We start from the raw sequence: 57,671 nt of genomic DNA on the forward strand, positions 1-57,671 counted from the left end.
TGAAAAAGATCGCTCTCCACCTGGATAAACAGGTTCAATGAGGAGGGCGATCTCTTTTTTTTGAAAAATAATCCTTTAAAAAATGAGCTATCCAGCTAACACTAGGGGTTTCTCGTCAATCTGAAGACCTACCCTTGGGTAGGTCTTTTTGGCGATGCCGCGACTGTACGAAGTGACGGCAGGCACCGATTTCTTTGATCTAAGTTGAATTTATGAATCGTGCTCACGGTAGTAGACGGTCACAGTCCCCATTCTAGGTCGGAAACATGCCAATGTGCAGGTTTGTTACATAAATGGCTATCTGGAGGGGGAAAGTCTGCAACCATGCAGGAATTTCATGTGATATTTCCCTGAACAACTGATTAAGCGGGAAATAGATGCATCTTTGCGGGAATTTTGCTTGGTGGTCAACTATAAAGACAAAAGGATGTACAACCTGCAGGTTTAGACAGGACGAAGCGGAATACTAGGTCGCCTGCTGGGGCAATCCAACGGTTTTTTCTAAATGAATAACGTACTGCAGCCACAAAAACAACCAATGACTATGAGTGCAGCTAATGACAATTCCTTGTCTGGAGCCCTGTATACGGCACTGGGCAGCCGATCTGAGCAAGCAGGGACTATCGACGGCAACCGAAGCTCCGACTTATGATAGGGCTACCGTTTCACAGTCCCACACAGATATCACGGAGAAATGAAAGGAAGGAAGCAGCATGCAACCAAGTATGAAAGTGCCAGTCGCTGCGTCATCGGCTGCAAGGTCGTCGACATTGCTGGGCAGACTCGCACGGAACCGATGGCTTTATATCATGGTTCTCCCCGGTCTACTGTACTTTCTCATTTTTAAGTACTGGCCGATGTATGGAATCTTCATCGCCTTTAAAGATTATCAGCCGTTTTTAGGCTTTTGGGACAGCCCTTTTGTAGGACTGAAGCACTTCGAACGTTTATTTAGCGATTCGAACTTTCTCATGCTCTTTCGGAATACGCTGATTTTGGCTACGTACAATATCCTGTTTTTCTTTCCGCTGCCGATCGTGGTCGCGCTCATGCTCAACGAGCTGAGACAGGAGTTCATCAAGCGCACCGTTCAAACGCTGGTGTACATTCCCCACTTTATGTCCTGGGTTGTCGTCGTGGGGATTGCTTACATCTTCTTAACGACGGAGGGCGGCCTGGTGAACGAGCTGCTGGTGCGCTTCGGCGGAGAAAAGATCAATTTTCTTGTAAGTAACGAATGGTTTCGGACGGTCGTGACAGCTGAGGTCATCTGGAAAGAAACAGGCTGGGGCACGATCATATTCCTGGCGGCACTGGCCGGCGTCGATCCGCAGCTGTACGAAGCGGCGCGCATGGACGGAGCGAACCGGCTCCGCCAGCTATGGCATATTACTCTGCCGGCGATCCGCAGCACCATCGTGATCTTGCTGATCCTTCGACTGGGACATTTCCTCGATACGGGATTTGAGCAAATCTTCCTGATGCTTAACGCCATGAATCGCGAGGTCGGCGAAGTATTCGACACGTATGTGTATTCGGTCGGGATCAGCCAGGGACAATACAGCTTCAGTACCGCGGTCGGGTTGTTCAAGTCGATTATCGGTTTGATTCTTGTTGTCGTTTCCAACTATTTAGCCAAAAAATTCGGAGAAGAAGGTATCTACTAGAAAAGGAGCGCTGAACCGCTATGCCGATCAAGCCAAGCTGGGGAAGCCGAATATTCGATAGCTTGAACGTTCTGCTATTGATTGGATTCGCTTTGCTTACCGTTATCCCATTCATTTATGTCATTGCCGGCTCGTTCACCACCCAGAAGGAACTGCTGCTGCGCGGGTTTATCTTATTCCCGACCGAGTTTACTCTGGAGGCTTATAAGTATATTTTCTCTACCCAGACGCTCATCAGAAGCTTGCTGGTTACCGTATACATCACGGTCGTAGGTACGCTGATCAACATCTTCTTTACCTGTCTGATGGCGTATCCGTTAGCCCGCAAGGACATGGATTTTCGCAAGCCGATCTTGATGCTGGTCGTGTTTACGATGCTGTTCGGCGGAGGGATGATTCCAACGTTTCTGGTCGTCAAGCAGCTAGGCATGATCAATACTTACTGGTCCTTGCTGATCCCGGGCGCCATCAGCGCATTCAACCTAATCATCATGCGCAACTTTTTCCAGCAGCTGCCCGACGGCCTGGAGGAGTCCGCCAAGATCGACGGCTGCAACGACCTCGGCATTTTTTTCCGGATCGTGCTTCCGCTCTCCATGCCCGCGATTGCGACCTTCTCGTTATTTTACGCGGTAGGGCATTGGAATACGTTCTTCAACGCGGTGCTGTACATCAATGACAATACCAAATGGCCGATTCAAGTGCTGTTAAGGCAGATCGTGATCCTGGCTTCAGGCGGGATCGGGGACTCCTCCGCGATGGATGCGGATTATGTCGCTCCGCCGGAGCAATCGGTGAAAATGGCCGTAATTGTGGTATCTACTCTGCCGATCCTGCTGGTTTACCCGTTTTTGCAGAAACATTTTGCCAAAGGGGTATTGCTGGGCTCGGTTAAGGGTTGAGGATATACTAGGTTTATAGAAAAGGGAGGAACTACACAATGAACAGAAGACATTCGAGGAAACTGGTCAAAGCCGGAGCCTTGCTCACCACCATTGCACTGGCTATGACGGCCTGCGCGGGGAAGGATCAGCCCGCTCCGCAAGGCAATGGCGATGCCGGAGCCGGGGCGAATCAAGGACCGCTGCAGCTGACGATGATGCTGCCGACCTATAACCCGGAGCAAATGCCTGCGGACAGCTCGGTTCTAAAGACGCTGGAGGAGAAGACAAACACGAAGCTAACGGTGTCATGGGTGCCATCCTCGACCTACACCGATAAATTAAGCGCTACCGTGGCATCCGGCGAGCTGCCGAAGACGTTCGTTGCGCTGGAGCCGAAAGCCTCCTTCATTGTGAACGCCGCCCGTACCGGCATGTTCTGGGAGGTCGGACCGTATCTGAAAAGCTATCCGAACCTGAGCAAGATGTCGGACATCGTCCTCAAGAATGTGTCGATCGACGGCAAAGTTTACGGCGTCTACCGGGAGCGGGATCTCGCTCGCTTCGGGCTGATGATCCGTCAGGACTGGTTAACGAACCTGGGCCTGCAGGCGCCTAAGACGATAGATGAGCTTTATACGGTTCTGAAAGCCTTTGCAACGGGCGATCCGGACAAGAACGGCAAAGCGGATACGATTGGACTCGCCGTGGGGATGCAGGGGAGCAACATAGCCGGCTTTAAAGACATCCTGGTTTATATGGGGGGAGCGAATGAGTGGGAGCTGCAGGACGGCAAGCTGGTTCCCGTTCATATGACGGAAGCTTACCTGGACACGATGAAGTTCTACAAAAAATTATATGACGAAAAAATCATCAATCAGGACTTCGCGCTCGTGCAGGACGGCCGAGCCGTTATGAATAAGGCTCAAGCCGGGCTTTGGATCGATAATATGCTGGACGGCAAAAATATCGAGGACAACATCAAGAAGATCGTTCCGGACGCGAAAATTAACTTACTCAACCGCATCGCAGGTCCCAAGGGCGATAGAACCCGTGCCGGCGCAGGATATTTGGGCATGTATATGATTCCGAAAACAAGCGTGAAAACGGAAGCAGAGCTCAAGCAAATTCTTGAATATTTCGATAAAGTATCCGAGAAGGATATCCAGAATCTGATGAAATACGGGATTGAAGGCAAGCAGTACACGCTTGAGAATGGCACCTACAAGCCTAATCAGGATCCGAAAGCAAAGTCTGAAATCTTGGACGGCAACCAGTTTATGATACTGCAGAATGAGGTTGTCAACTACGGGACCGAGCTGGAGAAGCTCAGCACCAAGCTCTTCCAGGACAACGCGACGTTCGCGATCGCTAACCCGGCTGCGCCGTTCATCTCCAATACGGAGATCGAGAAGGGCAAAGAGCTTTCGAAGATTATTGCGGATGCCACAGTGAAATTCATCATGGGCTCGGTGAATGAGGCCGACTGGAAGCAGACGGTGGACAAATGGCTGCAAAGCGGCGGAAGCAAGATCATCGAGGAGTTTAATGCCGAATACGCGAAGCTGGCGAAATAATAAAGCTTGTTGACTGAGGAAAGGGCTACCCAGGCCCTTTCCTCCCTCGCGTTAGGCGGCATCGCTTAATAGGGAGTTTTCGTGTACACTAAAGTACTGTTAGGCATCAACGACTTGGAGGCATTATGAGATTCCGGTCCTCGTCTTTTTTATGGAAGCTGATGTTATATTCCATCTTGATCGGTACGATACCGGTCATTCTGCTGGGCACCTTTGCTTATTACAATTCTTCCCTGACCGTCCAGGAGAAAGTAAACGAGAGCAATAAGCAGCTCTTGCAGCAAATGCAGATGCGCGTCGAGCAGACGCTCAGGACGGTCGACAATTCGGCAACGCAGCTGCTGCAGTCACCTGTCGTTACCGGCGCTTTCGTTACCGATATCACCCAACGTGATTTCGAAATGGTGCATGAGCTGTATAAAGGGATCTCGCTGGTTCAAACCTACGAGCTTGGCATTAAGGATATTTTTCTGTACAGTCTAAGCAAGCAATGGCTGATCAACAGCCATGGGATCAATGAATACAGCATGCCGAGCTTTAAGCCGCAGCTGGAGGCCTTCTCCCGCGAAGCCGCAGGTTCTTTCTGGACAAGCGGACCGGGCGATTCGCCGAGTTCCTACCAGTCTATCTACTTTGTGAAGAAGTATCCGTTTAATGCCGTCAAGCCGACAGGGATCATCAGCATCATGCTATCGTCTGATTTGATGAAGGAGCGTGACACGTTTCAGAACGGCAAGCTCGGCAGCGCGTTTATTCTAGATCAGGACTTCCATATTCTGGATCATCACGACCGCAGTCTGCTAGGAAGCAGTATGCTGGGGCAGCCTCACCTGAAGCCTCTCCTCGAATCGGAGGAGGCCATCGGTCAATATACCGCCAAGCTGGATGGGGAGGTCGTGACCGTCACCTACCGGAAGTCTTCTTACAACGGCTGGAGCTATGTGTCCGTTGCCTCTAATCAGCAAGTGAACGAGCAGAATAAAATCATCGGGTGGATCACCCTGCTCGTCTGTATGGCCATCCTGCTGGTCACACTGGTTCTTGCCTGGTTCGGCTCGAAGAAAATGTATAGTCCGATCCAATCCATCTATACCGCTCTGACCAGCATTCCTGCGTCGGAGGAGGAGGGGAAGCCGAGCGGAGAGCTTCAGGTTATCGGAGAACGCGTCGATTATTTGATACGCAATCAATCCCTGATTATGAATGAGCTTAAGGGGCAGCAGGTACAGCTCAAGGAATTTTTCATGCAGAAATTATTCGGCGGCACTATCCAACCGGCGGATTTCGAGGAAAAATTGAGCCTGTACGGCCTGGAGCGGCCGTGGCCTTCCATGTGCGTGCTAGCCATTCAAATCGACACGCTGAAGGATACCCGCTTTGAAGAGTCCAATCGGGATTTGCTTATGTTCGCCATCAGCAATATCGTCGGCGAGCTTGTCGTGACCGAGCAAAGGCTGGTACCGATCGTCAAATCGGACTGCCAGGTGACCTTGATCGGCTCCTCGAAAGAGGGCGAGGCCTTTAAGGAGCACATGTTCAGCCTGTCCGATGAGATTCAAAAGGCCGTGTTTCAATATTTGGAGATTAAGGTGAGCATCGGGATCAGCCGTCCTTTCAGCTCGTTTGCGGAAACCCAGCAGGCGCTGCATGAAGCTATGACCTCGTTGAAGTACAGGGTGGGACTTGGGCAGGAGTCGATTTTGTTCATCGAGGACGTGCAGCCGCAGAAGAGCAATCTGTATATGTTCCCGCAAGAAGGGGAGCAGCTCTTGCTCGATGCGATCCGCGCGGGAAATCCAGAGCAGTCGAGGGTTGCCTTGATGCAGTTTATCGGAGAGTTGTTCCAGCATACGCAGCATCGGGATTATCAGCTGTCCTTGCTAAGGCTGCTGGTCGATCTTCTCAAATTCGGTCAGGAATTGTCCATCCCTCTGGACCGGATAGCGGAGGATGAAGCCTCCTTGATTCAATCCTTATTTAAGCTGAGGAATGTAAAGGAGATGGAGGACTGGTTCTGGTCCCTGTTCGTGCATCCCTACCTTCAGGAGCTCGGCAGTCGCCGGGATTATCAGTTCAAGCATATTTCAGAAGCGGTCATCGATATGATTAAAAGGGAGTTTGATTCGGAGCTTACCCTGGAGACATGTTCTTCCCGTATCAACTATCACCCCCACTACGTGAGCCGGGTTTTCCGGCAGGAGACGGGCATTAATTTCGGCGAATATTTAACGCAGTATCGGATGGATATGGCTAAGAAATGGCTGAAGGAGTCCGATATGAAGATTGTCGAAATCGCGGAGCGGCTGCAGTACAACAACTCCGCCAACTTTATTCGCTCCTTCCGCAAATCGGTAGGCATGACGCCGGGGCAGTTCCGTGATGAGGGCTAGAGCTGGGTACGGAGAACTTTGCCACGATCGCCTCTAAGCATTATACTAATAGCATCCATAGCGACGAACCTCCCCGAGCAAGGGGAGGCTTTGTCTATGTTAAGGGGTATTTTGCCGTTGGACGAAAGGGAGGAACATGTTATGAAAGCCATCTTGGTAGGACTCGGCTATGCCGGCTACAACTGGTATAAAAGGCTGAAAGCGCAAGGACTATTGGGTGCCGTCGTGGAAACCAATCTTTCCATGAAGGAGAAGATGGAAGGGGACCCGTATCCTTTCTATACCTCGCTGGAGGAGGCGCTTGAGCGGGAGAAGGCGGATTTCCTTCTCAATGTTACTTCGCCGGCGGCGCATACGGCGATCAACCTGATGGCCTTTGAGCGAAAGCTGCCGGTGCTGTGCGAGAAACCGATCTCCTTTGATTATGAAGAGGCGGTGGATGTTGTGGAGCGAGCGATGCAGGGAGGGATCCCTTTCATGATCGCCGAGAATTACCGCCGCTTTCCTTACATCCGGAGGCTGAAGCAGTTGATTGACGACGGCTCGATCGGGAGGCTGGCCTCCATCGATATCCGGTTTCATCGCTACCATCACATCCAGCGCAATTACACCGTCAGCTTGCTGGATGATATCGGCGTCCATCACTTCGATATGATCCGTTATTTGTCCGGAGCCGAAGGCGAACGGATTACGGCGAATATGTATAACCCGCTTAACGGCTGGACTGAGCCGGGAGCTGTGCTTAGCGCGGAGGCATGGATTCAGATGGAAGGCGGCATCCGCGCGACGTATTCGGGTACGATTACGTCCCGGGGCGCGTCCACGCCATGGTGCGGACAGCTACGGATCGAAGGGAGCGAGGGCGCGTTGGAGCTGGTCGATCAAGTGATCTACCTGCATCGCGAAGGTCAGACGGAGGTCTACAGCGATCATAGCAGCGTAGAAGTTACCGATGCGCTGGCGGAATTCCTTAACGCGCTCCGGGAGCGGCGGGAGCCTGAGTCCAGCGGCAGGGATTACCTGCTCACTCAGGCGCTAGTGCGCGATGCCAAGTTGTCGAGCGCGAAGGGGCAGTGGCTTGATGTGACAAGGCCCAGGGTGTCGCAGCGAGTAACGCAAACCTAGCAGGAAGAGATGAACATAGGCATCATCCCGATCGGAAGAGCTCGGACACGCCTTGCCGCTTTCGGTTAAGAAATCAGAGAATCGGGTAAAGCGATTTTTATGCAAATCCCCTATGATAAGGATGAACCAAGACATCTGGTTAATTAGAAAGGGGACAAGGCAATGAACAAAAGGCTGCTTGTAGGTTGTGCTCTTATGCTTTCGTTAAGTACCGTGCTTGGCTGTGCGAAGCAGAATGAAGGGGGTTCGTCGCCCAAGAAGGCCGGCGATGCCGCCGAGTCTGCCAACGAACTCAGCGAAAAGCTGACGATCAATTGGATGGCGCAAGCCTTTCAAGGCGGAGGCTGGCCGGATGATCACCCGATGATCCAGGAGCTCAATAAAAAGTTCAATGTCGATTTGAAAATCCAGTGGGTCCCTTCAGCCAACTATAAAGAGAAGCTGAATGTGGTTGCAGCCTCTAACGACTTTCCGGACGTCTTTTACATCACCTTTCCGGAATTCAACCGGTGGAAAAATCAAGGCTTATTCTATGATATCAAACCCGTAATATCGAATTATCCGAACCTGGCGAAAATACCGGAAGGGCCATTGAATAACCTGAACCCCAAGGGGAAGATTCTTAGCCTGCCTTATTATCTCACGGAAGCAAGGGATTCCTATGCCGTGCGCGAGGACTGGTTGAAGAAGCTGGGGCTCAGCTCGCCGAAGACGGTGGACGAGTTCTACGAAATGGCGAAGGCGTTTGCGACCAAGGATCCGGACGGCAACGGCAAGCAGGATACGATAGGGTTTTCGTTCTATATCGACTCGACTGCGAATGTGATCAGGGACATCGAGTTTATCCAGGCCGGATTCGGTCTGTGGAATCAATGGAAGGAAGTCGACGGCAAGCTGGTTTCTTATCAAACCCAGGTGGAGGAATGGAAGAACTTCCTGACCTTTATGCACAAGGCTTACAACGAGGGCGTGCTGGACAAGGATTTCGGCGTGAATAAAATCAGATCGACGATCGATAAGTTCGAGTCGAACAAGGTCGGCTTCTCTATTGTGAATCCGAATGACTATAACAATACGATCAACAACATCAGGAAGCTCGTCCCGACAGCAACGATCGCTCAAGTTGAACCCCCGAAAGGGCCGACAGGCTTGACGGCATCCCCTACCTTTGACATGCTCCACAAGCAAGTGATCAATGCTAAGATCGATGAGAAAAAGAAGCGCCGGATTTTGATGATGCTGGATTATTTCATTTCTCCGGAGGGCTCTGATTTTATTAAGCATGGCATCGAAGGAGTACACTTCAAGAAAATTTCGGATGACAAGTATGAGAAATTGGAAGCAGCGGATAAGGACCGTCAAAATTTGATCAACAACTGGATATTCCGTCCGTTCGATCCAGGCATCCAGATGTACAAATGGGAGGACCCGGCGTATCACAAGACGATGCGCGATATGTTTGATCTCAATGCCAAGTACAAATGGGTCAATCCGGCGGCGGGCTTGGAGTCCGAAACCATGAATAAAAGCGGCGCGAATCTGAACGTGAAGTTCATGGAGACGGTATCCAAAATCATTATGGGCCGAGAGCCGGTATCCGCCATTGAGAAAGCATCGGCCGACTGGCTGGCGGGCGGCGGCAATAAAATCATCGAGGAAATCAATAAGGCTTATAAGGAATAGAAGATAAACCAAGAAAAACCATTAGGAATCGTCGGATTCTTAATGGTTTTTCTTTACTTAGCGCTGTTGATCGATATCCAAGTCGATTGTGTCAGGAATCAGAGAATCGGATAACGACTTATGAAAGTGCACCCCTTATGATAAGGTGAGGACTGGCCATTACTTTCAAAGACGGAGATGAGACGAATGAGGATTTTGTTTTTGGATTTGGATTCAACGAGCCCGGATCATCTGGGATGCTACGGCTATCATCGGAACACCTCTCCAAACATCGATAGGATCGCGGCGGAAGGTGTGCGCTTCACCAACTATTACACCTCGGATGCGCCGTGCGCTCCTTCCAGAACCGCGTTAATGAGCGGTAAGTTCGGTATCATCAACGGCCTTGTAGGCCATGGCGGAACGGCTGGAGACATGAAGCTGGAAGGGAGGGAGCGCGATCTGATGGGCAAGCTGACGCGCGGTGGGGCGCTTCCGTCTTACTTGAATCTGGTGGCGGATCTGAACACCGTGCTGATCAGTCCGTTTCCCCAGAGGCATTCGACGTTTCACTTCTACGCAGGCTTCAATGAAATCATGAATACGGGGCAGTATGGCAACGAATCCGCCGAGCGGGTGACGCCGGTTGCGCTGGACTGGATCGAGCGCAATGCTTCGAAGGACAATTGGTTCCTGTATATCAACTACTGGGACCCGCACACGCCTTATAGAGCGCCTGAAGAATTCGGCAATCCCTTCGAGCATGAGCCGCTGCCGGCATGGCTGACGGAAGAGGTGCTGGAGAAGCACAAGCAGCTCGCTGGCTCCCATAGCGTGCATGAATTGAATATCGATCACAGGGGGAAGACCTATACGAACCAGACGAGTCCGGCGTTCCCGCGCTATCCGGGCGAGATTCAAAACATGGACGACATGCGTAATATGATTGACGGGTACGACTGCGGAATCCGTTATATGGACGAGCATCTCGGCCGCCTATTCGCTTCTTTGGAGGAGCAGGGCGTTATGGACGATCTGATTATAATGATCTCGGCGGATCATGGAGAGAACATGGGACAGCTTGGCATTTACGGAGAGCACGCTACTGCTGACCAGGCGACCTGCCGCATCCCTATGATTATCCGCTGGCCCGGCATGAAGCAGGGGATCGTGGATGAGGGGCTGCACTATCATCTGGACCTGCTGCCGACGCTGGCCGACATGCTGAACAGTCCGGTTATTTCTGACTGGAGCGGCACAAGCTACGCGCCTGTCCTCAGGGAGGGCGCCGACTGCGGACGCGAATATGTCGTCGTATCGCAGTGCGCGCATGTGGCCCAGCGGAGCGTCCGCTTCCGCGAGTGGATCTACATCCGTACGTATCATGACGGATTTCATTTGTTCGATAAAGAGATGCTCTTCAATCTGGCCGATGACCCTAAGGAGCAGCATAACGTGGCAGCCGAGCATAAAGAGATTTGCCGCGAAGCCGTGTATTATTTGAACGAATGGCATGAAGAGGCGATGAGGAAGAACAGCGATGCCGTCGATCCGTTATGGACGGTGATCAAAGAGGGCGGACCCTTCCATGCAAGAGGCTATCTGAAGGAATATATCTCTAGGTTGGAGGAAACGGGAAGAGATCATCTCGTACCTGAGCTGGTCCGCAGGCATCCTGGAGAGTTTCCGCAAGAGCCGAATCCTGCTCTCGGGCATATGATAGCCAAGATCGGCGCAAGGATGACGAACAAGTAAGCCGTCTGCCTGCATGAGGAACGATTCATCAAGCTGGAGGGGGAGGATGCTGCATGACAGCAAAGGCGAATAAGCCTAACATCTTATGGATCTCGCTGGAGGATACGAGTCCGAGATTCGGCTGCTACGGAGATCCGCTCGCGCGAACGCCGAATATCGATAAGCTGGCGGGGCAGGGAACGTTATACCGTCATGCGTACGCTACGGCCGGGGTGTGCTCGTCGAGCCGCTCCGCCGTGATCACGGGAATGTACCCGACGGCGATCGGGACTCATCATATGCGTACGGAGCATGTCAATCCGCATACGCCGGAATTGCCGACGCCCTATCTGGCCGTCCCGCCCGCGTATGTCAAAGCCTTCACCGAATACTTGCGGGCCGACGGATATTTTTGTACGAACAACTGGAAGACGGACTATAATTTCGGCTCTCCCTTGACGGCTTGGGATGAGAATGACAGGAACGCCCATTGGCGTCACCGGGCGCCTGATCAGCCTTTCTTCGCTGTATTTAATCATCTGCTGACGCACGAGAGCAGTATGTGGGGGGACATGTTCCGGGAGAAGCTGTATCCGGATCAAGAAACGAATAAGCCGCTGATGACGGACCCGGATCAGGTGAAGGTTCCTCCTTACTTGCCGGATACGCCGAAGTCCCATGCCTCGCTGGCGAAGTATTACGACCTTATCGAAGAAGCGGATCGGTTCGTCGGCCATCTGCTTCAGCAGCTGGTGGAGGACGGGCTGGCGGAGAATACCATCGTATTTTTGTGGAGCGATCATGGCGAGGGCTTGCCGCGTGCCAAGAGATGGCCGTACGACGCAGGGATCCGGGTGCCCCTTATTATCCGCTGTCCAGGCTTGCTGACCCCGGGCGAGGTAAGCGATCAATTGGTCAGTCTTATCGATCTGGGGCCGACGGTGTTGTCCTTGGCGGGGATAATGCCTCCGCGCCACTTGGCGGGCCAGCCTATCTTCGGCGGCGAAGCGCAGCCCAGAGACTATATCTTCGCCACCCGGGATCGGTACGACGAGTCCTATGACATGGTGCGCGCCGTGCGGGATCGCCGCTTCAAATATATCCGGAACTATCATCCGGAGAAGCCTTATCTTTCGTGGGTTCGCTTCAGTCATCAGCATCCGATGTTCCAGGAGCTGTGGAGGCTGCAGCTCGCCGGGCAGCTGGAAGGAGACAAGCAGCTGCTGATGCAGAACAAGCGCCCTCCCGAAGAGCTGTATGACTGCGAGAACGACCCTTACGAGATACGGAACTTAGCCGGCGATCCTGCCTATAAAGAAACCTTGGAGAGGCTGAGCACGGCACTGGACGGCTGGCGCGACCGATACGATGTATGGGGCGATGTACCGGAGGCGCAGATGGTTGCGCAGATGTGGCCGGGAGGAGAACAACCGCAAACGGCGGCGCCGCTGTTCATTCCCATCAACAGCACCTTACCGGGCATGATACCGTCGAGCGGTGGGGAATATCAGGAGCCGACGGCTGTTTTCCTGCATTGTGCGACCCAAGGCGCCTCCATCGCCTACACGACAGAGGAGTGCGAGGAGCCGAGGTGGCAGCTGTACACCGGTCCGATCAGGCTGAACCCGGGCACGACGCTTCTGCGCGCGAAGGCGGTCCGAATCGGATACAAGGACAGTGAGGAAGCGAGCGCGTCCTACCTCATGGAAGCCTGACTGATGAAGCGCGGCTTCATATAGAAGAGCAACCCTCGCCCGGAGGGTTGCTCCCCATAAAACAACAACCACCTGAGTGTAGATCCCTCAGGTGGTTGCGCCTATCCAGGGGCATGAGCCTGCGCTTCTTAAGGTAGCAGCGGCTGGAATTGCCCGGTGATCTCTTGGTTGCCCTTATTCGGCTCGTAGCGCTCTTCACGCTGCAGATCGAATTTGTCCATGATCGGGCTGTCGCTAACGGAGAACAGGTACGAATCCTGGTCGGCGACATGCTCATGCCAGGCCCAGTTCGGAATGACAAGGAAATCGCCCTGTGACCAATCATAACGGATGCCGTCGATGATCGTATGCCCCGAGCCCTTGAACACCTGATAAATGCTCGAGCTCGTATGACGATGAGCTTGCGAGTGGAAACCGCCGGGCAGCTTGTGCATCCATGCGGCAATATTCGCATTAGCTGTCCTGCCGTTGGACGGATTAATGAATTCTACCGCGTAGCCATCGTACGGATCCGGCTCGAACCGGCTCATGCCTTCGAGCGCCGCCAGCGTCTGCGACCACTTGTAGGAGCCGACGGGCGCAAGCTTCGGCTCGCGGTCGGAGATCGGCCGGACCATGCCGCCCTCATATCGCCCCGGGCTGAATCGATCGGGGACGGAGGCCGGCTCGAGGCGATCGGGGTGCCCCTCGAAGAAGGTGCCGCCAATCGCATAGATCGTCGGAATATCGAGGCAGTCCATCCAGATCATCGGCTTGTCGCCGAGATGGGCGTGGCCATGCCATAGACCGCCCGGCGTCGTCAGGAAGTCGCCCTCCTCCATGAAGAGGCGTTCCCCCTGCACGATGGAGTACGCGCCGTCTCCCTGCATGATAAAGCGCAGGGCGCTCTGCGTATGGCGGTGGGAGGGCGCTGTTTCGCCCGGCAGCAGCAGCTGAACGGCGGCGTAAAGGGTTTGGGTCGTAGAGCCCCAGCCCCAGGGCTGGCGGCCCTTCAGGCCGGGGTTTTGCAGGTAGATAGCCCGGCGTTCTCCGCCCCGGTCAGGAGTAAAAATGTCTTGCGCCTCCATAAGCTTGGCATACAGCGTTTCCCACTTCCAGAGATAAGGAACCGCTGAAGGCGTCGGCTGCTTGTGCATCAGCTCAGGAATCGCATTCCAGAGCGGGCCCAGGTGAAACTTGTCGATCTCCCGATTGAAGTCTTTGACCAGGTCGCTTTGAAAAAAATCGATTTTTTCTGCCATATCGCTCGCCTCCGGCTAAGTAGTTGAACGGCTTGCTTCGTAGTTCTCGATGTTTCGGCGGATTTGCTGAAGATGCGTAGCCGTATGCTCCACCAGCAGATGAACCACGATGAAGGACAGCGGCTTCGTGCCGAATCTCGGGTTCCGGCTCTCCGCCTCGATCTGCAGGTCCGCCTCGCTAACGGATGCGAGTACGTCTGCCGCTTGCTGCTTCGCTTGAGCGAGGCCCTGCAAGGCCTCCTCCAGGGAACGCTGGTGAGCCGAGGCCACGGCGGCGAGCCGTCCTTCATGCTGCAGGCCGCGGCCCCAAGGTGCCGGAGCCTTCAAGGTTTCCTGAAGCTCCTGCAGCCAGTAGGGGATGGCTTCCTCCAGATGACAGACGACTTGCTGGATGGACCATGCCTCTTCCGAAGGCTTCCACACGAGAAGCTCGGAAGGAAGCCCGGTAACGAGGTCTACGATGTCATCCAACGTTTCTTGAACGGACTTTATCGCGTTGTTGAGATTCACAAGGACTCCCCCTCGCTTACGGCTTTCACCTTGTTCTCCAGAACGCCAATCCGGTCAATCTCGATGCGAACGATATCGTCATGCTGAAGGAATACTTGCGGCTCGCGAGCGACACCCACGCCTCCCGGCGTACCGGTCAAGATCACATCGCCTGGCTCGAGCGTCATCAGATTGGACAGGAATTCGACCAGGAAGGAGACGCTGAACACCAGATTGGCTGTATTGGACCGCTGCCTTTCTTCCCCGTTGACAGTTAGGACGACCTCGAGGCCGGACGGGTCGGCAAGCTCGTCGGAGGTTACCAGCCACGGCCCCATCGGAGCGCTGCCTTCGACGGTTTTCCCCTGTAGCCACTGGATCGTTCTGCGCTGAATATCGCGGTAGGTCACGTCGTTTACGATCGTGTAGCCGGCCACATAGTCCAGCGCATCGGCTTGAGAGACGTGGCGGGCGCGCTTGCCGATTAAGAAGGCGAACTCCGCTTCGTAGTCCAGCTGCTCGGAGATCGGGAAGAACGGAATGTCATCCTGGGGTCCGATGACGGTATTGCTGAACTTCGCGAAGATGACGGGTACCGGAGGAAGCTCCCGGCCCATCTCGAGAATATGCTCCCGGTAATTGTGACCGACACAGATCATTTTACCGGGCTTCGTCACAGGGGCTTCAAGCTTCACATCGGCGACGGAGTACTTCAGCTTATACGGAAGCGTCCCCGTATGGCTCGTCGCATAGTCGACGGCGCGCTTGGCGAGCTCCATGCTTTGGGCCCCGCCCTGTAAAAATGCTGTCATCTCTGAAGGAATATAGGCCTCTGCAATCTGGGCGGCGCGGATGACGCCTTCGGACTCCAGCATAGCGCGGTAAGCGAGATGCAAATCAACGATGTGCTCCTGAACCAGGCATCCGATGCGGGTAATGCCTTCATAGCTAAAGCTGACTAGCTTCAAGATAATCGCTCCTTTATGTAAAATGGAATCGAGTCCACTTTTAGTGAACTAAATTCACTTATAGTATAATGAAAACGTATTATTAGGAAATTGTCAATAACCGAACGGCTGTTTTTTTAAAATAACGAACCCTATGCGGAGGTTGACATGTCTCTTGGCCTGTAGCTATAGTGAAGAATAATCCGTGCATCAGGCACGCACTCTTCTTCGAAAGGTTGTTCGTTATGAACGAAACGAAAGCAGGCACAACGATTCAATCCTTGCAGATCGGCTTCGATATTCTGGAGCTTGTAGCGGCCCATGACCAACCACTTAAATTTAACGAAATCCAGGAAAAGTCCCAAATCACGAAGAGCAATTTGTATAAATATTTAAATACCCTTACTCAGAGCGGGATGCTGTACAGGGATCGGGAGAACGGGCTGTACACGCTGGGCAGCAAGCTGATCGAGCTGGGGATGAAGGCTTTGAACAAGGAGGATTTGGTCGACCGGGTAACGCCTTTCCTTCAAGACATTCATCAGTCGTACAAGCAAACGGTGCTATTGACGTCCTGGTCGCCGAACGGTCCGATCGTCTACAAAATGATCAACAGTCATCAAGGGCTCAATATCGGCGCACAGATCGGCACGCAGCTGCCGCTGCTCTCTGCCGCAGGCAAAGTCTACGCGGCCTTCATGGAGCCGGCCTTGATAGGCGAATGGCTGTCCCTGCAGCTGAATGCGGCAGATGACAAGCACCAGGAGCTGGTGAAGCAGGAGATCGAATTCATCAGGCAGCATGGGATTTCGTTCGCCCGAGAACCGCTTGTCCCCAGTATCTCGGCCGTCTCGCTGCCGATCTTCAATTATGAGAAGCGGTTGCTCGGCGCGGTGGCGGTCGTAGGCTTTTCCGATCGGATGCCGAGGCAGCTGGAAGAGCCGATGAGCCAGGAGCTGCTGAGGATCGGCAAGGAGATGTCGGGCTTGTTCGGCTTTAAAGGTTGAGATTCGGGTAACGAGCGCAGGTAGCGATATGACAACATGAAGGAGGTTCAGACCGATGTACCATGTGCTGGTTGCCGAAGATGAGCATTGGATTCGCAGTGGAATCGTAGAGATGGTGGACCGGATCGGCGGAGGCTTCAAGGTGACGGGAGAGGCCGGGGACGGGGAGGAGGCCTGGAATCTGATCCAGGAGCTCTGCCCGACGGTGCTCATCACCGATATTATGATGCCGAAGGTGGACGGCCTGTCTCTGATTAAACGAATGGATGAAATCAAATTTCCGATAGTCAGCATTATTATTAGCGGCTATGATAATTTCTCCTACGCCCAGCAGGGGATTCGGTACGGCGTTTCGGAGTATCTGCTTAAGCCCGTCAGGGAGGATACGCTGAAGGAGGCTCTGGAGCGCTCCCTGCAGCGCCTGGAGCTGCTGCATCCCGCCCATGAACAACTGATGAGCATTCACGCATTCATCGAACGAATCCCGTCCATGGATGCTCAGCAGTTGATGTCTGAGCAAACTCTCCTGGTACAGGCGATTCTAAAACATAAAAGCAGCCATCCAAGCACCAGACTGGGGCTGCTTCGCATCTTGGACGGCAAGCTGAGGGACTTGCTGGAATACACCTATCCGGAATACACACGCCCCGACCCGGCCGAGGAGGGGACCGAGGAAGCGCTGAAGCGTCACATTCAGCTATTGACCGAGCAGTGGTGCCAATGGAATCAGCAGCAGCAGCATCACAAGCGATCCTTTCGTCTTGTCATGAAAAAGGCGTGCGACTACGCGGAGCAAAGCTATATGCAGGAGATTAGTCTCTCGCAGATCGCGGACTATGTGGGCCTTAGCGTGTCGCATTTCAGCGCCTTGTTCAAGCAGCATGTGGGCGACTCGTTCGTGAACCACTTGAACAAAATCCGGATCGGCAAGGCCAAGCAGCTCCTGCTGGAGCCCGACTTGAAGGTGTATCAGGTTGCCGATATGGTAGGCTTTTCCTCCATGCCGTATTTCAATCGGGTATTTAAAAATGTAACCGGTTTATCGCCCAATGAGTATCGAAAAGCGATGGGGATCTAGGCGAAAAAATCAGAGGATTGTGCAGCATTCTCTTGAATGGACCCGGAAGCTAAGGAAGAGAAGGTAGGCGCATATGAAGCAATTTTGGATTCGCTTTCGAATCAAGGAAAGCATGGTCGTTTTATTTATGGCGATCAGTCTCCTCTCGATGGTCTTAATGGGGCTTATTTCTCATATCAACTACAGCAATGCGGTAAAAAACGACTTTCATACGGTTACGGATGAAGCCACCAAGCGTCTGCACCATCACTTGGAATTTTATTTCGAGCAGCTCTCCAAGTCGACCAAAGCCTTGCTGAAGGAGGAGCTCATCCAAACCTGGTACGAGGGAAGCCAAGCCTTAACGGTCTACGAGGTCGTGGACATCGAGGCGCTGATGCGCCGTCATGTGGCCCTAAACTATAATGAAGTGGCAGGCGTCTTCCTGATGTCCATGGACAAGCGGGTGCTGTCCATGCGTACGTACCAGGCACTGGCTGCGGATTTCTCAACAGAGCCATGGTATGCCGTGCCATTCTCCGAGCAGCGCGTATTGGTGCCCACCCACACGATCACTTATCCGCAGCAAAGCGGGATGCAAGTTATCTCGATGCTGAATCCGGTGTACAGCAACTCGACGCTGGAGCAGGTGGGCTATATGGTAATGGACCTGTCGCTTAAGGAAATCGAGGCTACCCTCGAACGGTCGAGACTTGGGGCATCGGGGCAATTCATGATTCTGTCTTCCGAGGATACCGTCGTGTACCACCCGGAGAAGGAGTGGCGCGGACTGCCCGTATCCGAGACGCCGATCGGTAAGATCAGTCTGCCTGCAGATGGCGGCGTCAGCATCCAAACATCGGGACAAAGCAAGCTTCTCGTGTCGACCAGCAGCTCCAAGGTGCTGGGCTGGAGGATCGTAGCGATCGTTCCCTTCGACGAGATGGCCAGCGGCCTGTACTCCGCCCGCAATGCAACGGTGGTCGCTTTCCTGATTATCGCCGTCATGGTTGTACTGCTCGTCCCCAAGGTATCCAATCTCTTCGTGGAGCCAGTGCTTCACCTCAAGCACAACATGACTCGCGTATTCCAAGGGGATTATACGACAAGGGCGGAGTTCTACCCGGGGGAAAATGAATTCCAGAAGCTGAATCACAGCTTCAACAAGATGGTGGACCAGCTGAACGATCAAATGAATATGATCTCGGACTTGAAGGTGCGCGAGATGCATATGCAGCTGCGTCAGAAAGAAGCTTATATACAAGCGCTCCAAAATCAGATCAACCCCCATCTGCTGTATAATTCCTTGGATGTTATCAAGAGTATAGGCTATCTCAACGACGATGAGCTTGTGGTCAGCATGGCGGGCAACTTGGCCGACGTCTACCGGTATACGGCCAAGATTTCGGACAATGAGGTTACGTTAAGGGATGAAATGTCGATACTGGAGAAGTATCTGGAGATTACGCACATTCGGTTTCCCAAAAAATTTATTAGCCGCATCACCGTCCATCCGAAGTTTCATGATTGTTTATTGGTCAAGCTAACCGTCCAGCCCCTCGTCGAGAATGCGGTCAAATATGCGGTGGAGCCAAGAGGCGGCGAAGCTGCGATTCTGATCAGCGCCTATGATGATAAGGATGATCTCGTTATCGAAATTGCGGACAACGGAGACGGAATCTCCGGCGAGAAGCTGGCAGAGCTCACCGAAAGTCTCCATGGAATTTCCAGCTATGCCAACGAACAGACTTATAGACAGAGCGAATCGCTCGGTGTGGCGAATGTGCATGCGCGGTTGTTTCTCAAGTATGGGGAAGGCTACGGCTTGACGGTGAATTCATTTGCCGGCCGGGGAACCGTCGTTTCCATCCGGATTCCGCTGCGTTACAAGCATACGGTTCAGACATCAATATAACAATCAGGCTGCTCAACGGGATTACCGGAGAGCGGCCTTTTTGATATGGATAGCAAAGCCTGTCGGCAGCGTCCAAGTCCTAGTCGAGGTTTAGAAATCAGAGGATTGTGTAACGACGTCTCCGGTAGAAGCGCTTATGATAAGTGTAGCAAAGGATATGACACTACTGGAGGGAACCAATATGCAAGCAAATTCGACGGGGGAACTGGCGCACCCTGAAGCTGCGCCCAAGTCGCACAACAGCACGGCCTGGAAGGAATGGAGAAGGGGGCTTCCCCTGTATGCGATGATTTTTCCGGGCTTGTTATTTTTCTTACTTTTCCGGTACTTGCCCATGGGCGGCATTTTGATCGCCTTTCAGGATTTCAGTCCCTTTCTCGGCTTTGCCGGCAGTGAATGGGTCGGCTTTGCGCATTTTCAGCGGCTGTTCGGGGAGCCTGAGTTTTGGACCTTGCTCCGCAATACGCTCATCCTGAGTGCATTGAACCTGTTTTTATTTTTCCCGGCTCCGATCCTGATCGCGGTCGTGTTGAACGAGGTTCGGCTGAAGTGGTTCAAGAAATTTGTCCAAACGGTTGTGTACATGCCGCATTTCCTGTCGTGGGTCGTCGTCGTAGGCATTACGGTGATCCTCTTCGCTACCCAAGACGGAGCTATTAACAAAGGGCTGGCCGATGCCGGCTTGGCGCGAATCGAGCTCATGACGGATCCCGATTATTTCCGTTCGGTCTACGTGTTGCAGAGCATCTGGAAGGAAGCGGGCTGGAATGCGGTCATCTTCCTGGCTGCGCTTGCCTCGGTCGATCCTACGTTGTATGAAGCGGCGGTCGTCGACGGAGCCAACCGGTGGAAGCAACTGTGGCATATCACCCTTCCCGCTCTCCGGGCAACGATCATTATTTTGTTTATTCTTCGCTTAGGGCATGTCATGGACATCGGCTTCGAGCATATTTACTTGATGCAAAATTCACTGAATCTATCGGTTTCGGATGTGTTCGACACGTACGTATACCGGACAGGCGTGCTGCAAGGCGAGTTTAGCTTTACGACAGCTGTCGGGTTGTTCAAATCGGTGATCGGTCTCGTATTGATCGTGCTTGCCAATCAGCTCTCCAAGAAGATCGGGGAAGAGGGGGTTTACTAGAATGAATGCTTTTGACTCGCGTGGGAAGGATCCCGTCTTCAGTACGCTCATCTATGGGCTGCTCATGTTGTCGCTACTCGCCATTCTGATTCCTTTTATCTATGTCATATCCAGCTCCTTCGCCACAGAGCATGAAATCATGTCACGCGGATTCTTCTTCTTCCCGAAAGAATGGTCGATTGAGGCCTACGGCTACCTGCTGAGCAACGATAATTTCCTTACCGCCTTCGGCAATGCCGTACAGATCACCGTCACGGGAACGACGATCAATATTGTCCTGACCAGCCTTATGGCTTACGGCTTATCCAAGCATTGGCTGAAGGGACGCCGCACGATGAATTTCATGGTGCTGTTCACGATGATTTTCGCGGGCGGGATGATTCCTACGTATCTGGTGGTCAAGGAGCTGGGGCTGCTGAACAGCTACTGGGCCCTGTATCTCACCAGCGCCATCGCGCCCTTTAACCTGATTGTCATGCGCAGCTTCTTTCAGAACATTCCGGCTGAGCTGGAGGAGTCCGCGCGGATCGACGGCTGCTCCGAGCTGAGGCTGTTCTGGCAGATCGTGATCCCGCTCTCCATGCCGGCGGTCGCTACCTTTACTTTATTTTACGCGGTTCATAACTGGAATACGTATTTCTACGCCATCCTCTTTCTCAACAACTCGGCCGATATGCCGCTGCAGGTGTTTCTGAGACAGATGCTGATCGAGACCGATTCGAGCATGGCCGTGGATGCCGGCGGTTACTCGTACACGCCCGCCGTTAAGATGGCGGCTGTGTTGATCACGGCGATACCGCTCCTCGTAATTTATCCGTTTCTGCAAAAGTACTTTAACCAAGGCATGCTGATGGGTTCTGTGAAGGGGTAAACGATCAGGCTGAGGCATGCAAAGAATGGGAGGAATCGTCGTGGTTAAGCAGCAGAATCATCAGAAGATTAGGTATGTTCATCAGGAGGAGGGGCCGACACTCGCCTATGCGGAAGGCTCGGGCGTCCGTATCCTTCATCAGGACGGGCTGGCCTTCAAGGATCTGAATAAGGACGGCAAGCTCGACCGCTATGAGGATTGGCGCTTGCCCGCCGAGGAGCGCGCGAAGGATCTGGCATCCAAGATGTCGATTGCCCAGATCGCCGGACTCATGCTGTACAGCAAGCACCAGGCGCTGCCCGGGAATAAGGGCTGGAATCCGGCTACCTACGGAGGCTTGCCCTTCGAGGCTTCGGGGGCGATGCCCTATGAGCTGACCGACCAGCAGCGGCAACTGGTATCGGAGGATCACATCCGGCATGTGCTGATCACGAGTGTCGAGAGTCCGGAGTGTGCAGCCAGGTGGAATAATCGGCTGCAAGCGTATGCGGAGAGCGAGCCGCTGGGCATCCCCGCCAATACCAGCTCCGATCCCCGTCACGGCCTGGACGCTTCGGCGGAGTTCAAGGTCGGCGGAGGGAGCAAGATCTCCATCTGGCCCGAATCGATGGGGCTTGCCGCCACCTTCGACCCGGAGCTTGCCCGGCAATTCGGCGAGATCGCTTCACAGGAATATCGTGCGCTTGGGATTACGACGGCTTTGTCTCCGCAGGTTGACATTGCGACCGATCCCCGTTGGTTTCGCTTTGGGATGACGTTCGGTGAGGATCCTCGGCTTGCGGCTGATATGGCCCGCGCCTATATCGACGGCTTCCAGACATCAGAGGGGAACGCGGAGATCGCGGACGGCTGGGGCTATGACAGCGTCAATACGATGGTAAAGCACTGGCCGGGAGGCGGCTCAGGGGAAGCCGGGCGCGATGCGCACTTTGCCTATGGGAAGTATGCGGTTTATCCGGGTGCGAACTTTGACCAGCATCTGATACCGTTCACGGAAGGCGCGTTCCGCTTGGCAGGTAAAACGGCCCAGGCGTCCGCGGTTATGCCCTACTATACGATCTCGGTAGACCAGGATAAGAAGAACGGCGAGAATGTCGGCAATTCCTACAGTTTCTACTTGATCCAGCATCTGCTGCGCGAGCAGGCCGGGTTTGACGGCGTCGTCTGTACGGACTGGGCCATTACCGACGACGAGCCCGAGGATATCACGAAGCTCTTTCCCGGGGGCAAGTGCTGGGGGGTCGAGGAAGGATATACGGTGGCGGAGCGTCATTACAAGCTGCTGATGGCCGGAGTCGACCAGTTCGGCGGAAATAACGAAGCCGGTCCGATCCTGGAGGCGTATCAGATCGGCGTACGAGAGCATGGAGAAGCCTTCATGCGCAAGCGGTTCGAGCAGTCGGCCGTGAGGCTGCTGAAAAATATATTCCGGCTGGGGCTGTTCGAAAACCCGTACGTACAAGTCGAGGAAACGGTCGCGAAGGTGGGCTGTGAGGCATTTGCCAAGGCGGGCTTTGAGGCGCAGCTCCGCTCGTTCGTGCTGCTCAAGAACGAGAATCAGACGCTCCCCATGCCGAAGCACCGAAAGGTTTATATCCCGAAAAGAAAGCTTTCGGCGAGTACCACTTGGATCGGCTCGCCGATCCCAGCGAGCGAGGAGGTTCCGGTGGACCTGGAGGTCATCCGAGCGTACTTCGAGGTAACGGAGGAGCCCGAGGATGCAGACTTTGCCATCGTATTCATCGAAAGTCCCCGCAACACGATGGGTTACAGCAAGGCCGACGCCGCTACGGGGGGGACAGGCTACGTGCCGATCAGCCTTCAGTACCGGCCGTACACAGCGGTGCATGCGCGGGAAACGAGCCTGGCCGGCGACCCGAGGGATGTGCGGAATCGAACGTATAAGGGCAAGCAGGTTACGGTGACCAATGCGGCAGACTTGGATCATGTGCTGGAGACCAAGCGGCGAATGAAGGACAAGCCGGTCATCGTCTCGATCATGCTGGCCAACCCAGCCGTTGTCGGCGAGTTTGAGGAGGCCGCTAGTGCGATCCTGGCCAACTTCGGAGCCGAGGAACGGGCGATCATGGATCTGATTACAGGTGCTGCCGAGCCAGAGGGGCTGCTGCCTTTTCAGATGCCTGCGAATATGAAGACCGTGGAGGAGCAGCTGGAGGACGTGCCTCATGATATGGAGGTTTACCGGGATTCCGCCGGGCATGCGTATGATTTCGCCTTCGGTCTGAATTGGAGCGGCGTTATCCGCGATGGCCGAACGGAAAGATATAGCGGAGGGAATACTTAGCTGCACCCATCATCTCAAGGATATGGAGGTAAGTGAAATGAGCAGACCGGATATTTTAGTATTTTTAAGCGATCAGCACCATGCGAGGTACGCCGGCTTTGCCGGACATGAAACGGTACGCACTCCGCATATGGACCGCTTGGCGGCGGAAGGTACCGCATTCGAGGCCGCATATACGACCTGCCCGCTATGCGTTCCTTCCCGGACGTCCATGCTGACGGGGCAGCTTCCGGAGAAAACCGAGGTATACACCAATAATGGAGCGATTAGAGGCGACCAGGCCACCTTTCTGCATGGGATTGCCGCAGCGGGCTATGAGACGGTTCTATGCGGACGCATGCATTTCCTCGGGGATGACCAGCGCCATGGCTTTACCCGAAGAATCATGGGTGAAATGACTCCGCTCTACTGGGGACGGTACGGTCCTCATCGCAAGGACCTGGGCCCCTACGTAGGTACGATGGCGAATCAAAGCCTGAAGATCATCGGGGGCGGAACGTCGCCTGTACTCGAATACGACAAAGCGGTCATTCAGGCGGCGCTCGATTACTTGGGTCAGGAGCATGACAAGCCGCAATGCGTAGTTGTCGGCACATACGGTCCGCATCATACCTTCGTTGCGCCTCCGGAGCTGTATCAATATTACAAGGCGAATGCGGCGATCCCCGAATCCTTCTATAGGGAAACGGACCATCCCGTGCTTAGCAGTCAGCGCGAGCCATCCGGCGTCTTGCATGAGGAGAACGTGACGAGGCTGCGAGCCGCCTACTTGGGCATGATCGAAACGATAGACAGTCAGCTAGGTAGGGTACGCGAGGCCTGGCAGCGGTACCTGGAACGCAGCGGCCGCCAAGGCGTGTTCGTCTATTTGTCCGATCATGGCGAACAAGCAGGGGAGCACGGCTTAATAGGCAAGAACACGCTCTACGAAGGCTCCGCCCGTATTCCTTTCCTTGTCTCCGGGGATGGGATCATCGCCGGCCGAAGCATTTCCCAGCCCGTGAGCATCCTGGATATCGGCCCGACGTTATGCGAGCTGACCGGAGCCCAAGCGCCGCCAAGGCAGGACGGCCAAAGCCTGAAGTCCCTGATCGAGGGAGGCGCTGAGGAGGATCGGGCGATATTGAGCGAGTGTATGGTTCACGTCGACGGCCGGGCCGTACCGGGCCGCATGCTGCGGAAGGGTTCGTGGAAGTACATCTCCTATGCATCCTTCGAGCAGTATGATCAATTGTTCGATCTGGAAGCTGACCCGCAGGAGCTTCATAATGTGTGCCGGCAAAAGCCGGACATCGCTGGGCCGTTGAGGGCCTTGCTGTATGAGGGCTGGAATATACCGGCGATCCTCGAGAAGCATATGGAGAAGGAGGAACACCATCGGCTCCTGGCCAAGTGGGGAAGCATCGTCGATGTGGAGGAGCCCGAACGATGGCCTGTGCCGAAGGAAGCGACGGCGCTTCCGGCCGTCGAATAAGTAGGAGGTTGTTCAGTTGAATGGAGTTTCCTGGAGGCTGCTTGGTCAAATATTCTGGTCGTTCTTCAAGATCGGACCGGTTACGTTCGGCGGCGGCTATGCGATGATCCCGTTAATCGAGCGGGAGGTCGTCGACCATCGCGGATGGGTGAAGAACAAGGATATTGCCGACATCTTCGCGATTTCGGAATCGATTCCCGGTGCGATCGCGATTAACTCGGCGTCCTTTGTCGGGTTTCGGATAGCGGGCATCCCCGGTGCTCTGGCTGCGATGTCTGGCGTTCTTCTGCCGACCTTTCTGATTGTGATCGGATTGTGCATCGCCTTTCTGCAGGTACAGCATCATCCGAAGATCGAAGCGGCGTTTCAAGGCATCCGGGCCACCACCGTCGCGCTGATCGTCTATGCAGGCATCAAAATCGGCAAGTCCGCGGTTCTGGATAAAACCACAATGGCTATCGTCATTGGAACTGTGGTCGCGATGCTGTTCAGTCATATGAACCCGATCGTCATTATCCTTTCAGGGGCAGTCCTGGGGATCGGACTGGTGCAGCTGAAGGGCATGCTCGGCATGAAGGTAGACCTGGAGAAGGAATCGGCAGAGCCCCGTTACACGTACACGGACTACTACCTGGGTGACGGTATTTAAAGGAGGGGCAGCCGGGAATGTATTGGGAGTTATTTATCACGTTTTTCCAGATCGGATTCGTTTCCTTCGGCGGCGGCTACGCGATGATCCCTGTAATTGAGCAGCGGGTCAGCGCGCATGGCTGGATGAGCACGCAAGACTTTACCGATGTCATAGCCGTTGCGGGAATGTCCCCGGGCCCGATCGGGACCAACAGCGCCATTTTCGTCGGTTATCAAGTTGGAGGCCTCGCTGGAGCGGTGTTTGCTGCGCTCGGCATGGTGCTTCCCTCTCTGATCATCGTTATTCTTGTCGGCTTGTTTTTCAGTAAGATCGACCGAAACCGATGGGTGCAATCCGCCTTCTACGGCCTTAGGCCGATTGTGACCGGTCTTATCTTCTATGGAGCTATCCGCTTTGCTATAAGCAATCATATCATTGGGGAGCTGAACCTCCGAACACTAGGGTCGCTCTTGTTTTTCGGGGTCTCGCTGCTGGCGCTGCTGAGATTCAGAATGCATCCCCTTTATGTCATTATCCTTTCGGGCTTAACGGGCATCGCCATATACAGCTAGTTTATTCGAAGAGGAGGACTGTGCCTTATGGAACCCAAACCATCCTGCTGCTCCGCTTCGAGGAGCGCTTCCTCCACTGCGGTCGCTGCCTCGACACCGGCATTCGCGTTTGAGCCCAGAATCGCCTTCAGGACGACAGAAGGGATGATCCGCCTCGAGGGCGGAACCTTCCTGATGGGGACGGGTGATGAGGAAGGCTTCCCGGAGGACGGGGAAGGTCCGGTGAGAAGGGTGACCGTCGATCCGTTCTATATCAGTCCCTATACGGTGACAAATTCGGAATATAAGGCGTTTGTAGATGCTACGGGGTATATCACCGATGCCGAACGATATGGTTGGTCCTTCGTATTCCATCTTCTGATTTCTTCGGAAACCGCCCGCAAGGTTTCCCGAGTCGTACAGCAAACTCCCTGGTGGTGGAGAGTGGATGGGGCATGGTGGAGACATCCGGAGGGATCGGATTCGCATATCGAGGACCGGCTCCAGCATCCGGTGGTGCATATCTCCTGGCATGATGCGATGGCTTACTGTGCGTGGTCCGGCAAGCGTCTGCCGACAGAGGCGGAGTGGGAGTATGCCGCCCGGGGCGGCCTTGTGCAGAAGAAATATCCATGGGGCGATGTGCTGAAGCCGGACGGCGTGCATAGGTGCAATATATTTCAAGGCAAGTTTCCTGAGAAAAATAATGCCGCCGACGGTTATGCCGGCACGGCGCCAGTCGATGCTTTCCCGCCAAACGGCTATGGCCTGTACCAGACTTCCGGCAATGTGTGGGAGTGGTGCTCGGATTGGTTCAGCCGAGATATCCCATCAGGCAGCATGACGGTAAACCCAAAGGGGCCGTCCGCCGGACATTCGAAGGCCATGAGGGGCGGCTCTTATTTATGTCACAAGTCATACTGCAACCGGTATAGGGTCGCTGCCAGAACCTCGAATACGCCGGATAGCTCCTCGGGCAATATAGGCTTTCGCGTAGCTGCCGATGGAAGCGAGGCATAACCGCGCTGTCTAAAGGATGCAGAAAAAAACGGGAGGCGTTTCACATGAGAAATGTCATCATGATTTCTACGGATCAACAACGGGTGGATGCCATGAGTTGTGTAGACTCGAGCTATCGTACGCCCCATCTGGATCGGCTGGTGGAACGTTCCGTTCGGTTCACCGGCGCGATCAGCACCTCGGCCCAGTGCTCGCCGTCGAGAGCCAGCTGGATGACGGGGAAATTTCCCCATCAGGTAGGCGTGTACCAGATCGGCCATACCCTGAATCCGGAGGATTGGGGAATCGCCAAGGAGTTCAATAAGGCCGGCTATGAGACGGTCTACTTCGGCAAGTGGCATCTGGGCCTTTCGCCGGCTGATCATGAATTCGGGGTGACCGACTATCGCACCGAAGGGCTGGAGCTGGCCGGTGCGAATCCGGACCCGCGCTTTCACAGCCACAAGGATGCCGTCACGACGACGCAAGCCTTGAATTACCTGGAGGATTATGAGGGCTCAAGGCCGTTCTTCATGAAGCTGAATTGGTATATGCCGCATCCCGACTCGCCTGTAGATAAACCGTTCGAGCTGATCGGCCGTTACGCGGAGCAATTCCCGCCCGGCGAGATGCCGATCCCGGGCACGTTTTACTCCGATGACCTGTCGGGGAAGCCGCCCTTCCAGCGCGAACGCTCCTCATCCGGGGAATCCGATCTTTCGGAGGAGCTGGTGCGGCGCGATGCTCAGCGCTACCGGAGCATGCTCGCGCTGATGGATACGTACCTCGGCCGGCTGTTGGACAAGCTGGCATCCAAGAACATGCTGGACAGCACCGCTATTCTGTTCACCAGCGACCACGGAGATATGCAGGGAGCCCACCGGCTCCGATTGAAGGGAGTGCTTCCCTACAAGGAGCTGTACAACGTACCGCTGATTCTGTATGTCCCGGGTGCGGAGCCCAAGCGCCGTGTGATTCCGGATCTGGTGTCGACGGCAGCCGTTACGGGAACCTTGCTGGAAGCCGTAGGAATTCCGCTGCCGCCCGAATGCGAGGGCGGATCGCTGCTTCCGGCGCTGGAGCGCACGGAGCCGCCAGCGGGGGAGCATGTATTCTTCGAACATTACAAGGCCTATTGGGGACGCCATCCGATGATCGGGGTGCAGACGCCGGAGTGGAAGTACGTGTATTACCTCGAAGACGATCTCGAAGAAATGTACGACCTTCAGAACGATCCGGATGAAATCGATAATGCAGCCGGGCGGCCGGAGGTTGAGGAGATTCGCGTTTCTTTGCGGCAGCTGGTGGAGCAATGGTGGACGTCGACGGGCGGATTTTCAAAGCAAGCGATCGTGGATGAAGAGAGCACCTGGATAAAGAGAGGGTTCTAGAGCCATGGCAGGAAATTTACAATAATATCCAACCAAAAAGCGTACTGTCGAAGTACGCTTTTTGGCATGGCATGTGTTCTCAGCCCAAGGACCGGGTTACCGCATGCTTTTCCGATAGTGCCCCGGCGTGGAGCCGGTTATTTTTTTGAAGGTGACATTGAAATTGGCCGTGTGCCCGAACCCGGTCGTCTCCCCGATGGACCCGATGGGGAGCGACGTTTCACGCAGAAGCCGTTTGGCTTCCCGGATCCGGACGAGCTGTACATATTCCTTAAAATGAAACCCGGTAATGCTCCGGAATATTCGGCTTAAATACGAGGGGCTGATGTAAAAGCGCTTGGCGATTTCATTAAGCGTCAGTCCAGCTGCATAATGCTCCGTGACATAAGCGGCAATTTCCGAAACCTTCTGGTGCATAGGATGAGCGGAGTGAGTCAGATGCTGATTCGGCTTTCGCTCATGCCGGTACATGAGCACGAGAAGCTGGACCAGGCTGGCCCGCACATAAGCGGAGCATCCTTCCTCCTGATCCTGGCATTCGTAGAGCATTCTTTGCAGCAGCTCTTCGACAGTCGCTTGTTCATTTACGGAAAATCGAAATAGTCGGGAGGGCCGATCAAGGGGGAGCAGGCGGACATCGGCCCGCGCCACCTCGGATTGAATGAAATCTTCGGTGAAGTTGACGAGAATCCGGTCGCACTTGAGCGCTTCCGAGTAGGTAGACCGATGGGGATCATTCGGATTGATCAGAATCATATCGCCCTTCTGCAGCGAGTAAACGGTTTCATTCAGAAAGAAGATGCGCTCCCCTTCCATGACATAGAACATTTCGTAATAGGGATGAGCGTGGGGACCGCGCATGTACCCGATCGAGTTGATATAATGAATCGAAAAGCGGTTATCCTCAATGGTATGCTTGATAGTCGATAAGTCCCTCATGGCTCGCCCCCCTCTGTGCCGATAATTTCATCGTACCACAGGCGAGGGGAGGAAGGAAGGAGACGAGGGAGCGAGGCTGCATGCCGCACACGTAAAGGTATCCTAAGATATGATTACTTAAAGTGGACAAAAAAAACAAAGTTAAAGCAAAAAAAACAAAGAATTTTTCTTTTTTTGTATGTTACTATTAGAGAACAACAGCCATCATCTCTATATAATGTGAAGGAATTAGTCAGGCTGGACGGCTGCAATTGAAAACCACCGTACTGAAAACGGCAGTGTTCCGGAACCGAAAGCGGTTACGAGATCATTGCCGTTTCCCGGTAGATGAAATAAATAGCTTCAGGAGGAGTAAAATTGAGCAGGTACTTGTTACGGTTATTGTCGTACAGTCTTCTATTGGGTATGCTCCCTGCCATATTCATCGGTATTTTCTCCTATTCCATCGCTTCGGGGGACATTGAGAACAAGGTAAAGGAAGTCAATATGCAATGGCTGGCTCAGGCTCATATGCGAGCGGAGCAGACGCTTAAGTCTATCGAGAAATCAGCGACTCAATTTGCCAATTCATCTCTGGTGAAGACGGCGATGAATACATCCTATACCTCGTCGGATTTCGAGTCCATCCGGGAGCTCACCAAGGAATTGCATAATCTGCAGTCCAATGACGCTATTATCACACAAGCCTATCTAGTTAATCTTGAACGCAATTGGGTGCTGAGCCTCAATGTCTTGAAGCCGCTGGACCCATTAGAGGATCATAAGGAGTTTATGGATTATGCCAAAGAGCCGAAAAGCATCCTCTGGCATACCGGCCTGGCGCCTTCGAGCGGCGGAGATTTATCCGAGCCTGTGGAAAGCATTACCTTGGTTCACAAGATCCCGATTCTTCCGCAGACGAGCCAGCCGCAAGGGGTGCTAGTCATCCGAATTCTCGCCTCGGAAATCACCGATGCGCTTGCCTCCTCCAACAGCTCGAGCCGCAGCTACATCTTCGATCGTTCCGGGACAAGCATACTGGATTCCGAGTCGAAGAAGGAACCGAGCGGAGAGATTCATCGAGCTGTGGCAGAACATTTGGCGTCGGACCCGGCCCAGCAAGCAGGGCTGTTTAATATGAGGGTGGACGGGGAGGAGGTAGCCGTGATGTACCGCTCCTCCAGTTATAACGGCTGGACTTACGTTTCCGTCGTATCGATCGGAGAATTGAAGAAGGAGACCCAGAAAATCGCCGGATTAACCGTGCTTATTTGTGCAACGATTCTGGTCCTGGTGCTTGCGGCCTCCTTGTACGGCAGCCGCCGGATTTATCGTCCCATCGGGAATTTGCTGAAGGTTGCCCAGGGATTCGGCTCTTCCGGACAGGAGCAGTCTGCCCCGCCGAAGAAAGATGATCTGGAGTACATCCAGCACAGCATGCAGTCCTTGGCTCTGTCCAGGGACCGAGTCGAGCAGCAGATGCAGGGGCAGTTAAGTCACTTGAAGGAATTTTTCGTCTTAAAGCTGTTTACGGGCCAGCTGACGGAAAATGATTACTTATACCGCTCTACGATGTACGGGTTTCCTTCCGGTTGGAAGCGGCTGGGTGTCCTTACGCTTCAAATCGATAACCTGCAGGAAACCCGTTACGGCGAGGAGGACCGGGAGCTGCTGCTGTATGCGATCGGCAATATTGCCCAAGAGGTGCTGCCGGAGCACGTCCGGTTTACCCCGATTACCTTCAATCAGTCGCTCGTAACGCTTGTTGCCGCGGATAAGGAGGAGACGGACGAGGTCCGGGGCATGCTGTACGAGATGGCGGAAAGCCTGAAGCGGCATGTCGGGCAGGTTTTGCAGCTTAAAGTGAGCATCGGCATAAGCAACCCTTTCGTTCAACTCACGGATACGGTCAAAGCCTATGGGGAAAGCTTATCGGCTTTGAAGTCCAGAATCAGCCTCGGACCCGAGATCATCGTTCATTATGGGGATATCGAGCACCATCCAGGCGCTGATCCTTATGAATATACCCATCTGAAGGTGCTGGAAGAGAGGCTCCTCTACGCAATCCGGGAGATGCAGGCGGACCATGTGTCCGACATTTTCGAGCAGTATCTGAATGCGCTGCTGTTCAAGGACGGTTATTTGTTCGAGCATCAAATGCTGCTGCTTCAGCTGGTCTCCAGACTTCTGAACCTGCTGCAGGAGCAAGGAATATCCCTCAAAGAGGTCATGGAGGATGAAGTAATGGTCGAACGGCTGTTTCATCTGCAGACGCGGGAGGAAATTATTCATTGGTTCGAATCCAAAATGTTTATGCCCTTGATCAGGGTGCTATCCGAAAAATCCGAAAAGCAGTATATCAACATAGCGGATAAGCTGGTGCAAATGATCAGGGAGCAATATGATCAGGAGATCACCCTGGAATCATGCGCCCAATTGTTAAATTACCATCCCGTCTATGTAAGCCGAATCTTCAAGAGGGAGATCGGGATGACATTCAGCGAGTATTTATCCGACTATCGGATGAAAATGGCCAAGGTCATGCTGGAAACAACCGAGATGAAAATATCGGAGATCGGAGAAAAGCTGCAATATAAGAATATCAGCTCCTTTATTCGAAGCTATAAGAAGATGTACCAGGCTACCCCCGGTCAATATCGCGAAAGAGTCATGAAAGGTGGGAAAGAATGAAGCCGCATCTTGCCGTCTTGCTCAGTCTTCTGTTTGTATCGGGTACTTTGTCGGGATGCAGCCGATTCGGCAGCGCGAGCGAGAGCCGGCCGGCCGATGATCCTTTTTATTTGTCGATCGGGACGAGCCTGGTTGGCGAATTTCCTCCCCAGAATAACGCGGTGGAACAAGCGATCGAAGCCTATACGGATACGAATCTGCAGATTCAGTGGATTCCTCTGGCCGCTTATGACGAGAAGGTCAAATTAATGATTGCCTCGGGGGAGCTGCCCAAGCTGATCAAGCTCAGCTATTCGTCGACTTATATTGCAACGTTGAAGGCCGGGCAATTTTGGGAGCTGGGCCCGCTTCTGAAGGATTACCCCCAGTTGTCGGCCTTCGACAAGCAGTATTACGAGAACATCTCCGTCGATGGGAAGATTTACGGCATTCCCGTCTTCCGCGACCTAGGCCGCGCGACCATCCAATACCGGAAGGATTGGTTCGATCGTCTTGGCTTGGACGTGCCGGTGACGCTGGAGGATTGGTATCAGGTTGTCAAGGCGCTCACCTTGCAGGATCCGGACGGAAATGGGAAGCAGGACACGTATGGCCTCGTGCTGGAGAAGCGCTACAATCAGGATGTCAGCTCGTTATTGACCCGGATCTCGGTCACTCAGGGCGGGCCGACCAAGTGGAAGGTCGACAACGGGCGGTTCACGCCGGAATTCATGAAGGAGCCTTTCTACGAAACGTTGAAGCTGTTCCGGCGGCTGTATCAAGAGAATCTGATCAATACGGACTTTGCCGTCGTGGACACGATTGAAACGTCGAAAATTTATGATTCGGGGCGGGCCGGCATTCAGATCAGCGGAGGAAATGCTCAGACCTGGCAGGATAAGCTGAGCAAGTCCGTACCGGGGGCTATTGTGGATGTAGCTCCGCTTGCCGGTCCGGCCGGCATTCGATTGCCCGGCGAATCGGGCAATGCGGGCTTTCTGGCCATACCCAAGGATACCGTGAAGACCCTGGAAGAGGTTCAGCGAATATTAGAGTTCCTGGATAAGCTGCTGGAGCTGCCTGTGCAAACCGTTATAGCCAAGGGGCTTGAGAACCGGCATTGGAAGGATATGGGCGACTATACGGAAATCCTGGACCGAACCCTGGATCTGAAAGAAGTTAAGCCTTACCGGGACATGCTGCTCTTTCTTGGCGAGCAGAAAGCGTCGGTCAAGCCGAACCTGCAGCCGGAGTTATTCCGCAAAAATCAGCGGATCGGCAAGGAGAACAACGCCTACATTGTGGCGAACCCGGCACTCAACCTGAACTCGGAAACCTTCGCCGAACGGGGGAAGGAGCTGGAGGTCATGATTACCGATGCCGAGACGAAATTTATTATGGGTAAAATCGACGAGGCGGGCTGGAAGGCCGAGCTGGAGAAGTGGAAGCAAGCAGGCGGCGAACGGATGATACGCGAATACGAGGAATCCTATAGCAAGCTGAACAAATAAGAGGCGCGGCGAAAGATCAAGACATCTTTCGCCGCGTTTTTTTGTTTTCAATTAGTTATATAAAGCACATTCCTTGGTTGCACCAGGGTTATCGGGGGATGAAACAAGCGTAACTACGGCTTTGGTTGTGTGAGCGGTATAGCCGGTCACGACGGGAAGACTCGATAATGGGGACAGAAAACAGAAGAGACAGTCTTAGGAGGTTTAGGAGATGAAGCAAGATCTGTATGCTGAGGCAGGAACACCCGACCTGCTTGCCCGCAAAGGCAAGTACGGTACCCTGCTCAAGGATATCATTCGGGATAAGTGGTTGTATCTGATGCTGCTGCCGGGTGTGCTATATTTTATTGTTTTCAAATATGTGCCTATGTACGGGGTGTCGATGGCGTTCCAGGATTACAGGCCGCATCTGGGTTTCCTTGATAGTCCTTGGGTAGGACTGAAGCATTTCCAAAGATTTTTCTCGGAGCCCCAGTTTGGGATGCTGTTTCGCAACACGGTCATATTGGCCATCTACAACCTGGTCTTTTTCTTCCCGCTGCCGATTGTTCTTTCCCTTATGTTGAATGAAGTCAGACGGGCCAAATTCAAAAGCTTTGTTCAAACCTTGGTGTATATCCCCCATTTTGTATCTTGGGTGGTGGTCGTGGGGATCTTCTATATCCTCTTGACGACCGAGAACGGGATCCTGAACGAGCTTCTCTACCAGATTACCGGCAAGAAAATAGCCTTCCTGCTGGAGGCGGAATGGTTCCGAACCATGATCATCACCCAGTCCATCTGGAAAGAGGTAGGATGGGGGACGGTCATCTTCCTTGCCGCGCTGGCCGGTGTGGATCTGCAGCAATATGAAGCGGCCCGGATCGACGGGGCCGGGCGCTGGCGTCAGTTATGGCATATCACGCTTCCCGCGATTCGCAGCACGATTGTCATTCTGTTTATTCTGCGCCTTGGAAACTTTATGGATTCGGGCTTCGAGCATATCTTCCTTATGCTGACCCCGACCAACCGCGAGGTAGGCGAGGTGTTCGACACCTATGTATACACCAAAGGGATGACTCAGGCCCAATACAGCTACAGCGCGGCGGTTGGTCTTTTCAAATCCGCGGTAGGACTCTTTCTCGTGCTGGGGTCTAACTGGCTGGCCAAGAAGTTTGGGGAAGAAGGCATCTACTGATGCCGGTATGGAACGAAAGGATGGAGGAGTTACCATTATGGTTCAAGATAAAACGATAGGCAACCGGATCTTCGACTGCATCAACTACGTGCTGCTTCTGCTGACAGCTCTCATCTGCGTGATGCCCTTTGTATATGTACTGGCCGTATCCTTCACGAGTCCAGCCGAGGTAGCGAGGGGAGGCTTGATCTTGTGGCCGAAGGAGTGGTCGCTTGCCTCCTACAGGTATATTTTTTCGACGGATACGCTGTTCCGAAGCATGCTGGTATCGATCTATGTCACGGTGGTGGGGACTCTCATCAATCTGCTCTTCACCTCGCTGATGGCTTATCCGCTAGCCAAATCTTATCTGAGAGGAAGACAATTCATCCTCCTCGGGGTCCTGTTTACCATGCTGTTCGGCGGGGGATTGATTCCAACGTATTTCGTCGTCAAGGCGCTTCACCTGACCAATACGCTATGGTCCCTGATGATTCCGAGCGCGATCAGCGCGTTCAACCTGATCGTACTGAAGAACTTCTTCCAGCAAATTCCGGATGGGCTTGAGGATTCGGCCCGCATCGACGGCTGTAACGATGTCGGCGTGCTGTTCCGGATCGTGCTTCCGCTGTCGCTGCCAGCTATGGCTACCTTCGGATTATTCTATGCGGTAGGACACTGGAACCAGTTTTTCAACGCCATTCTCTATATTAACGACAACACCAAGTGGCCGATTCAGGTACTTCTGCGGGAGATCGTCATCCTGGCTTCCAGCAGCATCGGCGACAATTCGATCGATAACACGGAAATACAACCGCTCACGATCCGCATGGCGGTCATCGTATTTGCAACGGTCCCTATCTTGCTCGTCTACCCGTTTTTGCAGAAGCATTTTGCCAAAGGGGTTATGTTGGGATCGGTCAAAGGGTAAGGGGTTTGCGCGATAGCTTACAGCTATGAACCTCCATATGGGCAGAGGGTAGCGCAAGGCTCCTCTCCCGTATGGAGATGACATAGAAATTCAGCATTTCTGGAGGGGTAGAAAAGATGAAGAAACAAGCAGCATTACTCATGGGGGGCGTCCTGCTGGCGACGACCGTTCTGTCCGCATGCAGTTCTGGCGGCGAGAAGCCGGACACGGGAGGCAGTTCCACACCGGCCGAGGACACGAAGCCTTTTGACTTGACGATCGTCATCAATCAGGTCGGAGAAATTCCGTCCAAAGGCAATCCCATGGAGCAGGCTATTGCCAAATACACCAACACGAACCTGGAATATCAATGGATCCCGACCTCGGCCTATGATGAGAAGATCAATATCATGATGGCTTCAGGCGAGCTTCCCAAGCTGATGAAGGTCAACTACGTGTCCACGATCATCAATGCGATGAAATCGGATCAGTTCTGGGAGATCGGTCCGCATCTTAAAGATTATAAAAACTTGTCCGCTCAGCCTCAAGCTTACTATGACAACATCAAAGTAGACGGCAAACTGTACGGGGTTCCGATCTTCCGTGACCTGGGCCGCGCGGTTGTTCACTACCGCAAGGACTGGTTTGACGCGGCGGGTCTGCAGGTGCCGAAGACGCTCGACGATTGGTATAACGTACTGAAGGTGATCGCGGAGAGCGACCCGGACAAGAACGGCAAGAACGACACCTACGGCTTCCTGCTCGACAAGTTCTATAACCAGGGGACGGCTTCGACCTTGACCCGCCTCAGTGTCGCGCAGGGCGGTCCGAACAAGTGGAAGGTGGATGACCAAGGCAATTTCACACCGGAGTTTTTGACCGACGAATTCTTCAACACCATGAAGCTTTTCAAGCGGCTTTATGATGAGAGGCTGATCAATCAGGATTTCGCCGTGGTGGACGCGACAGCCAACGATAAAGCGTATGAATCCGGCCGTGTGGCCTTGCGGATCTCCGGCGGTAATGCCCAAAGCATGCTGACGAACCTGGTGAAGGTGGTACCGACGGCTCAGATGGACGTTGCGCCTCTGGAAGGGGCAGCCGGTATCCGGGTGCCGGCGGAAAGCGGCAATGCAGGCATATTGGCTATTCCGAAATCGACGGTCAAAACCGAAGCGGAAATGAAAAAGGTGCTGACCTTCCTCGACAAGCTGCTGGACAAAGAGATGGTCAATCTCCTTAACAAGGGCATCGAAGGCAAGCATTACAAGGTGGAAGGCGAATTCACGATTCCGCTGGACAAAGATGCCGATGCCAAAGAAGTCAAGCCTTACCGCGATACGATGATTCAACGCGGCGAAAACTACAACATGGACAAGCGGATGAAAGAATCCGATCTGTTCCTGAAAAATAAAAAAGTGGTCAGCGACAATGATAATTATATCGTCAACAACCCGGCGCTTACTTTGGACTCGGTGATGTACACCGAACGCGGCAAAGAGCTTGAGCTCATGGTCACAGATGCCCAAACCAAGTTTATTATGGGCAAGATTGATGAAGCAGGCTGGAAGGCCGAGCTCGATAAGTGGAAAAAAGCCGGCGGAGACAAATTGATGGAAGAATACAAAGCGGCTTATTTGAAGGGTAAAAAGTAGCCATAATTGAAGAAGCTTGAAAACCGTCTTATGCAGCTGTGAGCTGGGTAAGACGGTTTTCTTGCGCCTGGACGGATAAGGAAGGTCAGGGCGGACAACCATAATTAATTTTACGGGAAAAGGACGCGGCAACGGAACGACGAGCTCGAATTACGCCGATTTTGACTATTTTGAGTACGCCGGAGTCTAAACGAAGCGGTGCAGGAAGGTTTTTTCTAAGATTTAATAGGATCTTCATGGTTCCTTCATGAACATAATGGCCGGCAGTGGTATGATCTATACTATAACCAGTAAGAATATAGGTTAGACAGCAAGACGGTTATAAGATTTTCAAAACCACATTCAGGAGGGAATTTGATTATGTCTCTTATTGGAACCGAAGTAAAACCGTTTAAAGCAAATGCTTATCACAATGGTAAGTTTATCGAAGTTACCGAAAACGACCTGAAGGGGAAATGGAGTGTAGTTTGCTTCTATCCTGCTGACTTTACGTTCGTATGCCCGACGGAGCTTGAGGATCTTCAAAACCAATACGAGACCCTGAAGGGACTCGGGGTTGAAGTGTACTCCGTATCCACGGATACTCATTTTACACATAAGGCATGGCACGATACTTCCGAGACGATCGGCAAAATTACCTACATCATGATCGGAGATCCTTCCCATACGATTTCCCGCAACTTCGATGTGCTGATCGAGGCGGATGGTCTTGCCGATCGCGGTACCTTTATCATCGATCCGGACGGTGTCATCCAAACCGTGGAAATTAATGCAGGCGGTATCGGCCGCGATGCAAGCACTCTTGTTACCAAGGTCAAAGCTGCTCAATATGTTCGGAACAATCCGGGTGAAGTGTGCCCGGCCAAATGGCAGGAAGGTTCCCAAACCCTTAAGCCAAGCCTTGATCTCGTAGGCAAGATTTAAGGAGTACCGGACCATGATACTGGACGCAGATATTAAGGCACAACTACAACAATACCTTCAGCTCATGGAAGGCGACGTGCTGATCAAAGTCAGCACGTCGTCGGATCCGGTATCTGCTGACATGCTGGCCTTAGTGGATGAGCTATCCAGCATGTCATCCAGAATTACGGTGGAAAAAACACAATTGCCGAGAACGCCGAGCTTTAGTGTGAACCGTGTAGGCGAAGATACCGGGGTTACTTTTGCCGGAGTTCCGCTAGGTCATGAGTTCACCTCCTTGGTGCTCGCTCTGCTGCAAGTGAGCGGAAGAGCTCCCAAGGTTGAACAGCACGAGATCGACCAGATTAAGAAGCTCAGCGGCGATTATCATTTCGAGTCTTACATCAGCCTGAGCTGCCACAATTGTCCCGATGTCGTTCAAGCGCTCAACCTGATGAGCATCCTCAACCCGGGCATTACGCATGTGATGATCGACGGCGCGGCCTTTAAAGAAGAGGCCGAAAGCAAGAACGTCATGGCCGTGCCATCGGTATACTTGAATGGCGAATTTTTCGGGAGCGGCCGCATGACGCTCGAGGAGATTCTAGCCAAGCTGGGCAATGCTCCGGATGCTTCCGAATTTGCTGACAAGGAGCCCTTTGATGTGCTTGTTGTCGGGGGAGGCCCGGCCGGTGCAAGTGCGGCGATCTATGCTGCGCGTAAAGGCATTCGCACGGGCATCGTCGCTGAACGCTTCGGCGGTCAGGTGATGGACACCGTAGGTATCGAGAACTTTATTAGCGTTAAATATACCGAGGGTCCGAAGCTCGCGGCGAGCCTTGAGGAGCATGTGAAAGAGTACGACATCGATGTCATGAAGCTGCAACGCGCCAAGCGCTTGGAAAGAAAGGAATTCGTCGAGGTTGAGCTTGAGAACGGCGCTGTGCTGAAGAGCAAGACCGTTATCCTGTCAACCGGCGCCCGTTGGCGCAATGTGGGAGTACCCGGCGAAGCCGAGTTCAAGAACAAGGGTGTAGCCTACTGCCCTCATTGCGACGGTCCTTTGTTTGTAGGTAAGCACGTAGCCGTTATCGGCGGAGGGAACTCCGGTATTGAGGCGGCCATCGATCTGGCAGGCATCGTAAGCCATGTAACCGTACTTGAGTTTATGCCGGAGCTGAAAGCGGATGACGTCTTGCAGAAGCGTCTTTACAGTCTGCCGAATGTCACGGTGCATAAGAACGTGCAAACGAAAGAGATTACCGGTACCGACAAGGTAAATGGTATCTCCTACGTGGAGCGCGATACCGGAACGGTTCAGCACATCGAACTGCAGGGCGTGTTTGTACAGATCGGTCTAGTCCCCAACACGGATTGGCTGGGCGACACGGTCGAACGCACACGCATGGGAGAGATCGTGGTGAACAGCCATGGCGCTACGAACGTGCCTGGAGTGTTTGCGGCAGGCGACTGCACGAACAGTCCTTATAAGCAGATTATTATTTCCATGGGATCGGGTGCGAACGCAGCCTTGGGTGCATTCGATTATCTGATTCGCAATTAAATAAGGGAATTTTACCTTCCAACTGAAACGCCCCGCTTTGGGGCGTTTTTTCTGCGTTTTGTGGTCTGCCCTGCTTGGCCGACGTGGATAAAAGCTGGTGCCATCCCAGGATCGGTTGGAAATATGTTACTGATTATCTGGTATATCTTGATATAGATACAGCGTTATATTAAGGAATTGTTAAGGGACTAACGTTGATTTACAAGAAATAAAAAAATATGTCATTGAATATGTCAGTGACATCAAGTAAGCTCGATTTAGATCACCTGCCAGGGAGGATACGCCACATTGGCAGCAGCAAGCCGGCAGGTTGGATCTCCGCCAGTTCGTGATCAGGAGATACAGGTTATTAGCCAGAGCTGACGTTGATAGCGCTTCCATATTCTTCCCGTTCTGGGAGGGGAGCCAGTAACCAAAACGAGGGATGACCATAGATGAAGAATGTACGTGTGACGAAAAAACCGAATCAACAACTGTATTTGCTTATTGCTGATAAGGTGGTAGAGATTATTCAGAGCCGCAGGCTTCAGCCTCATGATCCCGTCCCTTCGGAAGGAGAGCTTGCTAAGCTGTTCGGCGTAAGCCGAATGACCAGCAAGCTGGCATTGGAGAAGCTGGCGGAACAGGGGATGGTATACCGCTTGCCGAGGAGGGGGACCTTTCTGTCCGGACAGCAGGACGTCCCGCCTCCCAACGAAGAGCTTCCGGCAGTAATCGTGCCGCCGGCTCCGGTAGAAGTGAAGCGCAGCAGGCAGATCGCGCTGATCGTCCCCCATCTGTCCGATTACACCTCCAAGATCATCGCCGCCGCCGAACTGGAAGCGAGGAAGCATGATTCCGATCTTATTCTGAAAATCAGCAGGAATAGGGAGGATGAGGATCACTGCCTGCAGAGGCTGGTGGAAGGGGGAATCGACGGTATCATCTTGTTTCCGCAGGGGCGGAAAACGTGCAGCGATCAGGTGCTGAGGCTGAAGCTGCAGCAATTTCCGATTGTGATCATTGACCGGATTTTTCGCGAGATTCAGATTGACTGCGTCTATCACGATCATTATCGGGGCTCTTACGAGATGACCAAGTACTTGATCGAGAAGGGATTCCGGGAAATCGGGTACACCTCGAATGCGATCGATAATATCACGAGCCGGGAGGAAAGGTATCAAGGCTATATCCAGGCACTGCTCGATCATGCGATTCCGGTCAAAACGCAATATATCCATTTTAGAAGCGTGCCCTGCGATCCGAGCCGTATTCATGAGAGCGATCCGGAGCAGGAGCAGTTTCTCCAAGAAAACCCGCAGTTGACGGCTTTGATGTGCGGAGACGATCATCTGGCGATCTCCAGCCTTTCTACCGCTTTGCTTATGGGGATTTCCGTCCCCGATAAACTGTCCATTGTCGGGTTCTCCGATATCCACCTCTCGGCGTTAACGCCGATACCTCTTACCACTGTAAGACAGGATACCGAGAAGCTTGCGCAATCGGCCTTTGCGCTGCTCATGAAGCGAGTGAACCAATCTCATGAGAAGCCGGTTATTACCAAAATTCAAACGACGATCGTCGAAAGGAAATCCGTTCGCTAGGATTGACAGGAGGACACTATGAAAATTCATTTTCTCGGCACCGCGGCCGCGGAGGGCTTCCCCAATGCATTCTGCCGTTGTGAGTATTGCATCGAGGCACGAAAGCTGGGCGGAAAAAACATACGTACACGCACCTCGGCCATTATTGACGATGTGATCAAATTCGACTATTCGCCCGATTCCTATATGCAGGCGCTGCGCGACAACATTGATTTGGGCGCGATCGAGCATCTGCTTGTGACCCATACGCACTCGGATCATTATAACGCCTACGATCTGGAATGTCGGAGGGCAGGCATTGCCCATAATCTTCAGCATCCGCTGCATATTTACGGGAACGATGCCGTGATGCATCATACGCGTCTCGCCATCGGCCGCTTCGCGGGAGAACGGTTTGCTTTCCACCTGCTGCGTCCCTTCGAGACGATCACAGTGGGCGATGCCCTGGTAACACCGCTGCTTGCCGATCACGACAGTATGGAGACCTGCTTGCTGTATGTGGTGGAGAAGGAAGGCAAGAAGGTGTTATACGGACATGATTCGGGCTGGTTCCCTGAAGCTACATGGGCATGGTTAAAGGGAAAGCAGCTGGATTGCGCGATACTCGATTGCACGCACGGATACACAGGGAAATCCCGCGACCGCAATCATATGTGCATCGAGACGGTGCTGGAGGCTCAGCGCGAATTCCGCAAGGAAAACATTTTGAAAGAGGAAGGGTGCATCATCGTCACGCACTTCAGTCATAATTCCAAGCTGCTGCATGACGAATTCGTTGACATATTCAAGCCGTCCGGAGTCGTGGTGGCCTATGATGGAATGATTATTCATATCTAGACTAGCCGCCTTCTTATATAAACCTACAAAACCCATACCCGAAGGAGTGTCTAACAATGATGAAGAAAATGGTAAGCATGTCTCTGCTGTCGGTCCTGTGCCTGGCTGTAACCGCTTGTGGCGGAGGCAATAACAATGGAAGCAGCGCGGGGTCTACCCCACCGGCGACTACGCCTTCCGCTTCTGCGCCCGCACCGAGCGAGCCGGTTAAGAATGAGAAGCTGATTGTGTACACGAATGCGAATTCCGATGGCCGCGGCGAATGGCTGATCGAGAAAGCGAAAACGGCCGGCTTCGAAATCGAGCTTGTCGGGGCAGGCGGCGCTAACTTGACGAACCGGTTGATCGCCGAGAAAAACAACCCGATCGCCGACGTGGTATTCGGCTTGAACAATATGCTTTATGAGAATTTAAAGAAAGAGAACGTTCTGACCAAATATGTACCGAAGTGGGCTGGAGAAATTGAACCGGGCTTGAACGACCCGGAAGGCTACTACCACGGTCTGGTGAAGCAGGCGATTCTGCTTGGCTATAACCCGAAAGACTTTACAGCAGAAACGGCGCCGAAGGATTGGACCGACCTCTACAAAAATGCGGCCTTCAAAGGCAAATACGAAGCTCCTACTTTGCTGGGACAAATTACGCCGCAGCTGGTAGTCGCAGGTATTCTGACTCGACACCAGGATCCGAAGGGTGACCTGGGCATTGCCAAGGAAGGCTGGGATGAAATCAAGCAATTGTTTGACAACGGAGTCAGAGCGGTCGAGGGAGAAGACTTCTACGCCAATCTGGCAAGCGGCAAAACACCGCTTGGAGCCGTCGTATCCGGTACGCTCAGCAAGAAAGAAGAGCAGTACAAAGTGAAGGCAGGCATCGTAAGTCCATCGATCGGCGTGCCGATGATTGTGGAGCATGCTGCGATTGTTAACGGTACGAAGAAGAAGGCAACGGCCGAGCGCTTCGTCGAATGGATGGGAACCGCTGACGTGCAAGGGGAATTTGCCGCGAAGTTCAATTCCATGCCTGCCAATACGAAAGCCGTCGATAAAGCCAATGAGTCCGTGAAAGCCTTGTATGCTTCGCTGAAGGCGCAGCCTTTGGATTGGGGCTTCATTGCCGGGAATATTGGGAAATGGGTAGAGAAAATCGAATTGCAAATCATGAAATAAGTTCGGGTAAAGCTCAGGGCGCACTGCATATTGGAGGTTCCAATATGCAGTTGTTCTTTAAGTTAATCAAAAAAAGGATATAGGGGTTACTTATGATAACATTTGAAGATATTCAAATTAAATTCGGCAGCTTTCATGCGATCAAAAACCTCAATCTGCACATCAAAGAAGGCGAGTTTTTTACCTTTCTCGGACCGTCCGGCTGCGGGAAAACGACGATACTCCGCAGTCTGGTCGGCTTTATTAAGCCGACGAGCGGGCAAATCAAGCTAAGCGACAGGGATATCACCCATGTGCCGATCGAAAAAAGAGGGATCAGCATGGTGTTTCAGAGCTATGCCTTGTTTCCGACGATGAATGTTTATGAGAATATCGCCTTCGGCATGAGGGTCAAAAAGGCTTCAAGGGACGAGGTCGACCGGGAAGTGAGGGACATCGCCCAGAAGGTGGATTTGAAGGAAGCCCAGCTGTTCAAGAAAGTGTCCGAGCTCTCCGGCGGTCAGCAGCAGCGCGTAGCCATCGCCAGAGCGCTGGTCCTGAAGCCGAGCATTTTGGCGCTGGATGAGCCCTTATCCAATCTGGACGCCAAGCTAAGGGTGCAATTGCGCAATGAGCTGAAGGACCTTCAGAAGCGGTTCGGCATTACGACGATCTATGTTACGCATGATCAGGAAGAAGCGCTGACCTTGTCCGATCGCATCGCGGTATTCAACAATGGCATCGTGGAGCAGGTCGGCACGCCGCAGGAAGTTTACAATCAATCCCGGACGGAATTCGTATGCAATTTTATAGGGGATATCAACAAGATCGATCCGCGGATTATCCTTAATAGCCGGTTGAAGGACTTTATAGACCCGGAGAAAATAGCGTATATCCGCAACGAAAAAGTGAGCCTGCTGCCCCTGCCCGGCACAGAAGCTGTGCAGTTGAAGGGGAAGATCGTCGACCGGGAGTTTTATGGGCTATACAGCAAATTCGTGATCGAAGTTGCCGGCGGAGGCTTGCTGAAGACCATCGAGAAGGAGAGCGGACTTGCTCATCACAAGGTCGGGGACGAGACGGAGATGTATATCCAGGTCAGCGATATTCTGCAGTACTAGGGGAAGGAGGAAGCAGGTTGATTGCAGCAAAGATAAGAAAAACGTTAACATCCATCAATCCGACAACTGTTATTTTTTACGGGCTGATTGCCTGGTTCGTCATAGCTTTTCTGATCTATCCGAATCTTAATATTTATTACGAAATCTTTTTTAAGGGCGGTAAATTTTCATTCGAAGCGGCTGAGAAGCTGCTGAGCTCCGAACGGGCGATGAGAAGCTTGTATAACAGCTTTATTCTGGCCGTGTCTCTGGTCATCACCGTCAATATCGTCGGCGTTACCTTGGTTTTGATCTCGGAATATTTTGATATTAAAGGCGCGAAAGTACTGAGGCTGGGTTATTTTACAACTCTTATTTATAGCGGTGTCGTCCTGGTGTCCGGATACAAATTCGTCTACGGTGAGAATGGCTTCATGACCAAGCTTCTGGCGGGTCTGTTTCCTTCCTTCGATACGACATGGTTTCATGGATACTGGGCGGTTTTATTCGTCATGACCTTTGCCTGTACGTCCAACCACGTTCTCTTTCTAAGCAACGCCATTCGAAAGATCGATTTTCAAACGGTGGAAGCGGCGAAGAACATGGGGGCCTCGACCTTTTATATTTTGTGGAGGGTCGTACTTCCGGTCCTGAAGCCTACGATGTTTGCACTGACGATCCTCATCTTCCTGACCGGTCTCGCTGCAACCTCTGCGCCTCTGATCCTGGGCGGGGTAGAGTTCCAAACCATCACTCCGATGATCCTGACCTTCTCGAACAGCGTGTCCTCCCGGGATTTAGCCGCTCTGCTGGCGCTTATTCTCGGTTTGGCAACTTTGGTCTTGTTATCGATTATGATCCGGTTTGAAAGAAAAGGAAATTTCATGTCCGTCTCCAAAGTAAGATCGGAGCTGATCAAGCAAAAGATTAACAACAAGCTTGCCAATATTGCCGCGCACGTTCTGGCGTATTTCTTGTTTCTGATCTATATCATTCCGGTTGTGCTTATCGTGATCTTCTCTTTCACGGATGCACACAGCATATCTACCGCAACCCTGCATATCAGCGGGTTCTCGCTTGATAATTACATTCAGGTGTTCTCCAAGATGTCGGCCTTCAAGCCTTACCTGGTGAGCATCGTATATGCCGCTGGGGCGGCGGTAGCTGTCGTAGCCCTGACCTTGATGGCGTCGCGAATTCTGCATAAGTTCCAGAATAAGTGGACGCTTGCCCTGGAGTACGCGCTGCTGATCCCCTGGATGCTTCCTTCGACCTTAATCGCCATCGGCCTCATCGTCACATTCAACACGCCGAGATGGGTGATCGGGAACTCCATCCTGGTAGGAACCGTCTGGATGCTGTTCATTGCTTATGTCATCGTACACATTCCCTTCACCCTGCGGATGGTGAAAGCGTCCTTCTTCAGCCTGGACAACAATCTGGAGGATGCGGCGAAAAATTTGGGGGCCAAGTCTTTCTATACGTTCAGGAAAGTATTGCTGCCCATCATCCTGCCATCGACGCTGGCCGTACTCGCTTTGAATTTCAACGGAATATTGGCCGATTACGATCTTACCGTGTTTCTGTACCATCCCCTGTACCAGCCGCTCGGTATCGTGATCAAGAACAGTACGGATGCACAGGCGCTGGCGGATACCAAGGCGCTCACGCTGGTATACTCCGTTATTTTGATGATCATGTCAGGCCTTACGTTATACTTTGTGTATGGAAGGAAAAGCAAATCATAGGAAGCGGAGCGGGAGGGGCAATCAGCCTCTCCTTTTTGGCATACAAAAAAACGGCATCGCTGCCGTTACAGATAAAGCTCTTGATCTACCCGAAGCGGACGAGCCGCGGGTCAGTCGATCTTTTGGTTAATATCCTCGATAAACCCGTCGTGAATCAGGACTTCCACCATTTCATTATCCTTCATAAACTTGAAGACGCCATTGTTGAAGTCCGTGCCGACTTCCTTGTAGAAGATGCCCTCGTACTTATCCAGGTGCGTATGATTGAAGCAAAGCTTGTAGCCTCCGGCTTCCTCCAGCAGGTAGGCGCGGATGCCCTTTTCATAAAAGCCCTCTTGAACCTTTAATTCGCGCGAGAGCGATACGATGTGCAGATCGACGAAAGATAGCTCGTTCAGCAATACATTAATAATGGAGCCTTTCGTGATCTCTTCCCAGCGGCTTTGAGCGGTTTGCCCGAGCACGATTTGCGTCACATTTTTTTGCTTCGTAACCTCGCTTATGACTTTGACAACAGGGCGTTTCTCATTGTATTTGACAATGAATTCCTGGGCCCCAAGCTCTTCGGCGATTTTTTTCCATGCTGAAATATAATGATTCTTCTCGATATCCCACTCATCTTCCGGTTGCCGGTCGACGGTTAAAACATAGAGAGGACAATTAAGCATATTAGCAATTTTACCGCCTCTGCGAATGAGTCGTTCACCGTTTGGACCATAATATACACAGACGAGTATACATTCATCCATGCTTCCTGTCTTCATTGTTTTGTTCCACCTCTGCCCAATGATAGCTTTAGCCTACAGATAAAGTTTGATGTTGTCAACTTACATAGAGTATAATTGTCATGGCGAACCGTTCGACTTTATACAACGAATCAATTCCTAAACGTCTGTAAGGGCTATTAATCCCTCATATTTCGTTTATGAATACCCTATATGATGTATAACTATACATACAAAAAAGGAGGAGACTCGCTGTTGCCATTATTACACCTTGCCATCCTGTTACCATTTTTAGCCGTCCCCTTTATTCCGCTGTTGTCTAAATATGTGCATCGGATCCATACCGGCTGGTTCGTTATGAGTATTCCTCTCCTTCTGCTGATCTTTTTTGCAGGTTATTATCCTGTTCAGCATCCCATTGAGCCTCTTGTCCAATCCGTGCCGTGGATCCCGTTCCTGGACATCCATTTTGCGATCTATATGGACAGTCTCTCCCTGATGTTTGTTTTGCTCATTACGGGTATAGGCGTTTTGGTCGTGTTTTACTCTATATTCTATATGTCCAAGGAAAGAGAGAAGCTGCATCTCTTCTATGCTTATCTAATGCTCTTCATGGGTGCGATGCTCGGCTCCGTCCTGTCAGATAACCTCCTAGTGCTATATGCTTTCTGGGAGCTTACCAGCGTATCTTCTTTCTTACTCATCGCCTTCTGGTATCATCGCAAAAAATCACGCTACGGAGCCCAGAAATCGATGTTTATTACGATGACCGGCGGATTTTCCATGCTGCTCGGCTTCATTATCCTGTATGCGGCATCAGGGACCTTGAGCATCCGCGAGATCATCGCGGCAGGCGAACAGGTTTCGCAGCATTCGCTGTTTCTTCCGGCGATGTTCCTTATCCTTCTTGGAGCGTTTACGAAGTCTGCGCAATTCCCCTTCCACATCTGGCTGCCGGATGCGATGGAAGCCCCTACGCCTATCAGTGCCTATCTGCACTCCGCTACGATGGTCAAGGCGGGAGTCTACCTTGTCGCCCGTCTCACTCCTATATTCGGCGGTCATCAGGAATGGTTCTGGACCATCACGATCGTCGGTCTCATCACGCTGATCAGCGGCTCCTTGCTCGCGATTCGTCAGAGTGACCTGAAAGCGCTGCTGGCCTTCTCGACGATAAGCCAGCTCGGCCTAATTATGACGCTGCTCGGCATAGGCTCTCTGGCGTTAAATATCGAATTCCGCGACAGCTCGTTACTGTTCGCCGGTGCTGCGCTTGCCGCGATCTTTCATCTGATCAACCACTCGATCTTCAAGGGCTGTCTCTTTATGATGATCGGTATTCTCGACCATGAGACGGGGACGCGCGATATCCGCCGGCTGGGCGGTCTGATCCATGTCATGCCCGTTTCCTTCACCTTAACGATGATCGGCGCTTTCTCCATGGCCGGACTTCCTCCGTTTAGCGGCTTCTTGAGCAAGGAGATGTTTTTTACCGGCGTGCTGACGGCTTCGCGTACATTGGATGGCTGGTTTTTCCTTATTCCGATCATCGCCTGGGTCGCGAGCATATTTACTTTCGTTTACTGTATGATTCTTATCTTTAAGGTGTTCACGGGTCCATACCAACCGAAGCCGCAAGAGCGCGAGCTGCATGAGGCGCCGCTGGGCATGCTCATTTCGCCTATGATCCTTGCCGTTCTTGTCATCCTGTTGTTTTTCTTCCCGAATGTGATAGCGTCTTCGCTGCTGGTACCGACTGTACAAGCGATCCTGCCGCAAGCCTTCGTGAACGGGGAGGAGTGGCATGTTCATATCTCCGCGTGGCATGGCTTTAATACGGAGCTTCTGATGACCATCGGCATTGTCGTTCTGGGAACCGTGCTGTACCGGTATTTAACCCAATTTCGGAATATTTACGAAAGCGTACCGTTCCGGTTCAGCTTGAATCAGGCTTATGATCAAGGGCTTGCGGGGATGGAGAGGATAGCCGGCATCCTGACCCGATTTTACATGACTGGCTCGACTACGCACTACTTGTCCTATCTGTTCGTCTTTCTGATTGTGATGGCCGGAGGCTCTTTGTTTCTTACGGATGGCTTCGAGCTCGATCTGTCCAACAATGCGCCTATCGAGCTATATGAATACATGCTTGGCTTCACGATGGTCGGGGCGGCTGTTTATATCCTGTTTACGAAGTCCAGACTGATCTCGATCATCGCCGTAAGCATCATCGGCTATATCGTTTCCTTGCTGTTCGTTATATTCCGCGCACCGGATTTGGCGCTGACGCAGCTTGTCGTCGAAACGATTTCAACCACACTTTTCCTGCTATGCTTCTACTTTCTCCCCAAGGTTAGCAAGCATGTGACCACGGTAAAGTTCCGGTTGACCAATGCCGTCATCGCCATCGGCGTCGGATTGGTCCTGACCTTAATCGGTCTATCGACGCAAGAGCATCATTTGTTTCCGAGAATTGCGGAATACTATAAAGATTCCTATACGCTGGCAGGAGCGAGGAATATGGTCAATGCCATTCTGGTCGACTTCCGGGCCTTCGATACGATGCTGGAAATTGTCGTTCTCTTCACGGCAGGGGTAGGCATTTATACGCTTATCAAGCTTCGTCATGAGGGGAGGAAGCCTCAATGAAATTTACCGACGTCTTTCTGCAAACCGCGACCAAAATACAAGTGTTCATTATAATGACCTTCTCGATTTATATTTTGTTCGCGGGGCATCACAATCCGGGCGGCGGCTTTATCGGCGGCTTGATTACGGCCTCTGCCCTCGTCCTGCTCTACATCGCCTTCGATCTTCAGTCGGTGCGGGACATCCTTCCCGTGAATTTTAACCAATTGGCCGCGGCCGGCGTGATCGTCGCTGTCCTTACGGGTACGGCATCCCTATTGTTCGATGTTCACTTCCTGACGCAGACATTTACGTATGTCAATCTGCCGTTACTGGGAAAAACGGAGCTTGCTTCGGCCGTCATCTTCGATCTGGGCGTGTATATGACCGTGGTCGGGACCACCATGACGATAATTACAAGTATAAGCGAGGATGAAAAATAATGGAGACGTTCATAACAATTATCGCCGGCATCCTGTTTACAGTCGGAACGTATCTCATCCTGAACAAAAACCTGCTGCGGATTATATTAGGGATTACGATCTTCTCTCATGCCACTCATCTGATGCTGCTTGCCGTTAATGGGATCAAGAAGGGGGCGGCGCCACTTCTCGGGGAGAATGCCGCCAGCTACACAGATCCTATCCCGCAGGCCTTGATCCTTACCTCGATAGTGATCAGCTTTGCGTTGACCGCATTCCTGCTTGTATTGGGTTATCGCACGTATGTGGAGCTGGGCACTGACAATATGAAGCAATTGAGAGGTAGCTCGCATGAGTAATGTGTTGATCCTTCCGATCATCATCCCTCTTCTGGCCGGAATGGGAATGATCTTCTTTCGTCGGCAGGTCCGACTCCAGCAGTGGCTATCCGTCATCAGCATGCTGATGACGATAGGGGTCTCCGCCCTTATCATTCACCGGGTCTCGACCCAGGGCATTCTTGTTCTCGATGTAGGAGGGTGGGAGGCCCCCTACGGCATCTCGCTGGTTGGAGATATGCTGTCGGCCCTGCTGGTGCTGACTGCGAGCATCGTAGGTCTGATGTGCAACCTGTACGCATTCGGTTCCCTGAACCATGAGCATAAGGTTTACTTCGTCTATCCGTTCGTACAGCTTCTGCTTTGCGGCGTGAACGGTTCCTTCCTGACGGGCGATATATTTAACCTGTTCGTCTTTTTCGAAGTCATGCTGATCTCCTCCTATGTGCTGCTCGGTCTAGGGGGGAAGAAGCTTCAGCTCCGCGAATCGATCAAATATGTCATTATTAACGTCGTTTCGTCGACCTTGTTTGTTATCGCGATCGCTTACCTGTATTCGATCACCGGAACACTCAATATGGCCCATCTGTCCGAGCGCATCACCGTCATCGGTCAAGATGGCCTGCTGACGACCGTAAGCCTCATATTCATGACGGTGTTCGGCCTCAAATCAGGGCTGTTCCTGTTTTTCTGGCTGCCAGGCTCCTACAGTGCGCCGCCTCCTGCTATCGCCGCGTTGTTCGCGGCCCTGCTTACCAAGGTGGGAATCTATGCGATTATTCGTACATTTACCCTGATTTTCTACCATCAGTCGGAAGTTACGCATACGATCATTCTCATTTTGGCCGCGGCCACGATGATACTTGGGGCGCTGGGGGTTATTACCCACTGGGAGATTAAAAAAATACTCGCCTACAACGTCATCGTCGCGGTCGGCTTCATCCTGTTCGGCGTAGGGCTCTCTTCCCTGGATTCCTTGACGGGCGCGCTGTTTTATTTGATTCACGACATGCTGGCCAAGGCGCTTATCTTCATTCTGGGAGGAGCGATTATCTCCATCTTCGGCTCGGATAAGCTCAAGAACTTTAGCGGCTTGATTCTCTTCCGCCCATCGCTAGGATGGTTGTTTCTCATAGCCGCGCTTGCGCTTGCCGGCGTCCCGCCGCTGAGCGGCTTCGTGGGCAAAGTCATTATTCTCAAGGGGGGCATAACCGAAGGGCATTTCATCCTGTCGCTGATCGGGATTATTACGAGCCTCATGGTGCTTTACTCCGTAATCAAAATCTTTATCCACAGCTTCTGGGGGGAGACGCTGCTTAGCGAGGGGGATCAGAAGTCGACGGGCACAAGCGCCTTATTACCGGGCTCGATTCTGGTCACCTTGCTCATCGCCATGGGGCTGGGAGCGGAGTGGGTGCTTACCTATGTAGTGCAGGCCGCTGAGGTTATGGCCAATCCATCCCTCTACATCGATGCCGTCTTTAAAAGAGTGAGTTACTGATTCCACCCTGGACGTAAAGGATGTGACGGAAATAACAACCCAGATCTTATTAAATTTGCTGATCGCCTTCGTATGGATGCTTCTCAATGAATCGTGGAACGTCATGATCTTCAGTATAGGCTACGCCATCGGATTTTTGATCATTTTCTTAATGCGCCGGTTTTTCCCCGTACATTTCTACGGCAGAAAAATTATTTCCATTATCAAGTTATTTTCGCTGTTTATCTTGGAGCTGCTCAAGTCGAGCGTTGTGGTTATGATCCAGGTTATGCGGCCCAAGTTAACGATACAACCGGGCATTTTTCGGTCCGATACCATCCTGAAATCCGACTGGGAAATTACGCTGCTTTCCACCTTATTAACCCTGACCCCAGGCTCTGTTGTGATGGAAATCGACCCCAAGGCGGGCGTCTTGTACATTCATGCTATGGATGTTAACGAATTCCGCACGAGTATTTCCAAAACAAAGGATAAGTTTGAGAAGGCGATTATTGAGGTGATGCGATAATGTTCGATACGATTATGCTGCTGGCCATGTTTTTGCTCACGATCTCCGTGGTGATCGCTCTGTACCGTGTGATCAAGGGACCTTCCATGCATGACCGGATCCTCGCGCTCGACTCCATCGGCTACAACATTATCGGAGTCGTGGCGCTGCTCTCGGTTATGCTGGATTCCCACGCCTATCTGGAAACGATTCTGCTCATAGGGATATTGGCCTTTCTAAGCACGATAGCTTTAAGCAAGTATATGGAAGGAGGAGTTGTGATTGGACGGAAAAGGGATGATTGAAATTGTCGTCGGAATTCTAGTGATTAGCGGCACCGTCATGAGTCTGGTTAGCTCGCTGGGCATTATCCGTCTTCCCGATGTATATAATCGCGCGCACGCTTCCACGAAGAGCGCTACGCTTGGAATCCTCTGTATTTTGCTGGGCGCATTCCTCTACTTTCTCTTTACGCATGGAGTGTCCAGTATCCGCTTATTGCTCGGTATCGTATTCGTCTTCCTGACTGCTCCGGTAGCGGGGCATATCATTATTCGTTCGGCCCACCGGTCGAAGGTCGCTCTTGCCGAGATCAGCGTTCAGGACGATCTCCAGGAGTACTTGGACAGCGAGAAGAAAGTCGAATCCAAATAGCGCGAACGTGAAAAAAGGTAAGACGACTCGGTTAGGAAGTTAAACGAGTCGTCTTTTTTTGTGTATAAGACCTGTTAATGAAAGATAATTTCTCTATTGCATATAAATAATATACAATATATAATAATTAGTGTGTCGCAATAAGCGCCAACTAGTTCATTTACATAAGCTTCTTCCCAACAACGGTCGGCGATGGCCCTTCCTTATTGGGCAGGGCTGCAAATCTGATGATAGAAAGGATGAATCGTTATGTCCAACTTCTCAGCCAGCTTAGATTTGGGCAGCATTGTTTGCAAACATTGCCATGAAATGATCGGTACTTTCGACGCGGAGAAAGTCATCATCTATTATTCGGATTGTCAGGAGCATACATGCTTGAAGGAACGTCAAGTCGGGCAAGGCGAGCAGATGTTGGAGGAGTAAGCGGCAGCGGCCGGTACATCGGCCCCTGTGACGAATGAGTAGCTTGGCTTTGCACAACCTAAAAACCGTTCGTTCATTAAGGGAAGAATCATCATCCATTAATGAAGAGAACGGTTTTTGTATATTCCGCCTAAGCTGACCAAGCTTGCTTACTCACACGCTAACGCGATTTCTTCCCGCATGCTTGGCCCGATAAAGAGCTTCGTCTGCCTGCTGAAGGAGCTCCTCCAGCGAGCGGTAGGTGCCTGGAGCGCCCGCGTTGAGCACAGCTACCCCACAGCTGATCGTGATATAGCTTGCTGTCGAGGAGGTGAGATGCTCGATCTCCAGCGAGCATACCCGCTGGGCCATCGATTCAGCGCAAAGCATGGCTTGCTCGAGGCTCCTCCCAGGCAAGATCACGGCGAATTCCTCTCCCCCGTACCGAAAGGCATGGCCTCCGCTAGCAAGCGCGGACTCCTGGATACAGGCTGCTACTTTTTGAAGACAGGCGTCTCCCATCAGATGTCCATGGGTATCGTTGTACGATTTGAAATGGTCGATGTCCATAAGCAGGATGGCCAGGCAAGCTTGCTTCTCCTGAGCCTCCGTCCAGGACCGGCTTGCTGCGAGCGTGAAGTGTCTTCGGTTAGGTATGCCTGTAAGTGCGTCGGCCAAGCTTTGACTTTCCAGTATCGTATTTAATTTTTCGAGGTCGCTGGTCCGCTCTTTTACTTTTTCCTCCAGTGTATTATTCAGTACCATGAGATTTTGAGCCAGCTCCTCGCTCGAGGTAAAGGCCTTGGAAAACTTCTTCGACAGAATGATCGACTGGGCTAAAACAAAGGAAAACAAACCGAGCATCACCAGATTTTCAGATTTGGCATAGCCATGCTGAAATAAAATGTCGTTAATCACGGTGGCAGCCAGGACAATACCTCCGGCCGCGCAGATCAGCGAGCCTTCCCGCCTTCGGTAGCAAGCCAGCGCGAACACAAAGACCGCATACAGGACAGAAATTACGGTGACTATTTGATAATAAACAAGCCAGTTCGTAAATATCGGGGGAGGCAGGGCAAGCGTAATCAGCGAGAAGATCACGCTAATACGGGTAACCCACTTCACAACTATCTCCGAACATTCGCTTGGATAGAGGCTGCGCAGGAACCTGAGGGCAAATGTAACGCTCATGTAGAAACATAAGAATTCTATTCGAATAGAGCTATCCCAAGGGAATCGGGGAAGCAGAACAATGTACAGGGTTTCGCCAATAAATAATCCTCTTGACGAGATGAAAAAGCAGTACAAACCGAAATAAAGAGACGATTTGTCATTCCGACGGATAAGCCATAGGCCCGAGTGATAGACAGCCATGATGAACAAAGCGCCTGCCAAGAACATTTCCAGAGAGATTCTGATCTGCTTGCGCGCCAGCAGAGCTTCGGAGTCGCCGAGCCATAGACTTTGCCAGATCCCCCCATGGTTGTTCGAATAGTTGGATACCTGGATGACCAGGTTAAGCTCCGGCTGGTCCGCGACAAAAGGAATGGTTATGGCCTTCCTGTTCGGAGAGGCGGCTTCCGGCGAAGTCCCAACTTCCCCAACCGAAGAAACCAAGTTACCATTAATCCACAGCTTATAAGCGGTCAGAATAGTCGGTACTTCTAGAGCCAGTGTTTGACCCACAGGAATATTGGTGACTTGAAGAGCGTAAGTCGCATATCCGAGGCCTCCTGGCGTAGCGCCTTCCATCGTGATTTTATCCCATGTGGAGGGGACTTGAACAAGTGCATCGGGAGATTGGGTATCGATCCGGTCGGGCTCGATCAAGCGATTCCAATAAAACTTCCACTCTCCATCCAGGGACACTTTCTTCGGTGTGCCGAAAGGTATCGCTGCAAGCTCAAGTCTCCCCTGCCTTGCTTTATTGAAAGAAGCATCCGGCATCTGGAGACAGCCGGCCAGCAGACTTGCGCAAAGCACAAAAACAAGGAGAAGAATCGAACGGATGTCTGGTCTCATCATGCTACCCTCTGGAATCATGAATTTGGTGTTAAACTAATAAGATTCGACAAACACTTCTAAATTCCTTGTAAGCGGAACATGATCTTCCGACTTGACTCTAAAAAAAGTTAATCGGTAGAGAGTTTATATTTTGTTAATAGGTTATTTAGAAATATTCAATAGGCATCGTTTATACTAGGTAATAAGGAAACGTTTCCTCTATGCTGGATAAGTAAAGGAGATCTGATATGAAATTAAGTAAAAAAGCGATTACGGCACTTTCGTTTACGGTTGGAGCTTGCGTATTTGTATCGACGGCCTTTGCCGACACGCTGATAGGCTCCGGGTACGATCACCTAAAGACCACGGTCAAAAACACTGCCGCTCAGATGGAGAACGGGCTGGGCAACTATACGGTCGAGGCGCTGATTACGCTGAAGGAGAACGACCGGTCCTTGGTGCAAATGTCCACCTTCAGTAAAATCGATACACAGCTGCAGGCTACGGAAAATACATCTTCGAGTCAATATGCCAGCGGGGAACAGAGCAGCAGCTATTCGTATTCCGACAAGAAGCAGTCGGTCTGGAAGAACAATACGGACGGCAAGTACTATGTCACGGAATTCCCCGAAGAGATGAGCCCGTATGAACGGCGGAGCTTTACGAATCCGTTTAATGAAAAGGGAGCTCCTGAAGTCGAGAAAATCGTCGATGCCTTCGTCGGTAATCTGAAGGAAAATATCCAGGCGGAGCTCCACGCGGATGGGGGACGCGTATATGCAGGAAGCTTGTCCGAGGCGCAGGTGCCTGCCGTTGTGAACGCGGTCTCCTCCTTTGTCATGAAGCGGTACATCAGCGACATGGGACGGCTGGAGAGGATGAGCCTGCCGCAAATCGAAGATGATATTTTCGTGAAAAAGGTTACAGGTACGGCCGTTGAGAATAAAGCGGGATTACTGGAGAGCCTGACCGGCGAAGTGGTTTTGTCGGGGAAAGACAAGGAAGGCGTTCAGCATGACATCAAGCTGAATATGGCCTACAAGCTGTCCGATATCGGACAAACAAAGATCAGCCTGCCTGACCTGTCAGGAGCTAACGTCGAAAAAATTACCGAGACGGGCGGCTTTAGCAATAAGCATGTCGGCATTTACAAAAATAACGTGATTACCGAGAAGGACGGCAAGTTCATCAAAATCGGAGAACGAACGCTAGAAATCACGAATGTGGAGAAGAATAAAGTGTCCGGCAAGTACTACGAAACCGTCAAGCCCGGCTATGAAGCCGAGTTCGGGGAATTGTACAATTTTACGTTCGAATACAACCCTGCTTCATCGGGGTCTATGCCTACCTTCACATATAAGAATGCCAAAGGGGAGCAGGAACTGGGTCAGCTCCATCCAAGCTCGAACGGAAAGCTGTATCTCAATATGAATATGGAAATACTGAGCAACGATTCCTACAGATCCAATGACCGTCCGAATTTCGACGGGGAGTTCAGCCGCGTGTTTGAGGAATAACGGATGAAGGGAAGCCGCGGCAGCGGCTTCCCGACTATGATTTGGGGAGATGTTGGAAGTCCATGACCAAAGCGATTGAAATAAACGGTTTGACCAAGGTATACGGGAATGGCCGCGGAATCAGCGATCTGAACCTGGACGTCGATCAGGGCGATATCTTCGGCTTCCTGGGTCCTAATGGAGCGGGGAAGACGACCGCCATGAAAATGATGGCCGGACTGCTGAGGCCGGATCGCGGCGAAGTGAAAATATTCGGAGCCAGTATTCAAGAGGACTATGTCAATGCGATGAAGCATGTGGGCTGTATCATCGAAACGGCGGAGTCGTATCCGTATCTGACGGCTAACGACAACCTGAAGCTGTTCGCCAGGTTTTACCCGCACGTCGATCAGCAAAGAATCGACGAATGCCTGGAAATTACCGGCATGATCAAATATAAACATGAGAAATCAGGGAAGTTCTCGCTCGGAATGAAGCAGAGGCTGGGAGTAGCGGCGACGATTCTCTCGAAGCCGAG

General features: G+C 52.4%; 47 protein-coding genes (1 of these 47 running past the window's edge). 41 read left to right on the top strand and 6 right to left on the bottom strand.

From position 1 onward, the window contains the following. Window positions 1-713 precede the first annotated feature (713 nt). The 8 genes from GSF01_RS23825 (at window position 714) to GSF01_RS23860 (ending at window position 12,751) form a co-directional block, all read left to right on the top strand. On the top strand, window positions 714-1,667 hold the full coding sequence (locus GSF01_RS23825; RefSeq protein WP_407945795.1) for an ABC transporter permease: 954 nt from the start codon (window positions 714-716) through the stop codon (window positions 1,665-1,667). A gap of 20 nt (window positions 1,668-1,687) precedes the next feature. Then, on the top strand, window positions 1,688-2,569 hold the full coding sequence (locus GSF01_RS23830) for a carbohydrate ABC transporter permease (protein WP_159887781.1): 882 nt from the start codon (window positions 1,688-1,690) through the stop codon (window positions 2,567-2,569). Between the two features lie 38 nt (window positions 2,570-2,607). Then, the gene (locus GSF01_RS23835) at window positions 2,608-4,125 is read left to right on the top strand and encodes an extracellular solute-binding protein (protein ID WP_159887782.1); all 1,518 of its coding nucleotides are present in this window, start codon (window positions 2,608-2,610) and stop codon (window positions 4,123-4,125) included. A 125-nt stretch (window positions 4,126-4,250) separates the two neighbouring features. After that, complete coding sequence (locus GSF01_RS23840; RefSeq protein ID WP_159887783.1) at window positions 4,251-6,515, top strand: helix-turn-helix domain-containing protein; 2,265 nt, start codon at window positions 4,251-4,253, stop codon at window positions 6,513-6,515. A 141-nt stretch (window positions 6,516-6,656) separates the two neighbouring features. After that, window positions 6,657-7,640, top strand: coding sequence for a Gfo/Idh/MocA family protein (locus tag GSF01_RS23845; protein ID WP_159887784.1), 984 nt, complete (start codon window positions 6,657-6,659; stop codon window positions 7,638-7,640). A gap of 162 nt (window positions 7,641-7,802) precedes the next feature. After that, complete coding sequence (locus tag GSF01_RS23850) at window positions 7,803-9,323, top strand: extracellular solute-binding protein (RefSeq protein WP_159887785.1); 1,521 nt, start codon at window positions 7,803-7,805, stop codon at window positions 9,321-9,323. A gap of 186 nt (window positions 9,324-9,509) precedes the next feature. Beyond that, entirely contained in the window at window positions 9,510-11,057 is a 1,548-nt protein-coding gene (locus tag GSF01_RS23855; RefSeq protein WP_159887786.1) for a sulfatase family protein, read from the top strand. A gap of 53 nt (window positions 11,058-11,110) precedes the next feature. Beyond that, a complete protein-coding gene (locus GSF01_RS23860) occupies window positions 11,111-12,751 on the top strand; it encodes a sulfatase-like hydrolase/transferase (protein WP_159887787.1) in 1,641 nt (546 codons plus the stop codon). 128 nt (window positions 12,752-12,879) lie between these two features. Here GSF01_RS23860 and GSF01_RS23865 read toward each other — a convergent pair whose 3' ends face one another. Genes GSF01_RS23865 through GSF01_RS23875 form a run of 3 tightly spaced genes read right to left on the bottom strand, consistent with a single transcriptional unit; the run spans window position 12,880 to window position 15,449 of the window. After that, entirely contained in the window at window positions 12,880-13,992 is a 1,113-nt protein-coding gene (locus tag GSF01_RS23865; protein ID WP_159887788.1) for a cupin domain-containing protein, read from the bottom strand. Between the two features lie 15 nt (window positions 13,993-14,007). Continuing rightward, window positions 14,008-14,502, bottom strand: a complete 495-nt coding sequence (locus GSF01_RS23870) for a DinB family protein (RefSeq protein ID WP_159887789.1) — start codon at window positions 14,500-14,502, stop codon at window positions 14,008-14,010. Further along, on the bottom strand, window positions 14,499-15,449 hold the full coding sequence (locus tag GSF01_RS23875; RefSeq protein ID WP_159887790.1) for a fumarylacetoacetate hydrolase family protein: 951 nt from the start codon (window positions 15,447-15,449) through the stop codon (window positions 14,499-14,501). Before GSF01_RS23875 ends, GSF01_RS23870 begins: the two co-directional genes overlap by 4 nt. A 224-nt stretch (window positions 15,450-15,673) precedes the next feature. On the opposite strand from GSF01_RS23875, the gene GSF01_RS23880 reads away from it, so the two are divergent. The 11 genes from GSF01_RS23880 (at window position 15,674) to GSF01_RS23930 (ending at window position 28,773) form a co-directional block, all read left to right on the top strand. After that, window positions 15,674-16,435 (top strand): IclR family transcriptional regulator, encoded by a 762-nt coding sequence (locus tag GSF01_RS23880; RefSeq protein WP_159887791.1) that lies wholly within the window; start codon window positions 15,674-15,676, stop codon window positions 16,433-16,435. A gap of 55 nt (window positions 16,436-16,490) precedes the next feature. Then, on the top strand, window positions 16,491-17,513 hold the full coding sequence (locus GSF01_RS23885; protein ID WP_159887792.1) for a helix-turn-helix domain-containing protein: 1,023 nt from the start codon (window positions 16,491-16,493) through the stop codon (window positions 17,511-17,513). Between the two features lie 73 nt (window positions 17,514-17,586). Then, window positions 17,587-19,407: a cache domain-containing sensor histidine kinase gene (locus GSF01_RS23890; protein ID WP_159887793.1), complete on the top strand. Its 1,821-nt coding sequence runs from the start codon at window positions 17,587-17,589 to the stop codon at window positions 19,405-19,407. Window positions 19,408-19,588: 181 nt separating this feature from the next. After that, window positions 19,589-20,551 carry an ABC transporter permease gene (locus tag GSF01_RS23895; RefSeq protein ID WP_235941709.1) on the top strand — a complete coding sequence of 321 codons (963 nt, stop codon included), beginning with the start codon at window positions 19,589-19,591 and terminating at the stop codon, window positions 20,549-20,551. A 1-nt stretch (window position 20,552) separates the two neighbouring features. Then, on the top strand, window positions 20,553-21,422 hold the full coding sequence (locus GSF01_RS23900) for a carbohydrate ABC transporter permease (protein WP_159887794.1): 870 nt from the start codon (window positions 20,553-20,555) through the stop codon (window positions 21,420-21,422). A 25-nt stretch (window positions 21,423-21,447) separates the two neighbouring features. After that, on the top strand, window positions 21,448-23,727 hold the full coding sequence (locus GSF01_RS23905) for a glycoside hydrolase family 3 protein (protein WP_201305476.1): 2,280 nt from the start codon (window positions 21,448-21,450) through the stop codon (window positions 23,725-23,727). Between the two features lie 37 nt (window positions 23,728-23,764). Next, the gene (locus GSF01_RS23910; RefSeq protein ID WP_159887796.1) at window positions 23,765-25,201 is read left to right on the top strand and encodes a sulfatase-like hydrolase/transferase; all 1,437 of its coding nucleotides are present in this window, start codon (window positions 23,765-23,767) and stop codon (window positions 25,199-25,201) included. A 16-nt stretch (window positions 25,202-25,217) separates the two neighbouring features. Continuing rightward, complete coding sequence (locus GSF01_RS23915) at window positions 25,218-25,850, top strand: chromate transporter (protein ID WP_159887797.1); 633 nt, start codon at window positions 25,218-25,220, stop codon at window positions 25,848-25,850. 17 nt (window positions 25,851-25,867) lie between these two features. Further along, entirely contained in the window at window positions 25,868-26,404 is a 537-nt protein-coding gene (locus GSF01_RS23920; RefSeq protein WP_159887798.1) for a chromate transporter, read from the top strand. Between the two features lie 27 nt (window positions 26,405-26,431). Beyond that, window positions 26,432-27,403 carry a formylglycine-generating enzyme family protein gene (locus tag GSF01_RS23925; RefSeq protein ID WP_159887799.1) on the top strand — a complete coding sequence of 324 codons (972 nt, stop codon included), beginning with the start codon at window positions 26,432-26,434 and terminating at the stop codon, window positions 27,401-27,403. Between the two features lie 44 nt (window positions 27,404-27,447). After that, window positions 27,448-28,773: a sulfatase family protein gene (locus GSF01_RS23930; protein ID WP_159887800.1), complete on the top strand. Its 1,326-nt coding sequence runs from the start codon at window positions 27,448-27,450 to the stop codon at window positions 28,771-28,773. Window positions 28,774-28,869: 96 nt separating this feature from the next. On the opposite strand, the gene GSF01_RS23935 is transcribed toward GSF01_RS23930, so the two are convergent. Then, window positions 28,870-29,712 (bottom strand): helix-turn-helix transcriptional regulator, encoded by an 843-nt coding sequence (locus GSF01_RS23935; RefSeq protein ID WP_159887801.1) that lies wholly within the window; start codon window positions 29,710-29,712, stop codon window positions 28,870-28,872. Window positions 29,713-30,069: 357 nt separating this feature from the next. Here GSF01_RS23935 and GSF01_RS23940 point away from each other — a divergent pair, with 357 nt between their 5' ends. The 12 genes from GSF01_RS23940 to GSF01_RS23995 all read left to right on the top strand — a co-directional run bounded on the left by GSF01_RS23940 (window position 30,070) and on the right by GSF01_RS23995 (window position 46,476). Then, window positions 30,070-32,382 (top strand): helix-turn-helix domain-containing protein, encoded by a 2,313-nt coding sequence (locus GSF01_RS23940; RefSeq protein WP_159887802.1) that lies wholly within the window; start codon window positions 30,070-30,072, stop codon window positions 32,380-32,382. Further along, window positions 32,379-33,872 (top strand): extracellular solute-binding protein, encoded by a 1,494-nt coding sequence (locus GSF01_RS23945; protein WP_159887803.1) that lies wholly within the window; start codon window positions 32,379-32,381, stop codon window positions 33,870-33,872. The genes GSF01_RS23940 and GSF01_RS23945 overlap by 4 nt, the downstream gene beginning before the upstream one ends. Before the next feature lie 211 nt (window positions 33,873-34,083). Next, complete coding sequence (locus GSF01_RS23950) at window positions 34,084-35,049, top strand: ABC transporter permease (RefSeq protein ID WP_159887804.1); 966 nt, start codon at window positions 34,084-34,086, stop codon at window positions 35,047-35,049. 37 nt (window positions 35,050-35,086) lie between these two features. Next, complete coding sequence (locus tag GSF01_RS23955; RefSeq protein ID WP_159887805.1) at window positions 35,087-35,959, top strand: carbohydrate ABC transporter permease; 873 nt, start codon at window positions 35,087-35,089, stop codon at window positions 35,957-35,959. Window positions 35,960-36,075: 116 nt separating this feature from the next. Next, window positions 36,076-37,593 (top strand): extracellular solute-binding protein, encoded by a 1,518-nt coding sequence (locus tag GSF01_RS23960; RefSeq protein ID WP_159887806.1) that lies wholly within the window; start codon window positions 36,076-36,078, stop codon window positions 37,591-37,593. 360 nt (window positions 37,594-37,953) lie between these two features. Then, window positions 37,954-38,517: an alkyl hydroperoxide reductase subunit C gene (gene ahpC / locus GSF01_RS23965; protein WP_159887807.1), complete on the top strand. Its 564-nt coding sequence runs from the start codon at window positions 37,954-37,956 to the stop codon at window positions 38,515-38,517. Between the two features lie 13 nt (window positions 38,518-38,530). Continuing rightward, window positions 38,531-40,060, top strand: coding sequence for an alkyl hydroperoxide reductase subunit F (gene ahpF / locus GSF01_RS23970; protein ID WP_159887808.1), 1,530 nt, complete (start codon window positions 38,531-38,533; stop codon window positions 40,058-40,060). Between the two features lie 434 nt (window positions 40,061-40,494). Next, window positions 40,495-41,643, top strand: a complete 1,149-nt coding sequence (locus tag GSF01_RS23975) for a GntR family transcriptional regulator (RefSeq protein ID WP_159887809.1) — start codon at window positions 40,495-40,497, stop codon at window positions 41,641-41,643. An 18-nt stretch (window positions 41,644-41,661) separates the two neighbouring features. After that, window positions 41,662-42,480: an MBL fold metallo-hydrolase gene (locus GSF01_RS23980; protein ID WP_159887810.1), complete on the top strand. Its 819-nt coding sequence runs from the start codon at window positions 41,662-41,664 to the stop codon at window positions 42,478-42,480. A 56-nt stretch (window positions 42,481-42,536) separates the two neighbouring features. Then, a complete protein-coding gene (locus GSF01_RS23985) occupies window positions 42,537-43,649 on the top strand; it encodes an extracellular solute-binding protein (RefSeq protein WP_159887811.1) in 1,113 nt (370 codons plus the stop codon). Window positions 43,650-43,741: 92 nt separating this feature from the next. Beyond that, window positions 43,742-44,749: an ABC transporter ATP-binding protein gene (locus GSF01_RS23990; protein ID WP_159887812.1), complete on the top strand. Its 1,008-nt coding sequence runs from the start codon at window positions 43,742-43,744 to the stop codon at window positions 44,747-44,749. A 17-nt stretch (window positions 44,750-44,766) separates the two neighbouring features. Next, entirely contained in the window at window positions 44,767-46,476 is a 1,710-nt protein-coding gene (locus tag GSF01_RS23995) for an ABC transporter permease (RefSeq protein WP_159887813.1), read from the top strand. A 110-nt stretch (window positions 46,477-46,586) separates the two neighbouring features. Here GSF01_RS23995 and GSF01_RS24000 read toward each other — a convergent pair whose 3' ends face one another. Continuing rightward, the gene (locus GSF01_RS24000) at window positions 46,587-47,240 is read right to left on the bottom strand and encodes an adenine nucleotide alpha hydrolase family protein (protein ID WP_159887814.1); all 654 of its coding nucleotides are present in this window, start codon (window positions 47,238-47,240) and stop codon (window positions 46,587-46,589) included. 216 nt (window positions 47,241-47,456) lie between these two features. Here GSF01_RS24000 and GSF01_RS24005 point away from each other — a divergent pair, with 216 nt between their 5' ends. The 8 genes from GSF01_RS24005 (at window position 47,457) to GSF01_RS24040 (ending at window position 53,654) form a co-directional block, all read left to right on the top strand. Then, window positions 47,457-49,850 (top strand): Na+/H+ antiporter subunit A, encoded by a 2,394-nt coding sequence (locus GSF01_RS24005; RefSeq protein ID WP_159887815.1) that lies wholly within the window; start codon window positions 47,457-47,459, stop codon window positions 49,848-49,850. Further along, complete coding sequence (locus tag GSF01_RS24010; RefSeq protein WP_159887816.1) at window positions 49,847-50,272, top strand: Na(+)/H(+) antiporter subunit B; 426 nt, start codon at window positions 49,847-49,849, stop codon at window positions 50,270-50,272. The genes GSF01_RS24005 and GSF01_RS24010 overlap by 4 nt, the downstream gene beginning before the upstream one ends. Further along, window positions 50,272-50,610 carry a Na(+)/H(+) antiporter subunit C gene (locus GSF01_RS24015; RefSeq protein WP_159887817.1) on the top strand — a complete coding sequence of 113 codons (339 nt, stop codon included), beginning with the start codon at window positions 50,272-50,274 and terminating at the stop codon, window positions 50,608-50,610. Before GSF01_RS24010 ends, GSF01_RS24015 begins: the two co-directional genes overlap by 1 nt. Next, window positions 50,603-52,090: a Na+/H+ antiporter subunit D gene (locus GSF01_RS24020; RefSeq protein ID WP_159887818.1), complete on the top strand. Its 1,488-nt coding sequence runs from the start codon at window positions 50,603-50,605 to the stop codon at window positions 52,088-52,090. The genes GSF01_RS24015 and GSF01_RS24020 overlap by 8 nt, the downstream gene beginning before the upstream one ends. Before the next feature lie 22 nt (window positions 52,091-52,112). After that, a complete protein-coding gene (locus GSF01_RS24025; RefSeq protein WP_328803706.1) occupies window positions 52,113-52,598 on the top strand; it encodes a Na+/H+ antiporter subunit E in 486 nt (161 codons plus the stop codon). Next, the gene (locus GSF01_RS24030) at window positions 52,598-52,882 is read left to right on the top strand and encodes a Na(+)/H(+) antiporter subunit F1 (RefSeq protein WP_159887819.1); all 285 of its coding nucleotides are present in this window, start codon (window positions 52,598-52,600) and stop codon (window positions 52,880-52,882) included. The genes GSF01_RS24025 and GSF01_RS24030 overlap by 1 nt, the downstream gene beginning before the upstream one ends. Further along, the gene (mnhG, locus tag GSF01_RS24035) at window positions 52,860-53,231 is read left to right on the top strand and encodes a monovalent cation/H(+) antiporter subunit G (RefSeq protein ID WP_159887820.1); all 372 of its coding nucleotides are present in this window, start codon (window positions 52,860-52,862) and stop codon (window positions 53,229-53,231) included. The genes GSF01_RS24030 and mnhG overlap by 23 nt, the downstream gene beginning before the upstream one ends. 249 nt (window positions 53,232-53,480) lie before the next feature. Beyond that, window positions 53,481-53,654, top strand: coding sequence for a GapA-binding peptide SR1P (locus tag GSF01_RS24040; RefSeq protein ID WP_235941713.1), 174 nt, complete (start codon window positions 53,481-53,483; stop codon window positions 53,652-53,654). 153 nt (window positions 53,655-53,807) lie between these two features. On the opposite strand, the gene GSF01_RS24045 is transcribed toward GSF01_RS24040, so the two are convergent. Then, a complete protein-coding gene (locus tag GSF01_RS24045) occupies window positions 53,808-55,658 on the bottom strand; it encodes a sensor domain-containing diguanylate cyclase (RefSeq protein WP_159887821.1) in 1,851 nt (616 codons plus the stop codon). Window positions 55,659-55,885: 227 nt separating this feature from the next. Between GSF01_RS24045 and GSF01_RS24050 the strand changes: the two genes are divergently transcribed. Beyond that, window positions 55,886-57,154: a hypothetical protein gene (locus GSF01_RS24050; RefSeq protein WP_159887822.1), complete on the top strand. Its 1,269-nt coding sequence runs from the start codon at window positions 55,886-55,888 to the stop codon at window positions 57,152-57,154. Between the two features lie 62 nt (window positions 57,155-57,216). Next, window positions 57,217-57,671, top strand: partial view of an ABC transporter ATP-binding protein gene (locus GSF01_RS24055; RefSeq protein ID WP_159887823.1) — the 5' portion only. 268 nt of this gene lie beyond the right edge of the window; only the first 455 of its 723 coding nucleotides appear in the window; it begins with the start codon at window positions 57,217-57,219; the stop codon falls past the right edge of the window.

This window comes from Paenibacillus puerhi (assembly GCF_009846885.1).
Lineage (GTDB): Bacteria > Bacillota > Bacilli > Paenibacillales > NBRC-103111 > Paenibacillus_G > Paenibacillus_G puerhi.

Coding starts and splice junctions, on each gene's coding strand:
- GSF01_RS23825 (WP_407945795.1), top strand. CDS start 714: ATGCAACCAAGTATGAAAGTGCCAGTCGCTGCGTCATCGGCTGCAAGG.
- GSF01_RS23830 (WP_159887781.1), top strand. CDS start 1,688: ATGCCGATCAAGCCAAGCTGGGGAAGCCGAATATTCGATAGCTTGAAC.
- GSF01_RS23835 (WP_159887782.1), top strand. CDS start 2,608: ATGAACAGAAGACATTCGAGGAAACTGGTCAAAGCCGGAGCCTTGCTC.
- GSF01_RS23840 (WP_159887783.1), top strand. CDS start 4,251: ATGAGATTCCGGTCCTCGTCTTTTTTATGGAAGCTGATGTTATATTCC.
- GSF01_RS23845 (WP_159887784.1), top strand. CDS start 6,657: ATGAAAGCCATCTTGGTAGGACTCGGCTATGCCGGCTACAACTGGTAT.
- GSF01_RS23850 (WP_159887785.1), top strand. CDS start 7,803: ATGAACAAAAGGCTGCTTGTAGGTTGTGCTCTTATGCTTTCGTTAAGT.
- GSF01_RS23855 (WP_159887786.1), top strand. CDS start 9,510: ATGAGGATTTTGTTTTTGGATTTGGATTCAACGAGCCCGGATCATCTG.
- GSF01_RS23860 (WP_159887787.1), top strand. CDS start 11,111: ATGACAGCAAAGGCGAATAAGCCTAACATCTTATGGATCTCGCTGGAG.
- GSF01_RS23865 (WP_159887788.1), bottom strand. CDS start 13,992: ATGGCAGAAAAAATCGATTTTTTTCAAAGCGACCTGGTCAAAGACTTC.
- GSF01_RS23880 (WP_159887791.1), top strand. CDS start 15,674: ATGAACGAAACGAAAGCAGGCACAACGATTCAATCCTTGCAGATCGGC.
- GSF01_RS23885 (WP_159887792.1), top strand. CDS start 16,491: ATGTACCATGTGCTGGTTGCCGAAGATGAGCATTGGATTCGCAGTGGA.
- GSF01_RS23890 (WP_159887793.1), top strand. CDS start 17,587: ATGAAGCAATTTTGGATTCGCTTTCGAATCAAGGAAAGCATGGTCGTT.
- GSF01_RS23895 (WP_235941709.1), top strand. CDS start 19,589: ATGCAAGCAAATTCGACGGGGGAACTGGCGCACCCTGAAGCTGCGCCC.
- GSF01_RS23900 (WP_159887794.1), top strand. CDS start 20,553: ATGAATGCTTTTGACTCGCGTGGGAAGGATCCCGTCTTCAGTACGCTC.
- GSF01_RS23905 (WP_201305476.1), top strand. CDS start 21,448: ATGGGAGGAATCGTCGTGGTTAAGCAGCAGAATCATCAGAAGATTAGG.
- GSF01_RS23910 (WP_159887796.1), top strand. CDS start 23,765: ATGAGCAGACCGGATATTTTAGTATTTTTAAGCGATCAGCACCATGCG.
- GSF01_RS23920 (WP_159887798.1), top strand. CDS start 25,868: ATGTATTGGGAGTTATTTATCACGTTTTTCCAGATCGGATTCGTTTCC.
- GSF01_RS23925 (WP_159887799.1), top strand. CDS start 26,432: ATGGAACCCAAACCATCCTGCTGCTCCGCTTCGAGGAGCGCTTCCTCC.
- GSF01_RS23930 (WP_159887800.1), top strand. CDS start 27,448: ATGAGAAATGTCATCATGATTTCTACGGATCAACAACGGGTGGATGCC.
- GSF01_RS23935 (WP_159887801.1), bottom strand. CDS start 29,712: ATGAGGGACTTATCGACTATCAAGCATACCATTGAGGATAACCGCTTT.
- GSF01_RS23945 (WP_159887803.1), top strand. CDS start 32,379: ATGAAGCCGCATCTTGCCGTCTTGCTCAGTCTTCTGTTTGTATCGGGT.
- GSF01_RS23950 (WP_159887804.1), top strand. CDS start 34,084: ATGAAGCAAGATCTGTATGCTGAGGCAGGAACACCCGACCTGCTTGCC.
- GSF01_RS23955 (WP_159887805.1), top strand. CDS start 35,087: ATGGTTCAAGATAAAACGATAGGCAACCGGATCTTCGACTGCATCAAC.
- GSF01_RS23960 (WP_159887806.1), top strand. CDS start 36,076: ATGAAGAAACAAGCAGCATTACTCATGGGGGGCGTCCTGCTGGCGACG.
- ahpC (WP_159887807.1), top strand. CDS start 37,954: ATGTCTCTTATTGGAACCGAAGTAAAACCGTTTAAAGCAAATGCTTAT.
- ahpF (WP_159887808.1), top strand. CDS start 38,531: ATGATACTGGACGCAGATATTAAGGCACAACTACAACAATACCTTCAG.
- GSF01_RS23975 (WP_159887809.1), top strand. CDS start 40,495: ATGAAGAATGTACGTGTGACGAAAAAACCGAATCAACAACTGTATTTG.
- GSF01_RS23980 (WP_159887810.1), top strand. CDS start 41,662: ATGAAAATTCATTTTCTCGGCACCGCGGCCGCGGAGGGCTTCCCCAAT.
- GSF01_RS23985 (WP_159887811.1), top strand. CDS start 42,537: ATGATGAAGAAAATGGTAAGCATGTCTCTGCTGTCGGTCCTGTGCCTG.
- GSF01_RS23990 (WP_159887812.1), top strand. CDS start 43,742: ATGATAACATTTGAAGATATTCAAATTAAATTCGGCAGCTTTCATGCG.
- GSF01_RS24000 (WP_159887814.1), bottom strand. CDS start 47,240: ATGAAGACAGGAAGCATGGATGAATGTATACTCGTCTGTGTATATTAT.
- GSF01_RS24010 (WP_159887816.1), top strand. CDS start 49,847: ATGAAATTTACCGACGTCTTTCTGCAAACCGCGACCAAAATACAAGTG.
- GSF01_RS24015 (WP_159887817.1), top strand. CDS start 50,272: ATGGAGACGTTCATAACAATTATCGCCGGCATCCTGTTTACAGTCGGA.
- GSF01_RS24020 (WP_159887818.1), top strand. CDS start 50,603: ATGAGTAATGTGTTGATCCTTCCGATCATCATCCCTCTTCTGGCCGGA.
- GSF01_RS24030 (WP_159887819.1), top strand. CDS start 52,598: ATGTTCGATACGATTATGCTGCTGGCCATGTTTTTGCTCACGATCTCC.
- GSF01_RS24040 (WP_235941713.1), top strand. CDS start 53,481: ATGTCCAACTTCTCAGCCAGCTTAGATTTGGGCAGCATTGTTTGCAAA.
- GSF01_RS24045 (WP_159887821.1), bottom strand. CDS start 55,658: ATGATGAGACCAGACATCCGTTCGATTCTTCTCCTTGTTTTTGTGCTT.
- GSF01_RS24050 (WP_159887822.1), top strand. CDS start 55,886: ATGAAATTAAGTAAAAAAGCGATTACGGCACTTTCGTTTACGGTTGGA.